At 51.3% G+C, this 57,671-nt stretch carries 49 protein-coding genes (2 of these 49 running past the window's edge); 35 read left to right on the top strand and 14 right to left on the bottom strand.

Annotation, left to right across the window (positions count from 1 at the left end; genetic code table 11):
* The 14 genes in view from GFB57_RS19510 to GFB57_RS19445 are tightly spaced (at most 50 nt apart) and all read left to right on the top strand, a layout consistent with a single transcriptional unit that may run on beyond the window.
* Positions 1–287, top strand: partial view of a lysozyme gene (locus tag GFB57_RS19510; RefSeq protein ID WP_290366882.1) — the 3' portion only. The gene continues 223 nt to the left of window position 1, outside the view; only the last 287 of its 510 coding nucleotides appear in the window; the start codon falls outside the window, past its left edge; it ends in the stop codon at positions 285–287.
* Complete coding sequence (locus GFB57_RS19505) at positions 284–661, top strand: hypothetical protein (protein ID WP_290366881.1); 378 nt, start codon at positions 284–286, stop codon at positions 659–661. Before GFB57_RS19510 ends, GFB57_RS19505 begins: the two co-directional genes overlap by 4 nt.
* Positions 588–770: a hypothetical protein gene (locus tag GFB57_RS19500; RefSeq protein WP_290366880.1), complete on the top strand. Its 183-nt coding sequence runs from the start codon at positions 588–590 to the stop codon at positions 768–770. The genes GFB57_RS19505 and GFB57_RS19500 overlap by 74 nt, the downstream gene beginning before the upstream one ends.
* Positions 763–1,032: a putative phage tail assembly chaperone gene (locus GFB57_RS19495; protein WP_290366879.1), complete on the top strand. Its 270-nt coding sequence runs from the start codon at positions 763–765 to the stop codon at positions 1,030–1,032. Before GFB57_RS19500 ends, GFB57_RS19495 begins: the two co-directional genes overlap by 8 nt.
* A gap of 50 nt (positions 1,033–1,082) precedes the next feature.
* A complete protein-coding gene (locus GFB57_RS19490) occupies positions 1,083–1,223 on the top strand; it encodes a hypothetical protein (protein ID WP_171847541.1) in 141 nt (46 codons plus the stop codon).
* A complete protein-coding gene (locus tag GFB57_RS19485) occupies positions 1,220–3,139 on the top strand; it encodes a phage tail tape measure protein (protein WP_290366878.1) in 1,920 nt (639 codons plus the stop codon). The genes GFB57_RS19490 and GFB57_RS19485 overlap by 4 nt, the downstream gene beginning before the upstream one ends.
* A complete protein-coding gene (locus GFB57_RS19480) occupies positions 3,136–3,480 on the top strand; it encodes a DUF2590 family protein (protein ID WP_048231761.1) in 345 nt (114 codons plus the stop codon). The genes GFB57_RS19485 and GFB57_RS19480 overlap by 4 nt, the downstream gene beginning before the upstream one ends.
* Positions 3,458–4,642 carry a baseplate J/gp47 family protein gene (locus GFB57_RS19475; protein WP_290366977.1) on the top strand — a complete coding sequence of 395 codons (1,185 nt, stop codon included), beginning with the start codon at positions 3,458–3,460 and terminating at the stop codon, positions 4,640–4,642. Before GFB57_RS19480 ends, GFB57_RS19475 begins: the two co-directional genes overlap by 23 nt.
* Positions 4,635–5,168 carry a phage tail protein gene (locus GFB57_RS19470; protein ID WP_048231759.1) on the top strand — a complete coding sequence of 178 codons (534 nt, stop codon included), beginning with the start codon at positions 4,635–4,637 and terminating at the stop codon, positions 5,166–5,168. Before GFB57_RS19475 ends, GFB57_RS19470 begins: the two co-directional genes overlap by 8 nt.
* Before the next feature lie 20 nt (positions 5,169–5,188).
* Positions 5,189–6,838 carry a phage tail protein gene (locus tag GFB57_RS19465; protein ID WP_290366877.1) on the top strand — a complete coding sequence of 550 codons (1,650 nt, stop codon included), beginning with the start codon at positions 5,189–5,191 and terminating at the stop codon, positions 6,836–6,838.
* Between the two features lie 8 nt (positions 6,839–6,846).
* Positions 6,847–7,227 carry a tail fiber assembly protein gene (locus GFB57_RS19460; protein WP_290366876.1) on the top strand — a complete coding sequence of 127 codons (381 nt, stop codon included), beginning with the start codon at positions 6,847–6,849 and terminating at the stop codon, positions 7,225–7,227.
* A gap of 31 nt (positions 7,228–7,258) precedes the next feature.
* The gene (locus tag GFB57_RS19455) at positions 7,259–7,957 is read left to right on the top strand and encodes a hypothetical protein (protein WP_290366875.1); all 699 of its coding nucleotides are present in this window, start codon (positions 7,259–7,261) and stop codon (positions 7,955–7,957) included.
* A gap of 46 nt (positions 7,958–8,003) precedes the next feature.
* Complete coding sequence (locus tag GFB57_RS19450; protein WP_290366976.1) at positions 8,004–8,513, top strand: hypothetical protein; 510 nt, start codon at positions 8,004–8,006, stop codon at positions 8,511–8,513.
* Positions 8,513–10,210 carry a hypothetical protein gene (locus GFB57_RS19445; protein WP_290366874.1) on the top strand — a complete coding sequence of 566 codons (1,698 nt, stop codon included), beginning with the start codon at positions 8,513–8,515 and terminating at the stop codon, positions 10,208–10,210. Before GFB57_RS19450 ends, GFB57_RS19445 begins: the two co-directional genes overlap by 1 nt.
* A gap of 1,137 nt (positions 10,211–11,347) precedes the next feature.
* Here the strand turns inward: GFB57_RS19445 and GFB57_RS19440 are convergent.
* The 4 genes from GFB57_RS19440 to ycaO form a co-directional block, all read right to left on the bottom strand.
* On the bottom strand, positions 11,348–12,586 hold the full coding sequence (locus GFB57_RS19440; protein WP_153983835.1) for an acyltransferase: 1,239 nt from the start codon (positions 12,584–12,586) through the stop codon (positions 11,348–11,350).
* Positions 12,587–13,072: 486 nt separating this feature from the next.
* Positions 13,073–15,355 carry a formate C-acetyltransferase gene (pflB, locus tag GFB57_RS19435; protein WP_003035753.1) on the bottom strand — a complete coding sequence of 761 codons (2,283 nt, stop codon included), beginning with the start codon at positions 15,353–15,355 and terminating at the stop codon, positions 13,073–13,075.
* A 59-nt stretch (positions 15,356–15,414) separates the two neighbouring features.
* Positions 15,415–16,272, bottom strand: coding sequence for a formate transporter FocA (gene focA, locus GFB57_RS19430; RefSeq protein ID WP_003035756.1), 858 nt, complete (start codon positions 16,270–16,272; stop codon positions 15,415–15,417).
* 404 nt (positions 16,273–16,676) lie between these two features.
* Positions 16,677–18,437, bottom strand: a complete 1,761-nt coding sequence (gene ycaO, locus GFB57_RS19425) for a 30S ribosomal protein S12 methylthiotransferase accessory factor YcaO (protein WP_003035758.1) — start codon at positions 18,435–18,437, stop codon at positions 16,677–16,679.
* 136 nt (positions 18,438–18,573) lie between these two features.
* On the opposite strand from ycaO, the gene GFB57_RS19420 reads away from it, so the two are divergent.
* From GFB57_RS19420 to GFB57_RS19360, 13 genes are all read left to right on the top strand, one after another.
* Positions 18,574–19,266: a DUF421 domain-containing protein gene (locus GFB57_RS19420; RefSeq protein ID WP_003035760.1), complete on the top strand. Its 693-nt coding sequence runs from the start codon at positions 18,574–18,576 to the stop codon at positions 19,264–19,266.
* A 212-nt stretch (positions 19,267–19,478) separates the two neighbouring features.
* Positions 19,479–20,567: a 3-phosphoserine/phosphohydroxythreonine transaminase gene (gene serC, locus GFB57_RS19415; protein ID WP_003035766.1), complete on the top strand. Its 1,089-nt coding sequence runs from the start codon at positions 19,479–19,481 to the stop codon at positions 20,565–20,567.
* A 69-nt stretch (positions 20,568–20,636) separates the two neighbouring features.
* Complete coding sequence (gene aroA, locus GFB57_RS19410) at positions 20,637–21,920, top strand: 3-phosphoshikimate 1-carboxyvinyltransferase (protein WP_003035768.1); 1,284 nt, start codon at positions 20,637–20,639, stop codon at positions 21,918–21,920.
* Positions 21,921–22,091: 171 nt separating this feature from the next.
* Positions 22,092–22,775 (top strand): (d)CMP kinase, encoded by a 684-nt coding sequence (gene cmk / locus GFB57_RS19405; RefSeq protein WP_003035772.1) that lies wholly within the window; start codon positions 22,092–22,094, stop codon positions 22,773–22,775.
* A gap of 113 nt (positions 22,776–22,888) precedes the next feature.
* Positions 22,889–24,562 (top strand): 30S ribosomal protein S1, encoded by a 1,674-nt coding sequence (gene rpsA / locus GFB57_RS19400; RefSeq protein WP_003035776.1) that lies wholly within the window; start codon positions 22,889–22,891, stop codon positions 24,560–24,562.
* Positions 24,563–24,721: 159 nt separating this feature from the next.
* Complete coding sequence (gene ihfB, locus GFB57_RS19395; RefSeq protein ID WP_003035780.1) at positions 24,722–25,006, top strand: integration host factor subunit beta; 285 nt, start codon at positions 24,722–24,724, stop codon at positions 25,004–25,006.
* A 206-nt stretch (positions 25,007–25,212) separates the two neighbouring features.
* Positions 25,213–27,477, top strand: coding sequence for a ComEC family protein (locus GFB57_RS19390; RefSeq protein WP_003035783.1), 2,265 nt, complete (start codon positions 25,213–25,215; stop codon positions 27,475–27,477).
* Positions 27,478–27,513: 36 nt separating this feature from the next.
* Entirely contained in the window at positions 27,514–29,262 is a 1,749-nt protein-coding gene (gene msbA / locus GFB57_RS19385) for a lipid A ABC transporter ATP-binding protein/permease MsbA (RefSeq protein ID WP_003035784.1), read from the top strand.
* The gene (gene lpxK / locus GFB57_RS19380) at positions 29,259–30,236 is read left to right on the top strand and encodes a tetraacyldisaccharide 4'-kinase (protein ID WP_003035787.1); all 978 of its coding nucleotides are present in this window, start codon (positions 29,259–29,261) and stop codon (positions 30,234–30,236) included. The genes msbA and lpxK overlap by 4 nt, the downstream gene beginning before the upstream one ends.
* Positions 30,237–30,277: 41 nt before the next feature.
* Positions 30,278–31,510, top strand: a complete 1,233-nt coding sequence (locus tag GFB57_RS19375; RefSeq protein WP_003035790.1) for a winged helix-turn-helix domain-containing protein — start codon at positions 30,278–30,280, stop codon at positions 31,508–31,510.
* Between the two features lie 51 nt (positions 31,511–31,561).
* Positions 31,562–31,744: a protein YcaR gene (gene ycaR, locus GFB57_RS19370; RefSeq protein ID WP_003035793.1), complete on the top strand. Its 183-nt coding sequence runs from the start codon at positions 31,562–31,564 to the stop codon at positions 31,742–31,744.
* Entirely contained in the window at positions 31,741–32,487 is a 747-nt protein-coding gene (gene kdsB, locus GFB57_RS19365) for a 3-deoxy-manno-octulosonate cytidylyltransferase (RefSeq protein ID WP_003035796.1), read from the top strand. Before ycaR ends, kdsB begins: the two co-directional genes overlap by 4 nt.
* Positions 32,488–32,651: 164 nt before the next feature.
* Positions 32,652–33,545 carry a YcbJ family phosphotransferase gene (locus GFB57_RS19360; RefSeq protein WP_003035798.1) on the top strand — a complete coding sequence of 298 codons (894 nt, stop codon included), beginning with the start codon at positions 32,652–32,654 and terminating at the stop codon, positions 33,543–33,545.
* Here GFB57_RS19360 and elyC read toward each other — a convergent pair.
* Positions 33,522–34,298, bottom strand: a complete 777-nt coding sequence (gene elyC / locus GFB57_RS19355) for an envelope biogenesis factor ElyC (RefSeq protein WP_003035801.1) — start codon at positions 34,296–34,298, stop codon at positions 33,522–33,524. The genes GFB57_RS19360 and elyC overlap by 24 nt on opposite strands.
* Before the next feature lie 135 nt (positions 34,299–34,433).
* Between elyC and cmoM the strand changes: the two genes are divergently transcribed.
* From cmoM to GFB57_RS19320, 7 genes are all read left to right on the top strand, one after another.
* Positions 34,434–35,237: a tRNA uridine 5-oxyacetic acid(34) methyltransferase CmoM gene (gene cmoM / locus GFB57_RS19350; protein WP_003035803.1), complete on the top strand. Its 804-nt coding sequence runs from the start codon at positions 34,434–34,436 to the stop codon at positions 35,235–35,237.
* A complete protein-coding gene (gene mukF, locus GFB57_RS19345; RefSeq protein WP_003035806.1) occupies positions 35,230–36,552 on the top strand; it encodes a chromosome partition protein MukF in 1,323 nt (440 codons plus the stop codon). The genes cmoM and mukF overlap by 8 nt, the downstream gene beginning before the upstream one ends.
* On the top strand, positions 36,533–37,237 hold the full coding sequence (gene mukE / locus GFB57_RS19340; RefSeq protein WP_003035809.1) for a chromosome partition protein MukE: 705 nt from the start codon (positions 36,533–36,535) through the stop codon (positions 37,235–37,237). The genes mukF and mukE overlap by 20 nt, the downstream gene beginning before the upstream one ends.
* Complete coding sequence (gene mukB / locus GFB57_RS19335) at positions 37,237–41,697, top strand: chromosome partition protein MukB (protein WP_003035811.1); 4,461 nt, start codon at positions 37,237–37,239, stop codon at positions 41,695–41,697. Before mukE ends, mukB begins: the two co-directional genes overlap by 1 nt.
* 259 nt (positions 41,698–41,956) lie before the next feature.
* Positions 41,957–43,708 carry a L,D-transpeptidase gene (gene ldtD / locus GFB57_RS19330; RefSeq protein WP_008320228.1) on the top strand — a complete coding sequence of 584 codons (1,752 nt, stop codon included), beginning with the start codon at positions 41,957–41,959 and terminating at the stop codon, positions 43,706–43,708.
* 177 nt (positions 43,709–43,885) lie between these two features.
* Positions 43,886–44,434, top strand: a complete 549-nt coding sequence (locus GFB57_RS19325; RefSeq protein WP_003035820.1) for a YcbK family protein — start codon at positions 43,886–43,888, stop codon at positions 44,432–44,434.
* A gap of 28 nt (positions 44,435–44,462) precedes the next feature.
* Positions 44,463–45,110: an MBL fold metallo-hydrolase gene (locus GFB57_RS19320; protein ID WP_003035823.1), complete on the top strand. Its 648-nt coding sequence runs from the start codon at positions 44,463–44,465 to the stop codon at positions 45,108–45,110.
* A 53-nt stretch (positions 45,111–45,163) separates the two neighbouring features.
* Here GFB57_RS19320 and aspC read toward each other — a convergent pair whose 3' ends face one another.
* The 4 genes from aspC to pncB form a co-directional block, all read right to left on the bottom strand.
* Positions 45,164–46,354 (bottom strand): aspartate transaminase, encoded by a 1,191-nt coding sequence (aspC, locus tag GFB57_RS19315; RefSeq protein ID WP_003035825.1) that lies wholly within the window; start codon positions 46,352–46,354, stop codon positions 45,164–45,166.
* Between the two features lie 183 nt (positions 46,355–46,537).
* The gene (gene ompF / locus GFB57_RS19310) at positions 46,538–47,626 is read right to left on the bottom strand and encodes a porin OmpF (protein ID WP_003035828.1); all 1,089 of its coding nucleotides are present in this window, start codon (positions 47,624–47,626) and stop codon (positions 46,538–46,540) included.
* Between the two features lie 600 nt (positions 47,627–48,226).
* The gene (gene asnS / locus GFB57_RS19305) at positions 48,227–49,627 is read right to left on the bottom strand and encodes an asparagine--tRNA ligase (RefSeq protein WP_003035832.1); all 1,401 of its coding nucleotides are present in this window, start codon (positions 49,625–49,627) and stop codon (positions 48,227–48,229) included.
* 167 nt (positions 49,628–49,794) lie between these two features.
* Complete coding sequence (gene pncB, locus GFB57_RS19300) at positions 49,795–50,997, bottom strand: nicotinate phosphoribosyltransferase (protein ID WP_290366873.1); 1,203 nt, start codon at positions 50,995–50,997, stop codon at positions 49,795–49,797.
* 266 nt (positions 50,998–51,263) lie between these two features.
* Here pncB and pepN point away from each other — a divergent pair, with 266 nt between their 5' ends.
* Positions 51,264–53,876, top strand: coding sequence for an aminopeptidase N (pepN, locus tag GFB57_RS19295; protein ID WP_003035838.1), 2,613 nt, complete (start codon positions 51,264–51,266; stop codon positions 53,874–53,876).
* Positions 53,877–53,947: 71 nt separating this feature from the next.
* Here the strand turns inward: pepN and ssuB are convergent, their stop codons facing one another.
* The 5 genes in view from ssuB to ssuE are tightly spaced (at most 10 nt apart) and all read right to left on the bottom strand, a layout consistent with a single transcriptional unit that may run on beyond the window.
* The gene (gene ssuB / locus GFB57_RS19290; protein ID WP_003035840.1) at positions 53,948–54,715 is read right to left on the bottom strand and encodes an aliphatic sulfonates ABC transporter ATP-binding protein; all 768 of its coding nucleotides are present in this window, start codon (positions 54,713–54,715) and stop codon (positions 53,948–53,950) included.
* Positions 54,712–55,503, bottom strand: a complete 792-nt coding sequence (gene ssuC, locus GFB57_RS19285; RefSeq protein WP_003035843.1) for an aliphatic sulfonate ABC transporter permease SsuC — start codon at positions 55,501–55,503, stop codon at positions 54,712–54,714. Before ssuC ends, ssuB begins: the two co-directional genes overlap by 4 nt.
* 10 nt (positions 55,504–55,513) lie before the next feature.
* A complete protein-coding gene (gene ssuD / locus GFB57_RS19280; protein WP_003035845.1) occupies positions 55,514–56,659 on the bottom strand; it encodes an FMNH2-dependent alkanesulfonate monooxygenase in 1,146 nt (381 codons plus the stop codon).
* The gene (locus GFB57_RS19275; protein WP_003035847.1) at positions 56,656–57,630 is read right to left on the bottom strand and encodes a sulfonate ABC transporter substrate-binding protein; all 975 of its coding nucleotides are present in this window, start codon (positions 57,628–57,630) and stop codon (positions 56,656–56,658) included. The genes ssuD and GFB57_RS19275 overlap by 4 nt, the downstream gene beginning before the upstream one ends.
* Positions 57,623–57,671, bottom strand: the final stretch of a protein-coding gene (gene ssuE / locus GFB57_RS19270; protein WP_003035849.1) for an NADPH-dependent FMN reductase. Its footprint extends 527 nt past the window's final position; the window shows 49 of its 576 coding nt (coding positions 528–576); the start codon falls outside the window, past its right edge; it ends in the stop codon at positions 57,623–57,625. The genes GFB57_RS19275 and ssuE overlap by 8 nt, the downstream gene beginning before the upstream one ends.

Raw genomic sequence — 57,671 nt, 5'->3', positions numbered from 1 at the left:
CAGCAGCGGATCTGGTGAGTGATGTGCTGACTGTCGAACGTCGCCTGGCAGTCTGTGTGCCAGTCAGCATGCCGCAGCCGGTTTATGACGCGCTGGTCAGTTTCTCGTTCAACGTGGGAACCGGTGCGGTCTGCCGGTCAACAATGGTCTCGTACCTGAAACGCCATCAATGGTATCAAGCCTGTGATCAACTGCCGCGCTGGGTATTCATTAACGGGGTACGCAGTGACGGACTGGATAATCGCCGGCAGCGGGAACGGATATATTGCATGAAGGGGGCACAATGAAAACGATCTTCTTGACCCTGACTCTGGGGTTTTGCGCCGGCTGGTTAGCCCGGGGCTGGTATCAGGATTCGGTTCAGTTGGCCATCAATCAGGCGGCCAAAGCCACCGGAGAACAGCTGCGTGATGACCTGGTGGCGGTGTCTGCCGATTCAGCCTGGCAACTGGAGCAAAAACTCGAGGGACTGAAAAATGCCACACCTGTGGAAATCCGCACCGAAATTGTTAAACCCGTGTTTACTAATGTCTGCGTCACTCCTGATTTTGTCAGGATGTACAACAACGCCGCCAGTGCGGCCGAACGTGCCCTATCAGGAAAACCTGCTGACACAGTGTCCCGAAAATCTGCCACGACTGCAGGGGACAACGGGTCATGATTTGGCTACTGCTTTATTGCGCTATCAGGACATCTACCCTGTTTGTGCAGCTCGGCATAATTCTCTTGTTAATGAAATTCTTTTGCGAAGGAAAGCGAAAAATGAGTAAAGAAAATAACGTGATCACCCTGGTTGTCAGCGGTACTGAGCTGAAGTTTGAACCAACGACGCCAGCCTACAACAAGTATATCAACGAGCTGATGCCGGATAACAAAGTGGCACCATCCCATAACTACCTGCGCCGCATTGTCACCACCGAGTGCAAAGAGGCTCTGGACAAGTTGCTGCAAAAGCCGGGAGTGCCCCTGCAACTGGCGGCGAAGGTGAACGAACAGTTCGTGCCTGAGCTGGAGATCGAAGTAAAAAACTGACGGCCCGGGTTCGGGCTATCGATGATAACGGGCTGGCGCAGTACCTGATATTGCGCCGCCACTGGTTGCCAGCGGACGGCGACGATCCTGACAGCATTGCTGCGGCCATCTGGCTGGATAACCGTCACTGGGAGAACATGCGCAAGGCCGTCGCAGGCGGTATCGCGCTGGCACTGAACGGTGACAAATGAGCGCACAACTCGATTTTACCCTCTCACTGATTGACAAAATCACCCGGCCGCTGAAACAGGCAGAGGCCGGGGTTAAGGGCTTTGCAGGCTCTTCCCGTCAGGCTTTTTCCAATATTGCAGTCGGTGGCGCAGGGTTGTTTGGTGTCGGGATGGGCATCAAGGCTGTACTCGAGCCGGCGCATGAGATGAATATGGCCCTCGGGGAAGTCCGAAGCCTCGGTACCGCCGAGAACGCGCTCAACTCGCTGCGTGACGCAGCGATGAACTTCTCTATTGAATACGGCGGCAGCGCCACCGACTTTGTTAAATCCTCTTACGATATCCAGTCGGCCATCTCTGGTCTTGCTGGTAACGACCTGGCTGCGTTCACCAATGCTTCAAACGTGCTGGCAAAAGCCACGAAAGCGGATGCCGGCACGATCACTTCCTATATGGGCACCATGTACGGCATTTTCAGTAAAGATGCCGCTGAAATGGGAAATGCCAAATGGGTGGAAGATATCGCCGGTAAAACGGCTATTGCGGTGAAGATGTTTAAAACGTCCGGTAACGAGATGGCTGGCGCGTTTACCGCACTCGGTGCGTCTGCGACATCTTCAGGTGCCGGGGTGTCTGAGCAGTTCGCCATTCTTGGCCAACTGCAGTCCACTATGTCGGGATCAGAAGCGGGCACCAAGTACAAAGCGTTTCTCGCCGGTGTTGGTGGTGCACAGAAAGCGCTGGGGCTGGCGTTTACTGATGCCAGCGGCAAGATGAAGAGTACCCCGGAAATTCTGGATCTTATTCGTGGTAAATACGGCAACCTCAGCAAGGTGACCGATTCCGATCTCATCAAGAAAGCATTCGGCTCTGATGAAGCAGTGGCCATGATTAAGTTGCTCATCAATAACACCGATACGCTGAAAGGAAATATTGACGCTATCGGCAATACCAAAGGTCTGGACTATGCCGTCAATATGGCCAAAAACATGGTTGACCCGTGGGAACGTCTGACGGCCTATATGGACGCGATCCGAATCGTCATAGGCAGCACGTTGTTACCGACCATTTATCCGCTGCTTAACGGTGTGGCCGACACCGGCAAACAGTTTATGCGCTGGCAGGAATTGTTTCCGCATATCACTAAATCTATCGGTCTGGTGGTTATGGCCATTCTTGGCGCTGCAGCGGCCGGTGCCACACTCAATATTATGCTGGGTGTCGGTAGGCTGATGATGATCGCCTTTCGTGCCGCCTGGATAGTTATCACGCTGCCGGTGAAACTTTTTACTGCAGCTCTCTGGCTCTGTCGTGGAGCCATGACGGTGTTTCAGGCAACTCTGGTATTCATCCGTGGCGCAATGCTTGCCTACAGCATCGCCACAGGTGCAGCCGGTATTGCGACAAACCTGCTGCTTTGGCCGGTTCTGGCTGTGATTGCTGCCATTGTGGCGCTGGGCGTTGGGGCCTATTTGCTGGTTACGCACTGGGACAGCGTTACTGCTGCGTTTTCCGCTGGCTGGCAGTCTATTGCGGAAGGCTGGCAGGGTATCTGTGATTATTTTTCGGCGGTTTCACCGATGGCGGCCATTCAGGGCGTCGTATCTGGCATCGGTGAGCTGTTCTCCGGGTTATGGGACAGCGTGAAAGTGATGTTCAGCAATACCTGGTCATGGATTATCGACAAACTCAACATGATCCCGGGTATCAGTATCGATGCCGGCAGCGCATTACCGGCAGCGCCGGCTGTTGGCCCGGATTTACTGACTGGTGGTACCACTCAAGGCGTAGGGCGCAATGGTGTTCTCGCCTCAGGCGCGATCAGTGGCGGTCAGACCACCATTGATCAGCGCAGAACGTATGGCAGCACGACTATACAGGTGCAACAGATGCCGACTCCAGGCCAGATGCGGGAATGGCAGGAGACACAGGGATGAGTGAGCCGCTTTACGTCGATCTGTTGATTACTGGCGGGGATATTGTTCTGAACGGGGGTAATGAACCGATGCTGTGTAATAACCGTTACAGCATTGGGCAGGATCTGGTTCACGCCATAATGGAAAGCGGTCTTGCCACCGCGCTGATTGCCGAGCGCAGCCCGACGCTGCGTAGTGATATTTTCACCCAGATGATTTTGCTTGTTGAAGACGATGAGCGCATCGTTCCGGGGACTGCAGTAGTCACAGAGGAAAGCGCCACACGGTTGTTTATCACTGCAGATACCTACGATTTCGGACCACTTTCACAGGGAATTGATTATGGAAATGCCGAAGCCTGATTTTCAGAAAGTCCTGCAGGATGCGGGAATGCCGGTCACTGAAGATGCTGTTCGTGCCGAGTTTAACCGGATTGTCACGGCAGAGGGCATGATAACAAACACCTCGCGCATGTCGCCGTTCTGGCGTCTGATTACTGCACTTATCACGACACCGGTGATGTGGATCATTAGTGCACTGATTAACGTTGTTATGCGCAATATGTTTGTTGCGACCGCCAGCGGTCAATTATTGCGTCTTCTGGCCTGGGGTCTGAATATCACCCCAAAACCTGCCAGTGCGGCCCTGGGCGTTATTCGCTTTACCAAAGCCTCAGCAGCACAGGTGGTTACCGTACCGGCAGGCACGATAGTTCAGACCGAGCGTATTAACGGCACTCTCTATCAGCTGTCAGTGACAGTCGATACAGCCATCCCTGCAGGTACCGTATCGGCTCTGATCCCGGTGCAGGCAACCGGAGCCGGAGCCGCCTGGAATCTTGCTCCCGGGTATTATCGTATTCTGCCAGTAGCTGTTACGGGTATTGCCAGTGTAGCAAATGAAGACGACTGGCTGACGACACCTGGTGGGGATGATGAGTCCGATGATGAACTGCGGGAACGCTGCCGCAACCAGTTCAATCTGGTGGGCAATTACCATACCGATGCGGTTTATCGTTCGATGATTGCTGGCGTAGCTGGTCTTTCTGTGGATCGCATCTTTTTCAAACACGATGCCCCACGTGGTGCTGGAACAGCGAACGCCTATCTTTTGTTGGATAGTGGGCAGGCTTCACAACCGTTTCTGACAGCCGTTAACGATTTTATTACCACTCAAGGCCACCATGGTCACGGTGATGATTTGCAGTGTATGGCCATGCCGGAAACCCAGCATGATCTAACCGCGACAGTGTATGTTGTGAATCTGACTAATCTGACAAGTGATGAACAGGCAACACTGAAAACAGGAGTAATAAACCTTATTCGCTGCGCGTTCCGGGAAAATACAGACTATGACGTCGTTAAGACCTGGCCTTACAGTCGTTTTTCCTTTTCGCAGCTGGGACGCGAGCTGCATGAACAGTTTCAGTATGTCGATTCGGTGGTGTTTTCTCTCACAGATATTAGCAGTGATCTCGCCGTTCCTCGTCTGAAAACTCTGACAGTGAGTCTTGCCAATGCCTGATTTCTCGCAGCTGAAGCTGCCTTTCTGGATGAACAAAGGTGAACTGGCTAAATTGCTGGCCGCCTGCAAAAAATTCTGGTCACAGCTATATGACTGGCTGATATGGCCTGCAAAGCAGTTTGATCCGCTGATATGCCCACTTGCGATCCTGAATTTGCTGGCGTGGGAACGCGATATCACCCGGTTTAACGGTGAACCACTGGATTTGTATCGTAAACGTGTGGCGTTCGCATGGGTGAATGCCCGAGACGCGGGAAGTGTTGAGGGGTTCATTGCCATTTTTCATCGTCTCGGCATCGGGTATGTCGAGCTGCTCGAGCGCCAGACGGGTAAAGACTGGGATGTGATCACCATCCGTGTCAGCGACGGGCAGATAGCGTCTAACGGTGAGTTGCTGCGGGAAATTATCCGGCAGTACGGACGTACCTGCAGGCGTTATGACTACGAGGTGATCACCATCAATACGCTAGATATTCGGGCGGGTTGGTACACCGGCGATTATGTGGTTTATACCGCCTCAAAATAATGTAATTCAGGGAAGAAATTATGTCACAGACAGTCATTACTACAGCGTTTGAACAGCTTAAGGCCCAGCAGGCAGCATCTGGTGCTGCCGTAGTGCTGGATAGTTTTATTTTTGCCAATGTGCCGAATCTCGACATCACCTCACCGATTGATCCGGCTGAGGCCATCCCGCCAGCGGCGCAGATTGTGCATCGTGCCGATGTTACGCTGACCGGGGTGGTGAACGAAAACGCCGTGGTGTATTCCGTTACCCTCGGGACTGCCGTGGGTGATTTCGATTTTAACTGGGTAGGTCTGGTCAACAAGGCATCAAACACCCTGGCTATGATTGTGCATGCGCCGGTGCAACACAAAGTGGCTAACGCCTCCGGTGTGCAGGGTAACGTCCTGACTCGCTCGTTCCTGATGGAATATGTCGGAGCTAAGAAAGAAACGCAAATAACCACACCGGCTGCAACATGGCAGATTGATTTCACGGCGCGTCTTGCCGGGATGGATGAGCGGGTACGACTGGAGAACGTAGACATATACGGCCAGGGGGCTTTTCTGGGGGATGGTTTTCTGGTCAAACGTAGCGGAAATAATTACAGCGTCACTGCCGGTGTTGGTTATGTTGCTGGCTTACGTGTCTCTATTACTGCGGATCAGGCTCTGACTGTCACAACTAAACCGACGAAAGTTTGGGTAGACGCTTGTTTTACTGGCACGTTGACCAGTGTCTGGCAGGTACGAACATCAGCGACAGTCGCAGATACCCTGAGTGATTATGTAAAAAATGACGTCTCGCATTACGTTTTTGCTGTAGCAGAAATTAATGCTGATGGAACAGTTACGGATTTGCGTCCAAAAGGTTCATTGTCACAACAGCAGGCCAGCGATGATTATCTTCGTAAAGAGAATAACTTAGCAGATATATCTGATAAGTCTCAGGTAAGAAAAAATATCTCTTTGGATCGTTTTGTTCAGACTGGTGGCAATCCCAATATGCGTCTGATTCTTGATGACACATCCTGGTATGTCTATGACAACGTTATGAAGAAAAATATCGCGCTGGCGCTGAACATGGGCGGCACGGGTGCCACGGATGCACCAGGAGCCAGAACTAATCTTGGCCTGGGAAATTCTGCGACTAAAAACACAGGAACAACGGCAGGAACGGTGGCGGCCGGAGATGATTCACGTATCAACGGCGCATTGCAGAAAACAGGGGGGGATGTTACAGGAATTCTGCGTCGAAAGGGCTTATATCCCAACATATTGCTTACTGATGACTCTCTCGACGATAACACCGTGGGGAAAACAGTTGGTATCGAACAAAATAAGGGTAATTTTTACGTATATTTCCGACGTGGTGATGGTTCATCAAATGCTGATCAGATTCACATAGTATTTCCTTCAGTCGGCGGAACAATAATCACGACAGGGAATCTGCCAACTCCAGGTGATATCAACGCTTATACAAAAGCCGAATGTGACGCGAAATATCAGCGCCAGACCCGACTCGGGCAAGAGTCAAGATATGGCAGCAATGAGAGTTATATAGCGGTTCCTACAGGATGTGTAATGACAGGTCTCGATGTCGGTGGCGGCTCATCATCAGAGACATATATTGGATATCGACCGTTACAGGTGAATATCAATGGCTCATGGGCGACAATAAATCAACTATAAGGCACAAAATGAAACTGAAACATTATAAAAATTTCACCAGCTATCAACCTGATGGTGACCGGTTTTTGGAGCTGGTTGGTCATTTTTATCCAGAGCAGGAAACTCAGAACGATATTGACAACCGGATATTTGGAGGGATTCAGTTTTTACAATCGGCAGACGGCGAGGACTGGTATCTGACGCAAAATGAATTCAGTACCGATACAGTAAAAATACAATACAACGCTATGGGGATTGTTACTGCCATTACAACAGATATCTCTGGATTATGGCCGTTTGATTGTTCTGTCGTAGAATTTTCGGCGAGTTCCATTCCTGAGAACGCTCAGGCTGACGGTAAATGGCAATATAGTAACGGTGTCATTTCTCTTGGCGTCGAATCTGCATAAGATTTTGTTATAGCAAAAGGATGAACGCTATATGTGGACAAAATCAACGATTAAGCTACCAGCAGTATTGGAGCAATTATCATGCTCTGTCATCCCTGTTCATGCCTGGATCCCCGAACTTGGTCAGCACAATAGTACCGGGGGTTACCTTAGCCCTCTTAATGCCATTCAGTATCTGGGAAAAAAATTGCTCGAAAGCGGAGCTGGTACCCATAACATCGTCATGATGGTGTGTGAAAACACCCATGATGAGCTGCTTTCATCACTTGATTCGGTGTCGTCTGTTCTGCCAATGCCGGAACTTAAACAGGTGCGCCGGCTGGCTCAGTCATTTGGCGAACTTGAACAGGTGAAAATGCAACTGCCAGATGTGACAGCCGCGCTTCCTGCGTCAGTAACGGTGGCAACGGATACAACGCGAGCAGCATTAAATGCGCTGCGTACTCAGGCAGCACAGGCTGAAGCAGCAGCCAGTGCTGGTATCAGCGATATAGCCTCCATGCTAACCAGTTTTGCCAGTGAAAGAGCCAGTGCGCTGGCCAGCATCAGTCAGGGATTAATGGACTTACAGAAAAAATCAGCGCCAGCCTGGTTTTTCAATATGAAAGGACCAGTGATGACGACAGCAGTTGAGCTGGTAAAAAATATTCCCCATCCGGACGCAGTACATACTGCAGCTATTCTGTTCACAGGAAGTGATCTCAGCGCACTGGAGGCAATGATTGGCTAACTCATACTCTAATATCATTCTCGCGCTCGATGGCGAGGCCATCATCATGAAGAATCTGCGCATCACGCTCGGTATGCAGTATCAGGACAAAGACCAGAGCGGCCAGACGTCCAGCACCACACATGCAGAGCAGGGGATTAAGGCCAAAGAACTGCAGGTAAGCGGTCTGATCCCTTTTGCGGAAGATAAGACGCTTACTCGACTTGCCACGATAGCCAGCACAACAACGGGTGGGGGGGCGATGAAAACATGGCGTGTGGCTAACCTGACGGCCAATGTTGTGGGCATTCGTCAGGTGGTCTTTGCCGGCAAGCTTGAGGCGGCAGAGCAGGACGGGAAAATGGCGTGGGCTGTTCAGTTTACGTTACGTGAAAAACACAGCGTACCTGAGAAACGCCAGGCACGTAATGACGTGCGTAATGGCTCTGCAGCAGCAAAACAAACCGGATCAGGTGGAGCATCTGGTAATTCAAAGGAATCAGAACAGCAGCTGACATGGCTTGAAGGGCATGTGCTAAAACCTATCAATGATGCGCTCGGAAAGGTGGTGGACTGATGCGACCCATTAAACGTCTGTATCTCTCAGGAGAAGAAATCCCCCTGGTGGACAGCAACCTTGTCCTGGAACTGTCATCCGGCGGGCGTGGTTTCATCACGGCCGTCACGGCAGAGGATTACACCGGCAAACTGGTGCGCCTCGATATCGGTTATCCCGAAATGATGTACCGCTGGTTTACTGGTTATGTGGAACGGTCGCAACCAGCTGAGAACGGCAGCGTAAAGCTGTTTGTGCGGGAGCTTGTCGGAACGCTGGACAGACAGGTTCCCTGTTCATTTCAGCATCCCACACTGCGTATTATCACTGACTGGCTGGGCAGTCACTCCGGGCTGACGTTCACGCTCCCCACTGGGGCCGGGTATACCGACAAACCTATAGCTCATTTCACGCATGCAGGTACCGGCTGGCAATTACTGGCCAGCCTTGGCCGCGCATTCAGTATTCCTGATTATGTCTGGTATCAGTTACCGGACGGCAATATGTTCACTGGCAGTTATGCTCACAGTCTGCTGGCCGGAAAGCCGGTAGTAATTCCCGCGGAGTTTAACCAGGCTACCGCAGCCGGTGACAGTACGACAATCCCCATGGTACCGACATTACGTCCCGGGGCGATGGTGAACGGTCAGCGTATCACCATGGTCAGGCTGATGAACGATGATATGTTGCTGACCTGGACACCGCTCGATGCCGGCGGCAAGCCCGTCAGTAAGCCGCTTATACAACGCCAGATGGAGAAGGCTTTCCCAGAGCTGGCAGGCGGTCTGCATGTACCACGTCGTGCAGTGGTTATCGCACACAGTGAACCCGTAAGCAGCGGTAATATTGCCAACGAGTTCCGACCGCGCTATGCCGTTGATCTGCAGCTGCAGGACGCAGACGGTAATCCGGTACCAGATACACCGGTGTATAAAGCGGTACCCGTTCCGGTACCGATGGCCGGTCACGACAGTGGCCAGTTTCAGTTCCCGCCAGTTGGTACCGTGGTTGAAGTGGCATTTATGGACGGGCGACCAGATAAACCCTTTATTCGGCAGACCCTGCCAGACGGTACGAGTCTGCCGGATGTCAAGCCCGGCGAGCAGCTGCAGCAGCAGCGCGAAGGTGTGTCCAGCCGTGTGACAGTGGAAGGGCACATGCAGCGTACGACAGACCAGACTATTGCTGAAACCTCTATGCACCGTGAGGTGAAAGCTGATACCGAACAGCGAACAATTACGCAGCGCGATACCACCATCCATGCGGCAGATACGACTAAGGTTATGGGGCCGGCTAAGTTGCTGGCCGGTGCCATTCAGCAGGCCAGCACCGGTGATTATGCGATTGGTACCCAGGCCAATTACGTGGCGCACGTGGGGCAAAACGCTACAACCGAAATTGGTGGTAACCAGTCAGTGAAGGTGACCGGGAATATCAATACGGAAGCCGCTGCACTGACAGAGAAGATTGCAGGTCTGCGCAAATCGGTAGCCGCTGCAGGTCAACAGGTCATGGGGCCGACCGTTCATATCGGGAGTGAGAACGTTAACGCCCTGCAGATGCTACTTGAGACAATTGACCTGGTGAAAGAACTGGCCACCGCATGCGCCTCGCACACTCATCCATCTACTGGCACGCCAACCAACGCAACGTCATTCACCGGCACGGCCACGAAAGCCGGGGACACACGAACAAAGTATCAGGGAATCATCGCCTGACTTGTCACCCTTAGCCCGCTGAACGCGGGCTTTTTTACGCCTGTACGCCACGCAGAACAGCGCTCATCCACCTGTACCCATTGACCCACCTGCATACACCACAACGTCACAGCGAGGCGCTGACGAAATCTGGCGGCGATTTACGGCGGAAGCGGAAACGTCACGGAAACCGCGCTACACCGCACCCGCCTGCGCTTTTCGTGTTGAGAATTTTTTGCAATTGGGATTTTGTGCAATTCACCCCGTCAGACCGCGCCAGCACTGAGGGCATGGCGAAAAACAACAATTGCACGCTGTGCAAATGATTTCAGTGAATTTCAGTTGGCAGACCATATCGTAGGGAACCTCGAAATGGTTAACGTCAGATGCAGCGCGGGTTCATCACGGATTACGTGACTTTTTACGTAATGCCGATTTCGGAACAGAGCCAACAAAAAATACAGCGAGGCTAGCAATGGCGCGGGGTTACGGTCAGGTGTGTAACTGAAATCATCTTCACTGCCAGTGACGGGATACAGTTATTAGCGGGCGATACAATACTTAAACATTTATACCAACATTAACACCAACAAATCAGCACAAAAAACGACCATGGTGATGATTTTCAAAAGTCACGGGGGAGCGTCGGAAAAACCACACAAACCACACAACTCTTAAAAAGTATAGTTATCTATATGATATATATAATAAATATTGATTCTTATAAACCACACAAAAGCCACACAAAAGCCACACAATGTGTGGGTTTCGGAACCACACAACTGTGATTTTTAATGTTCTGATATATATGAATATTATTTTCTGTGTGGGTTTTTGTGTGGGTCTGTGAGGGTATAAACCACACAAATATTTCAGCGATTATTCAATTGGTTAGATGTGTTTTGGATAGGGTTGTGTGGTTGTGTGGTTTTTCCGACGCGCGATCCAGAATGGGGGAAGGGGATAGATCCGAGTATTAACATTTCATCTTTATGCGGTAGATTACGATAGTTTGCGATTAGGTGGTTTTATCTGAACAATCGGAAGGGGGGGAGTGGTCATGATTGCTGATGATTTTGAATGCATAAAACTGCCCCGTATATATGGGGCAGTTTGGTAAGATATAAAGAGCTTTTCTTATAAAACGATCAGTTTATTCTATTGTTTGATACTTTTAACATCACTAAGTTGCACAGATATGTTTGACTTTTTTTCTACTTCACTACTAGATAATGTGTTTTTCTTCATGAAAACACGTTCAACGCATACGTAATTTAAAAAGCTTATTAACCCAAGTAAACATGCAGATAGTACAAGGCTGACATAGTATGATTTTCCGGGTATTATAATGCCACAAACCAAATTAAGAATAGGAGCGTGTAAAATGTATATACTATAACTGCCTTTTCCAGCATACGAAAGAGTTTTTGATTTAAGTATACCAAATATAGAATTATTAAAGATTACAATCAAAAAGAAAGCAAATATTGCGACAGCTACCGATAAGTTGTAAGCATTATCATGTTTTTTGAAAATGATTATCAATAACGCTATAACGGCTAACGCGGTTATTCTTTTCGGTAAAATTATATTTAGAAGTGCTGAATTGATTCTGGTAATTAATGCGGCAAGAAGTCCGAACAAGAAGCAAGAATAAACAACAACGTCATGTTTATCAATCTGATTGATTTTATGAAGCAGAGTGATTAAGACGAATGAGCCGATTAAAAACGAAATGGCAGTTTTTTTTCCGTGAATGAAATAAGACATAAATGGGAGTAGGAAATAGAATTTCCACTCAATGGCCAATGTCCAGAAAACTCCGGCATTAAGAACCCAACCTGGTATTGAATTATTAATGTTTGGTAGCGAGATAAAACCAAATGACAGCCATCCTATTAATAATTTTAAAAAGGGCAGTGAGGATTCTTTTTTTGTAAGGAGTAGTGCTACAATAAAAAGTAAAACAAATCCAGATAAAGCTGCGGGGACAAGGCGTCTTATTCTTGATTCATAGAATTTTTTAATGTTGAAATTATTGTCGGCATTTAATAGCTTACCGAAAAAAAGAAAGCCAGTAATCATAAAGAATATCATTACAGATGCTTGTCCGAAATATGTATAAATATTTCTTATTGACTGCGATTCGTAACTAAAAGCACCATTTGGTCCATATTGACCTGTGTAGTAAAAATTATATATCATTATCGAGTGATGAATGAAAACAAGTGTAGCTGCTATTCCTCTGATAGAGTCGAGATAAATATATTTCCCTAACCCATCATTATTCATTGCTGACGATATTTTAGGTATTTTCCCCAATATAAAATATACTAAGTAAGAAACTCCGATAGAAAGGACTATGCTTGTAATGCTGAGGTTTACAGTTGTCATCATGTAATATCATTTATTGAAAATGGCAGCGATTATACCATTGGTTATTCGTTTTTCTATGGTTCTCGAAGCAAGAACATGCAAAATTTAATTTGAAAAAGTATAGTTGATAGTTGTTTTTTTAATCGCTGGGATGTTTTTCTATAAGTAAGATGCAAACATGTAGGGAAGATGTTTCAGTAAAAGAAAAGTCCCTATCTAAAGGGACTTAGTAGTTAATGTGGTCAACATATGGACGCTGTCTGAAATAAATCCTTTTATTTCATTGTGTTACCCTCTAGAAAAAGTCACCAATAACTGACATTGCGGTGTTTCTCCAGGTGTGGCCCATCCGGGGCCAGTGTTAGTGCACAGTTATTAACTGTGTCGAGTCTGTTTTGGCTGCTATCCATAAGTATAGATGGCTGACAAAGCAGGCTATTAAAAAGGCCCCACTTACGTGGAGCCTTTATTGTACGCTTTTTAAAGTACGATTTCAGTCAAAACCAATTACATAGTCTGAGTGAAGGTACGAGTAATAACGTCCTGCTGCTGTTCTTTAGTCAGGGAGTTAAAACGTACTGCGTAGCCAGAAACGCGGATGGTCAGCTGCGGATATTTTTCCGGATGTTCCATCGCATCCAACAGCATTTCACGGTTCATGACGTTCACGTTCAGGTGCTGACCACCTTCGATGGACGCTTCGTGGTGGAAGTAACCATCCATCAGACCTGCCAGGTTGGTCTTACGAACTTCGTCGTCTTTACCCAGAGCGTTCGGAACGATAGAGAAGGTGTAAGAGATACCATCTTTAGCGTAAGCAAACGGCAGTTTAGCAACGGAGGTCAGAGAGGCAACAGCACCTTTCTGGTCACGGCCGTGCATCGGGTTAGCACCCGGTCCGAACGGCGCGCCAGCACGACGACCATCTGGGGTGTTACCAGTTTTCTTACCATAAACCACGTTAGAGGTGATGGTCAGAACAGACTGAGTCGGGATAGCGTTACGATAAGTAGTCAGTTTCTGAATTTTCTTCATGAAACGTTCTACCAGGTCAACCGCCATGTCATCAACGCGAGAGTCGTTGTTACCAAACTGCGGGTATTCGCCTTCGATTTCGAAGTCGATAGCCAGACCGTCTTCGTCACGAATCGGTTTAACTTTCGCATATTTGATTGCAGACAGGGAGTCAGCAGCAACGGACAGACCAGCGATACCACACGCCATGGTGCGGATAACGTCACGGTCGTGCAGCGCCATCAGAGAGGCTTCGTAGCTGTACTTGTCGTGCATGTAGTGGATAACGTTCAGTGCAGTGACGTACTGTTTAGCCAGCCAATCCATGAAGTGATCCATGCGGTCCATAACTTCGTCGAAGTTCAGAACGTCGCCTTTGATCGGTTCAGATTTAGGACCAACCTGCATTTTCAGTTTTTCATCAACGCCACCGTTGATTGCGTACAGCATGGTTTTCGCCAGGTTTGCACGCGCACCGAAGAACTGCATTTGTTTACCAACAACCATCGGGCTTACGCAGCAAGCGATAGCGTAGTCGTCGTTGTTGAAGTCCGGACGCATCAGGTCATCGTTCTCGTACTGCAGAGAAGAGGTGTCGATGGACACTTTAGCGGCGAATTTCTTGAAGTTCAGAGGCAGTTTTTCAGACCACAGAACAGTGATGTTCGGCTCCGGAGAAGGACCCATAGTGTACAGGGTGTTCAGGAAGCGGAAGCTGTTTTTGGTAACCAGAGTACGGCCATCAACGCCCATACCACCGATTGATTCAGTTGCCCAAATCGGGTCACCGGAGAACAGTTCATCATATTCAGGAGTACGCAGGAAGCGAACCATACGCAGTTTCATGACCAGGTGGTCGATCATTTCCTGTGCGTCTTGCTCGGTGATTTTGCCTGCTTTCAGGTCACGTTCGATGTAAGCATCCAGGAAGGTGGATACGCGACCGAAGGACATTGCTGCACCGTTCTGAGATTTAACTGCGGCCAGGTAGCCGAAGTAAGTCCACTGGATAGCTTCCTGAGCGTTGGTAGCCGGACCAGAGATATCGCAGCCATATTTAGCAGCCATTTCTTTGATCTGACCCAGAGCGCGGTGCTGTTCAGCGATTTCTTCACGCAGACGGATAGTTGCTTCCAGGTTTACGCCGTTTTCCAGATCGGACTGCAGAGAGACGAACTGAGCGTATTTGTCTTTCATCAGGTAGTCGATACCGTACAGCGCAACGCGACGGTAGTCACCGATGATACGGCCACGGCCATAAGCATCTGGCAGACCAGTCAGAACACCGGATTTACGGCAGTTCAGAATGTCTTTGGTGTAAACATCGAATACGCCCTGGTTGTGGGTTTTGCGGTATTCGGTGAAGATTTTTTTCAGCATCGGGTCCAGTTCGCGATTGTACGCTTTGCAGGAACCTTCAACCATTTTGATGCCGCCAAACGGAATGATCGCACGTTTCAGCGGAGCTTCAGTCTGCAGACCAACAATCTTCTCGAGCGCTTTGTTGATGTAGCCAGCGTCGTGAGAAGTGATGGTAGAAGCAACGGAGGTGTCAAAGTCAACAGGCGCGTGAGTGCGGTTTTCCTGTTTAACGCCTTCCATCACGCTGTCCCACAGTGCAGTGGTCGCATCAGTTGCGCCAGCCAGGAAGGACTCGTCACCCTCATATGGAGTGTAGTTTTTCTGAATGAAGTCACGTACGTTTACTTCATTCTGCCAGTCACCTTTGGTAAAACCTTCCCAGGCTGTGGCTAACTTTTCATTAAGCTCGGACATGTAACACCTACCTTCTTAAGTGGATTTTTTATTTACTGCGTGTAATGGGCATCATCAGATTAATGATGATCGTTACCACGCAGATAAATGACCCAGTATGTCAACCCGACCAACAAACCGCCGCCGATAATGTTACCGATCGTAACCGGAATCAGGTTATCGGTGATGAAATTCATCACGGTCAGGTGAGAAAAATTCTCCGGAGAAGACCCAACTGCGGTCCAGAATTCCGGGGTGGCGAAATCGCGTATTACAATACCCATAGGGATCATAAACATGTTTGCGATACTGTGCTCAAAACCGCTGGCAACAAACATTGCGACCGGTAATACCATGATAAACGCTTTGTCCATCAGGCTGCGGCCAGAGTAGCTCATCCATACCGCCAGGCACACCATCAGGTTAGCCAGGATGCCAAGGCTTACTGCCTCAACAAAAGTATGGTGCACTTTGTGGTCGGCTGTTTGTAGGACGTTGAGCCCCCACGCGCCGTTGGCGGTCATGTATTCGCCGGAAAGCCACATCAATAGCACGAAGAGCAAGCAACCCACCAGGTTACCGACATAAACGTTAAGCCAGTTTTTCGCTAACTGACCCCAGGTAATACGACCACTGGCTTTAGCAACGACGATCAGTACGGTTGAAGTGAAGAGGTCTGCACCGCAGACAACACAAAGAATCAGCCCCAGGGAAAAGCAGATACCACCTACTAATTTCGCCATGCCGAAAGGCATAGTACCAGTGCCGGTTGTGGCGGTAATATAGAAAACAAAGGCAATTGAAATGAATACACCGGCAGTAATTGCCAGATAGAACGTCTTAAGCGGATGTTTCGTTGCTTTATAGACGCCTGCTTCTTCGGCAACTTTGGCCATTGCAGCAGGTAGAATAAGATCAAAAGGGTTGTCAGCTTTCACACTAACTCTCTCTTTATTAAGTCGGCGACGAGATACTAACAAAGCATTATAGATGAGAATTTGATATAGATCATATCTCGCCTGGCTTATAGGCCCGTAAGACGCATGGTTTTTATGCGATTACGGTGTAACATGTTGATTATCCATATAAAAATAAATTTTAAAAATTATAAAGTGAGTTGAATTTTTTCTTTCAGCCTCCTATGGGACGGTTAATTAAAATGGAGTAATTGAGATAAAAAACCACATTAATAAGCTAATTTTTTTAATATCAACTACTAATATTTAACCTTGTTTTTACATTTATTTTTTGGTTTGACCAAAATAAAAAACGGGGCGCTTTAAGCGCCCCGTAATATAGCTCAGACAATACATTTAGCCTACTCGAGGCAAGTTGTTTGTCACTATTTTGACCAGTGTGCCGCTTTCGCGCGTTGCAATTTCTCATAGGCTTTCAGCAGAGACTGATGTGCCGGGAATGCCTGCAGATCGCTGTCTACTGGCTGAAGTCCATAAAACGGAGCTTCACCACTCAGTGCCGCACTTGCCGCTTCAACCGCCTCAGCGCCGTACATGCGGACAAATGCGTTCAGATATTGCAGCGGCTGACGGTCCTCTTCCTGAGACAGCAGCAACAATGTTTGCAGGCAGCGATAGTAGTTTGCACGTTCCGCGCTAAAGACGGAGGCGTTAAATTCCATCGTCCATTCTGTCCACACCAGCGCCTGCTCCAGATCGCCACCGGCCAGCGCCAGCATCACTTTAAGCTCGCCAATACGCAGGGTGTACCAACCGTTATCCGCACCGGTCGCCAGACCGAGTAGCTCGCGCACGCGGGTGAAGTCGTCAAAACCTTCTTCATCCAGTTGTTCGATCAGATTGAGGTAGTCTTCTTTATCCCATTCGCTGCCCGGCAGAGAGAGAATGGTGTCACGCAGATGGGCGCCCATAGCGTTGTTGGCTAACCACAGATCTTCTGCCGGATAGATGTCAGACATTCCCGGCACAATAATGCGGCACGCGTAAACGCTCAGGTGCTCATAGTCAGCGATATACACTTCTTTATCTTCAGCATTGAAGATGGCCATCAGGGTGGCGAACTCTTCTTCCGTGGTGCCAGAGAAATTCCAGTCAACGAACGGATAGTCGGCATCCTGCTTGAACAGATCCCATGAGATCAAACCGCTGGAATCGATGAAGTGAGTTTCAAGGTTGGTATGTTCTGCCACTTCCTCATCGTCAAAGGTCGGTGGGGTGAAGACATCAAGATCTTTCAGACCACGACCCTGCAGCAGTTCAGTGACGGTACGCTCCAGCGCCACGCCGAAATCCGGGTGTGCGCCGAAGGAAGCGAAGCAGGTACCGTTGGTCGGGTTGAACAGGACAACACAAATCACCGGATACTTACCGCCCAGCGAGCCATCATAGGCAAAAATTGGGAAACCTTCAGCTTCCAGTGTGGCGATGGACTCCACCACTGCCGGATAGCGCGCCATCACCTCGGCCGGGATTTCCGGCAGGCTGATGCTTTCGGCGATAATACGGTTCTTCACATGACGCTCAAAGACTTCAGACAGGCCCTGAACGCGCGCTTCGTTAGGCGTGTTACCCGCGGACATGCCGTTAGAAACATACAGGTTGCCGATAATATTCATCGGAATATAGACAATCTGGTTATCCGACTGACGGGTAAACGGCAGGCCGCAGACGCCACGTTCTTCATTACCAGACTGCAGATCGATAAGCATGCTGCCAGTCAGTTCGTTATCTGGATCGTAAAATGCTCGCAGACGTGCATCCAGTAAACCTTCTGGTACATCGTCTTCTTCTGTCAGCGGGAACCATTTTTCGTTCGGATAATGCACGAACGGGCCATTGGCGATAGTTTCGCCCAACCAGAAATCCGCAAAGAAATAGTTAGTCGACAGACGCTCAAAGTATTCGCCCAGCGCGGAAGCCAACGCCGCTTTTTTCGTCGCGCCTTTACCGTTGGTGAAGCACAGCGCGCATTCTTTGTCGCGAATATGTACAGACCAGACGTTAGGGACGGGATTCAACCACGAGGCTTCTTCAATTTGAAAACCGAGGTCGAGCAATTTTTGCTGGAAGCGAGCGATGGAATCTTCCAGAGCGGCATCTTTGCCGGGGATAAATGTTTGCGTCATGAAAATCACTTTTGTCGTACGGAAAGCGCGCAATGATACGGGTTTTCAATGAACGGCGCTATCGCCGCCGGAGCTCAGGCGTAAATAAAAGCATTGGCTATGCTTTCTTACAGCCAACTACGTTTAGAGCATATTAATGAAAGCTTTCGATTTGCACCGTATGGCGCTTGATAAGGTGCCCATGGATTTTCTGGGGGAAGTTGCGTTACGCAGCCTCTACACCTTTATATTGGTTTTTCTGTTTTTAAAAATCACCGGACGTCGCGGCGTACGCCAGATGTCGCTTTTTGAAGTGCTGATCATCCTTACGCTGGGTTCTGCAGCGGGAGACGTGGCATTCTATGACGATGTCCCGATGCTGCCGGTGCTGGTGGTTTTTATTACTCTTGCTGTGCTGTATCGGTTGGTAATGTGGCTGATGGCGCATAGTGAAAAAATGGAGGACCTGCTGGAGGGCAAACCCGTCGTGATCATTGAAGATGGCGAGCTGGCATGGTCAAAGCTCAATAGTGCCAATATGACGGAATTTGAATTCTTTATGGAACTGCGTTTGAACGGCGTGGAGCAATTGGGACAGGTGAAACTGGCTATTCTGGAGACGAATGGACAAATCAGTGTCTACTTCTTTGCCGATGAAGACGTAAAGCCGGGGCTCAGTATTTTACCTAAGCACTGTACGCAACGATTTAAAGTAATGCCTGAAGCAGGGGACTATGCCTGTATACGTTGTAGCGAAGTGGTGCAAATGAACGCAGGAGATCATCAATTATGTCCACGCTGTGCAAATCCAGAATGGTCGAAGGCCAGTCGGGAAAAACGGGTTACCTGACAGCAAAAATCTCGGTTTTTACCCGTCAATCCGATAGATTCTGTTGTGTGACCAATGACACATTTTTACCCTGGTCAGTTTTACCCATTGCGGCGCGTGTCACTGAATGATAAAACCGATATCCACAGGAATAACTTATACCAATGTCTGTCACCGGATTATCGTCAATGACAGGATGTTGATTGGACAACAACACAACGTGGTGAGGGGAAATGGCTCAGGTCTTTAATTTTAGTTCAGGTCCGGCAATGCTACCGGCAGAAGTACTTAAACTGGCTCAACAGGATCTTCGCGACTGGAACGGTCTTGGCACGTCGGTGATGGAAATTAGCCACCGTGGCAAAGAATTCATCCAGGTCGCCGAGGAAGCGGAGCAGGATTTTCGCGATCTTCTTAGCATCTCCTCCAACTATAAAGTGTTGTTCTGCCATGGCGGTGGTCGTGGGCAGTTCGCGGGTATCCCGTTAAATATTCTGGGTGATAAAACCACCGCGGATTACGTCGATGCCGGTTATTGGGCCGCCAGTGCAATTAAAGAAGCGAAAAAATACTGCACGCCAAACGTTATTGATGCCAAAGTCACCGTGGACGGCCTGCGTGCTGTTAAGCCGATGAGTGAATGGCAGCTTTCTGATAACGCGGCGTACCTGCACTATTGTCCGAACGAAACTATCGATGGCATTGCGATCGATGAAACACCGAATTTTGCCAGCAACGTTGTGGTCACGGCTGATCTGTCCTCTACCATTCTTTCCGCACCGCTTGACGTTAGCCGTTATGGCGTAATTTATGCCGGAGCACAGAAAAACATCGGCCCGGCGGGCCTGACGATTGTCATCGTCCGTGAAGATTTGCTGGGTAAAGCTCATGTATCATGCCCGTCAATCCTCGACTATACCGTGCTGAATGACAACGACTCCATGTTCAATACGCCGCCAACCTTTGCCTGGTATCTGTCTGGCCTGGTCTTTAAATGGCTGAAAAAGCAGGGCGGTGTTAATGCAATGGATAAAATTAACCAGCAAAAAGCGGAACTGCTGTACGGCGTAATTGATAACAGCGATTTCTACCGTAACGATGTGGCGAAATCCAACCGTTCACGCATGAACGTACCGTTCCAGCTGGCTGACAGCGCACTGGATAAACTGTTCCTGGAAGAGTCTTTTGCTGCGGGCCTGCATGCGCTGAAAGGGCATCGTGTGGTCGGCGGTATGCGTGCGTCCATCTACAATGCAATGCCGCTTGAAGGTGTAAAAGCACTGACCGATTTCATGGTCGATTTTGAACGCCGTCGTGGCTAATCTGCTGTACTTTTCATCCCCACAGCCTGTCTGTGGGGTTTTTATGTCTGTTTTTGAGAGTCGAGTTTCATGGAATCCCTGACGTTACAACCCATTGCGCGGGTGGATGGCACAATCAATCTGCCTGGATCCAAAAGTGTTTCTAACCGCGCTTTGCTGCTGGCCGCATTAGCCAATGGCACCACTGTCCTGACCAACCTGCTGGACAGCGATGATGTTCGCCATATGCTCAATGCTCTGAATGTGTTAGGGATTAGCTATACCCTTTCTGCTGATCGTACCCGCTGCGAGATTATTGGCAATGGTGGTGCATTACATGCGCAAGGCTCAGTGGAACTGTTCCTTGGTAATGCCGGAACCGCAATGCGCCCGCTGGCCGCAGCGCTATGTCTGGGCAGCAATGACATCGTGCTGACGGGCGAACCGCGCATGAAAGAGCGCCCGATAGGCCATCTGGTTGATGCGCTGCGCCAGGGCGGAGCCAAAATTGACTATCTGGAGCAGGAAAACTATCCACCTTTACGTCTGCGCGGTGGCTTTACCGGAGGCCAGGTTGAGGTAGACGGTAGCGTTTCCAGCCAGTTCCTCACTGCGCTGCTGATGACTGCGCCGCTTGCGCCGCAGGATACGACGATTGCAATTAAAGGTGACCTGGTATCCAAACCTTACATTGATATCACACTGAACCTGATGAAAACGTTTGGTGTTGAAATTGAAAATCAAAACTACCAGCGCTTTGTCGTGAAGGGGCAGCAGCAGTACCAGTCACCGGGTGCATACCTGGTTGAAGGCGATGCTTCTTCCGCTTCCTATTTCCTCGCGGCGGGTGCCATTAAAGGCGGTACGGTAAAAGTTACCGGGATTGGTCGTAACAGCATGCAGGGTGATATTCGTTTTGCCGATGTACTGGAAAAAATGGGTGCTACCATTACATGGGGCAACGATTTTATTGCCTGTACTCGCGGCGAGTTGAACGCAGTGGATATGGATATGAACCATATTCCTGATGCGGCGATGACCATTGCAACGGCGGCGCTGTTTGCGAAAGGCACCACGACATTACGTAATATCTACAACTGGCGCGTCAAAGAGACCGATCGTCTGTTCGCGATGGCGACGGAGTTACGCAAAGTGGGCGCGGAAGTGGAAGAGGGGCATGACTTTATCCGCATCACCCCGCCTGCAACATTGCAATTTGCGGACATCGCGACCTACAACGATCACCGCATGGCGATGTGTTTCTCGCTGGTGGCGCTGTCTGACACGCCTGTGACCATTCTTGATCCAAAGTGTACCGCCAAAACTTTCCCGGATTATTTCGAACAGCTGGCGCGTATTAGTACATCTGCCTGATTTCATTGCCGCACTTTCGGGTGCGGCACATTCTGACATCTCCGATTGCCTATTTATTCTACACTCAGCTTCAATGATTCTGCATTTTTCACACAAAGATAACGATCGTTGGCGTTGGCGCGTATAATGCGCGGCGTTCACGTTAATGTACGCCCGTTTAAGGAGAAAAAGATGACGGCAATTGCCCCGGTTATTACCATTGATGGCCCAAGCGGTGCAGGAAAAGGCACCTTGTGCAAGGCAATGGCGGAAGCATTGCAGTGGCATCTGTTAGATTCAGGCGCGATCTACCGCGTACTGGCGCTCGCAGCGTTACATCACCATGTTGATGTAACATCTGAAGATGCTCTGGTACCGCTTGCCTCACACCTTGATGTGCGTTTTATCTCAACAGACGGCAACCTTGAAGTTATTCTTGAAGGTGAGGATGTCAGCGGTGAAATCCGTACCCAGGAAGTGGCGAATGCCGCCTCTCAGGTCGCGGCGTTTCCTCGCGTGCGTGAAGCGCTTTTACGTCGTCAACGCGCATTTCGCGAAACCCCAGGTCTGATTGCTGATGGACGTGATATGGGGACCGTGGTGTTCCCGGATGCGCCGGTGAAAATTTTTCTGGACGCCTCCTCGCAAGAACGTGCGCATAGACGTATGCTACAGTTGCAGGAGAAGGGCTTTAGTGTTAACTTTGAACGCCTTTTGGCCGAGATCGAAGAACGCGATTATCGCGATCGTAACCGTGCTGTAGCGCCGCTGGTTCCTGCTGCTGATGCTTTAGTTTTGGATTCAACCCGATTAAGCATTGAGCAAGTGATTGAAAAAGCGTTACAATACGCGCGCCAAAAACTGGCTCTCGCTTAAGTGCGACCGAATTTGCAGTACCCCCGTTGCAATGGATTGACAGCGGGTATGTTAAACAACCCCATCCGGCATGGAGCCAGGTGGACGTTAAATATGAAACCTGAAGATTAAACATGACTGAATCTTTTGCTCAACTGTTTGAAGAATCCTTAAAAGAAATCGAAACCCGTCCGGGTTCCATCGTTCGTGGTGTTGTTGTTGCTATCGACAAAGACGTAGTACTGGTTGACGCTGGTCTGAAATCTGAGTCCGCCATTCCGGCAGAGCAGTTCAAAAACGCCCAGGGCGAGCTGGAAATCCAGGTTGGTGACGAAGTTGACGTTGCTCTGGATGCAGTAGAAGACGGCTTCGGTGAAACCCTGCTGTCCCGTGAAAAAGCTAAACGTCACGAAGCTTGGATCACGCTGGAAAAAGCTTACGAAGAAGCTGCAACCGTTACTGGTGTTATCAATGGCAAAGTCAAGGGTGGCTTCACTGTTGAGCTGAATGGTATTCGCGCGTTCCTGCCGGGTTCCCTGGTAGACGTTCGTCCGGTCCGCGACACGCTGCACCTGGAAGGCAAAGAGCTTGAATTCAAAGTAATCAAGCTGGATCAGAAGCGTAACAACGTTGTTGTTTCCCGTCGTGCCGTTATCGAATCCGAAAACAGCGCAGAACGCGATCAGCTGCTGGAAAACCTGCAGGAAGGCATGGAAGTTAAAGGTATCGTTAAGAACCTCACTGACTACGGTGCATTCGTTGATCTGGGTGGCGTTGACGGCCTGCTGCACATCACCGACATGGCATGGAAACGCGTTAAGCATCCGAGCGAAATCGTAAACGTTGGCGACGAAATCACTGTTAAAGTGCTGAAGTTCGACCGCGAGCGTACTCGTGTATCTCTGGGCCTGAAACAGCTGGGCGAAGATCCATGGGTAGCTATCGCTAAGCGTTATCCAGAAGGTACCAAACTGACTGGTCGCGTGACCAACCTGACCGACTACGGCTGCTTCGTTGAAATCGAAGAAGGCGTTGAAGGCCTGGTTCACGTTTCCGAAATGGATTGGACCAACAAAAACATCCACCCGTCCAAAGTTGTTAACGTTGGCGACGTAGTGGAAGTTATGGTTCTGGATATCGACGAAGAACGTCGTCGTATCTCCCTGGGTCTGAAGCAGTGCAAAAACAACCCATGGCAGCAGTTCGCGGAAACCCACAACAAGGGCGACCGTGTTGAAGGTAAAATCAAGTCTATCACTGACTTCGGTATCTTCATCGGCCTGGACGGCGGCATCGACGGCCTGGTTCACCTGTCTGACATCTCCTGGAACGTTGCAGGCGAAGAAGCAGTTCGTGAATACAAAAAAGGCGACGAAATCGCAGCAGTTGTTCTGCAGGTTGACGCAGAGCGTGAGCGTATCTCTCTGGGCGTTAAACAGCTCGCAGAAGATCCGTTCAACAACTGGGTTGCACTGAACAAGAAAGGCGCAATCGTAAACGGTAAAGTCACTGCAGTTGACGCTAAAGGCGCAACCGTAGAACTGGCTGACGGCGTTGAAGGTTACCTGCGCGCTTCTGAAGCTTCACGTGACCGCGTTGAAGATGCAACTCTGGTTCTGAGCGTAGGCGACGACGTTGAAGCTAAATTCACCGGCGTTGATCGTAAGAACCGTGCAATCAGCCTGTCTGTTCGTGCTAAAGACGAAGCTGATGAGAAAGATGCAATCGCAACTGTTAACAAACAGGAAGATGCTAACTTCTCTAACAACGCAATGGCTGAAGCTTTCAAAGCAGCTAAAGGCGAGTAATATCGAGTGCTCTAAATCCTTTGTGCTGTTAACGGCACAAAGGATGACGAGTAGCTTGACAGATTACAGGATTCGTCCTGTAATCAATGACAAAGGGCGGCTACGGCCGCCCTTAATCAATGCAGCAGCTAATTATGCCTTTAAGGAACCGGAGGAATCATGACCAAGTCAGAATTGATTGAAAGACTTGCAACCCAGCAACCTCATATTCCCGCGAAAGCGGTTGAAGATGCAGTTAAAGAGATGCTGGAACATATGGCCTCGACTCTTGCGCAGGGCGAGCGTATTGAAATCCGCGGTTTCGGCAGCTTCTCTTTGCATTACCGCGCACCACGCACCGGACGTAATCCGAAGACCGGCGATAAAGTGGATCTGGAAGGGAAATACGTTCCGCACTTTAAACCAGGTAAAGAACTGCGCGATCGCGCCAATATTTACGGTTAAGTTTTTAGCGAGACTTAACGCCGAGAAAAGCACCCGCATGGGTGCTTTTTTCATTTCTGTGCGCCTATCCTGGAATCCTCATCCCAGTTAATTTGTACGTTACAACCCCCACTAAATGTCTGCGGAACTCAGGTCGTATAACGATAAATTGATGCCAGACAACCGTCGAAGAGTACTGCACACTCCCTGTAACAGGGAGGTTATTGATGAAAATAACAACGGTGAGTACGTGTGCATTATTCGGCATTCTCCCACTCATGCTATTACCTACGCTGCCAGGCATGTTGTGTATCGGCATTGTATTTTGTCTGGCATGTCTGCTCTGTTTTCTCCCCCACAAATATATACGTTCCGCCGGACTAACCCTGCTGTTTTTTCTTTGGGGAATCCTGGCTGCGAAAGAAGCTCTGTGGGCCGGTAATACGCTGCCTGCGAAAACCCAGCAAGCCATTGTGCGGATAACCGGAACTGACAATATGACAACGCACTACGGCCAAATCACTCACCTTCAGGGGAAACGAATCTTTCCTGCACAAGGAATCGTCCTGTACGGACAGTATTTACCCGGTGATGTTTGTGCGGGTCAGACATGGGCGATGACGTTGAAAGTCCGCGCCGTACACGGTCAATTAAACGAAGGCGGATTTGATAGCCAGCGTTACGCATTGGCGCAGCATCAACCGCTGACGGGGCGATTCTTACAGGCTTCGGTTATCACACCACAATGCAGTTTGCGTTCGCGATTTCTCGACTCGTTGAAAACGGTACTCGCCGACTATCCCTGGCAGCAGGTTATACTGGGTCTGGGAATGGGTGAGCGCTTGTCCGTGTCACAAGAGGTGAAAACGATTATGCGTGATACCGGCACGGCTCATTTGATGGCTATCTCCGGGCTGCATATTGCGTTTGCTGCACTTCTGGCTGCCGGAATAATTCGCGCGGGACAATTTTTTATGCCCGCCAGATGGATTTGTTGGCAGGTTCCATTAGTGGGTGGGATTGTCTGCGCCACATTATATGCCTGGCTGACGGGGCTGCACCCCCCGGCATTACGAACGGTTGTTGCGCTGCTAGTCTGGGGGGCGCTAAGACTTAGCAGCAGGCAGTGGAGCGGATGGTCGGTATGGATCTGCTGTCTGGCAGCCATTCTGGTGGTGGATCCTGTTGCCGTTCTTTCGCAAAGCCTATGGTTGTCTGCATCCGCCGTTGCGGCACTGCTGTTCTGGTACCAATGGGTACCGCTCCCGGACTGGCCACTGTCGCGTGCTGGTCGTCAATTTCTGGCGCTGGCTCATCTGCAATTGGGTATTACGCTTCTGCTTCTTCCCGTACAAATCGCAATGTTTCACGGTTTTAGTCTGACCTCGTTTCCGGCTAATTTGTTTGCCGTCCCTTTGGTCACGTTTGTTTCCGTACCCTTGATATTAGCAGGCATGATCGTGCATTTAGCCGGACTGGTGATGATTGAATCGAATCTGTGGTATTTAGCGGATCGCTCTCTGGCGCTACTATTTTGGGGGCTCAGGAGCCTGCCTGAAGGGTGGATCAATATTGATGCACGCTGGCAATGGCTCGCATTTTTACCCGGAATGATGATTATCGCATGGCGACTAAATATCTTGCTTACACTACCGGTGGTCTGTTTCTCTGCGCTACTTTTGCTGAGTGGGCCGCTTTGGTGTGCACCGCGTACAGATGTGTGGCAAGTGCATATGCTGGATGTCGGGCAGGGGCTGGCGATGGTGATTGTGCGTGATGGAAAAGCGCTGCTTTACGATACCGGTCTGGCATGGCCTGAAGGCGATAGCGCGCAACAGCTGATTATTCCCTGGTTGCGTTGGCATAATCTGGAGCCGGAAGGGGTCATTTTAAGCCATGAACATATGGATCACCGGGGAGGGTTGCACTCCTTACAACAAGTCTGGCCATCACTATGGATAAGAAGTCCGCTAGGCTGGAAAGGACACCTCCCGTGTTTTCGCGGAGAACGTTGGCAATGGCAAGGGTTAACCTTCAGTGCGCACTGGCCTGTGCGTGGAAATACAGGGCAGGGGAATAACCACTCCTGCGTAGTTAAAGTTGATGATGGGTATCAGAGTGTTCTGCTGACCGGCGATATTGAGTCTCCCGCTGAACAAAAAATGCTAAGTCATTACTGGCAGCATCTGCAGTCTACGGTGGTACAGGTTCCGCATCATGGCAGCAATACTTCATCATCACTGGCACTCATTCAGCGAGTTGACGGGCAGGCCGCACTAGCCTCTGCATCTCGTTACAACGCCTGGCGTCTGCCATCCTGGAAAGTGAAGCAACGTTATCGGAAACAAAATTATCAATGGCTGGATACACCACATCAGGGGCAGATTACGCTGGATTTTTACCAAAAAAACTGGCGAATACACAGCTTGCGGGATCAGATTTTACCTCGTTGGTATCATCAGTGGTTTGGCGTGTCGGAGGATAACGGGTAGAATATGCGGCTATTCTAACAAATGCTGGTTTTTTGAATGCATAACGATAAAGATCTCTCTACGTGGCAGACGTTTCGCCGACTATGGCCAACCATAGCGCCTTTTAAATCGGGTCTGATCGTGGCGGGTATAGCGTTAGTCCTTAACGCGGCCAGCGATACCTTCATGTTATCGCTCCTTAAACCATTACTGGATGATGGTTTTGGTAAAACGGATCGTTCGGTGCTGCTGTGGATGCCGCTGGTGGTCATTGGGCTGATGATAGTTCGTGGCTTAACCAGTTATGTCTCCAGCTACTGTATCTCATGGGTGTCAGGCAAAGTGGTCATGACCATGCGTCGCCGCCTGTTTGGTCATATGATGGGCATGCCAGTCTCCTTTTTTGATAAACAGTCTACAGGTACGCTGTTGTCACGTATTACCTATGATTCAGAGCAGGTCGCGTCATCGTCTTCCGGCGCGCTGATCACCGTGGTACGTGAAGGGGCCTCAATCATTGGCCTGTTTATCATGATGTTCTATTACAGCTGGCAGCTGTCACTGATCCTGATTGTACTGGCGCCAATTGTGTCAGTGGCGATCCGTGTGGTTTCCAAGCGCTTTCGTAGCATCAGTAAAAACATGCAAAACACTATGGGGCAGGTTACGACCAGTGCGGAGCAGATGCTGAAAGGCCACAAAGAAGTTCTGATTTTTGGTGGTCAGGAAGTCGAAACCAAGCGCTTTGATAAGGTCAGCAACAAGATGCGTTTGCAGGGTATGAAGATGGTTTCCGCTTCTTCTATCTCCGACCCTATCATCCAGTTGATTGCGTCTCTGGCTCTGGCCTTCGTGTTATATGCGGCCAGCTTCCCAAGCGTAATGGAAAACCTGACGGCAGGGACAATTACGGTTGTCTTCTCCTCAATGATCGCGCTGATGCGTCCGTTGAAATCGCTGACCAACGTCAACGCGCAGTTCCAGCGCGGTATGGCGGCATGCCAGACCTTATTTACGATTCTGGATAGCGAACAGGAGAAAGATGAAGGTAAACGTGTTATCGAGCGTGCTACCGGCGATCTCGAATTCCGCAACGTGACTTTCACCTATCCGGGACGTGAAGTACCGGCTCTGCGTAACATCAACCTGAATATTCCCGCGGGTAAAACCGTTGCTCTGGTTGGCCGTTCGGGCTCAGGAAAATCCACCATCGCCAGCCTGATTACGCGCTTCTACGATATTGATGAAGGGCAGATTCTGATGGACGGACACGATCTGCGCGAATATACCCTGGCATCCCTGCGCGATCAGGTTGCGTTGGTTTCGCAGAATGTGCACCTGTTTAACGATACGGTTGCCAACAACATCGCCTACGCGCGTACCGATATGTACAGTCGTGAGCAGATCGAAAAAGCGGCACAGATGGCCTACGCCATGGATTTCATCAACAAGATGGATAATGGTCTGGATACGGTGATTGGTGAAAACGGCGTCCTGCTTTCCGGCGGACAACGTCAGCGTATCGCTATTGCCCGTGCCTTGTTGCGTGACAGTCCAATTCTGATCCTTGATGAAGCAACATCAGCTCTTGATACCGAATCTGAACGTGCGATTCAGTCTGCGCTGGATGAGCTACAGAAAAACCGTACTTCTCTGGTCATTGCTCACCGTCTTTCAACCATTGAACAAGCCGACGAAATCATCGTGGTGGAGGATGGTCTGATTGTCGAACGCGGAACCCATAGCGACCTGATTGAGCAGCGCGGGGTCTATGCGCAATTACACAAAATGCAATTCGGTCAATGATCGCACGTATCTGGTCTGGTGAATCGCCGCTGTGGCGATTGTTACTTCCACTCTCCTGGCTTTATGGCCTGGTGAGTGGCGGGATCCGTCTATGCTACAAGCTTGGGCTGAAACGCGCTTGGCGCGCGCCAGTACCGGTTGTGGTGGTCGGAAACCTTACAGCCGGCGGCAATGGCAAAACACCGGTGGTGATTTGGCTGGTTGAACAACTGCAGCAACGCGGGATTCGCGTGGGCGTGGTGTCGCGTGGTTACGGCGGGAAAGCGGCTGCTTACCCGTTGTTATTGACCGCAGAGACCACTACCGCAGAAGCGGGTGATGAACCTGTGCTGATCGCCCAACGTACCGGCGTGCCGGTAGCGGTATCCCCGGTAAGATCGGATGCGGTAAAAGCCATTTTGGCCCAACATGACGTGCAGATTATTGTGACCGACGATGGGCTACAGCACTATCGTCTGGCGCGAGATGTTGAAATCGTGGTTATTGACGGCGAACGTCGGTTTGGCAACGGCTGGTGGCTTCCCGCTGGTCCAATGCGGGAACGCGCAGGTCGTCTAAAATCGGTGGATGCGACTATTGTTAACGGTGGCGTTGCGCAACCAGGGGAAATCCCTATGCGACTTGAACCGGGGCTGGCCGTTAATTTACGTACAGGTGAACGCCGTGATGTATCGCAATTGCCCAATATTGTCGCCATGGCGGGCATTGGCCACCCACCGCGTTTTTTTGCCACGCTGAAAGCATGCGGTGCCAGCGTGCAAAAAAGCATTGCGCTGGCAGACCATCAGTCTCTGACCTACAGTGACGTCAGTGCGTTTGTAAACGCCGGGCAAACGCTGATGATGACGGAAAAAGATGCGGTTAAGTGCCGGGCATTTGCCGATGAAAACTGGTGGTATTTACCTGTTGACGCTCATTTGTCAGGCGATCGGCCTGACGTATTGCTGGATAGCTTAATCTCGCTGACTCGCTAACTGATTCACGCTGCGGCAGCGAATCATTTATGAGGCCATAGATGTCGTTGCCGTACCTTTCTCTGACGGATGCCCGTCATCTTCACCTTGCCGCTCAAGGTCTGCTGAAAAAAACACGCCGTCGGGCAACCCCGGCAGATATTCTCGCGACTATTTCGCGCATGTCGTTACTGCAAATCGATACCATCAATATTGTGGCGCGAAGTCCTTACCTGGTGCTGTTTAGTCGTTTAGGAGATTATTCACCCCAATGGCTGGACGACTCGTTACAGCAGGGCGAACTGATGGAATACTGGGCGCACGAGGCCTGCTTTTTGCCGCGCAGCGATTTTATGCTGATACGTCACCGCATGCTGGCCCCGGAGAATATGGGCTGGAAGTATAAAGCGGCGTGGATGAAAGAACATGCTCATGAAATTGAGCAACTGCTCCAGCACATCCAGCATAACGGACCGGTACGATCTGCTGATTTTGAGCATTCACGCAAGGGGACCAGCGGCTGGTGGGAGTGGAAACCGCAGAAGCGTCATCTTGAAGGGCTGTTCACTGCCGGGAAAGTGATGGTGGTGGAACGGCGTAATTTCCAGCGCGTGTATGATTTAACCCATCGCGTCATGCCACACTGGGACGATGAACGCGACCCACTTTCGCAGGAAGATGCTGAAAGCGTTATGCTGGATAACAGCGCCCGCAGTCTGGGGATTTTCCGCGAACAATGGCTGGCAGACTACTACCGCCTGAAGCGCCCGGCGCTAAAAAACTGGTGCAACGAACGGGCGGAACAGCAACAGATTATTCCTGTCGACGTTGAAGGGCTGGGAACGCTATGGCTACATAGCCACCTTCAGCCGCTACTCGAACAGGCGCTGGCGGGCAAATTAACGGCGACCCACAGCGCAGTGTTATCGCCTTTTGATCCGGTGGTTTGGGATCGTAAACGGGCAGAACAGCTATTCGATTTTAGCTACCGGCTGGAGTGTTACACGCCAGCACCAAAACGTCAGTACGGTTATTTCGTCTTGCCGTTGCTGCACCGCGGGCAGTTGGTTGGGCGAATGGATGCCAAAATGCACCGTAAAACGGGCGTGCTGGACGTGATTTCGCTGTGGTTACAGGATGGGGTTAAGCCTGGGGTGACTTTGCAAAAAGGATTGTTTCAGGCGATTGACGATTTTGCCCGCTGGCAGCAGGCAACACGCGTTACGCTGGGACGTTATCCTGAAGGTTTATTTGCTGATGCACGCCATGGTTGGGAAATAGAACCAGCCCTTTAAGCGATTATGTTAATATTTACGGATTCACAATCCGGTCCATCTGGAGGAACTATGGATCATCGTCTACTTGAAATCATTGCCTGCCCGGTATGCAATGGCAAACTCTGGTTTAACCAGGAAAAACAGGAACTGATTTGTAAACTGGATAACCTTGCTTTCCCACTGCGTGATGGCATTCCTGTGTTACTGGAAACCGAAGCCCGCGTTCTGACTGCTGATGAGAGTAAATCATGAGTTTTGTGGTCATTATTCCTGCGCGTTATGCGTCCACTCGTCTGCCGGGCAAGCCGCTACTGGATATCAACGGCAAGCCAATGATCGTGCATGTCCTGGAGCGTGCGCGTGAATCTGGTGCTGAACGTATCATCGTGGCCACCGATCACGAGGATGTCGCTCGCGCGGTAGAAGCGGTGGGGGGGGAAGTATGCATGACCCGCGCCGATCACCAGTCTGGTACGGAACGCCTGGCGGAAGTCGTCGAGAAATGTGGTTTTAGCGATGATACCGTTATTGTGAACGTACAGGGTGATGAGCCGATGATTCCGGCGGTTATTATTCGCCAGGTGGCTGAGAATCTGGCGCAACGTCAGGTCGGCATGGCGACTCTTGCGGCTCCGATTCACAGTGCGGAAGAGGCATTTAATCCGAATGCGGTAAAAGTCGTTTTGGACGCTGAAGGATATGCGCTCTATTTTTCACGCGCGACCATCCCATGGGATCGCGATCGTTTCGCCAAAAGTCTGGAAACGGTGGGGGACACCTTCCTGCGCCATCTGGGCATTTACGGCTATCGCGCCGGTTTTATTCGCCGCTATGTTAACTGGCAGCCTAGCCCGCTTGAGCATATCGAAATGCTGGAGCAGCTGCGAGTGCTGTGGTACGGCGAAAAAATTCACGTTGCCGTCGCAAAAGAAGTCCCGGGTACCGGCGTAGACACTACCGAAGATCTCGAGCGCGTTCGCGCCGAAATGCCTTAGTTTTTCTCACGGCACTCCCCCATATTGATGCGTATTTTTGGGAGGAGTGTCGTATCGTTGCGCTTTCCCTCCACTTTTCTTTTCATCAATTGATCTCATCCGGGTGACATCTGTCTGCCCGACGCTCATTATGAAAGCAGTAGCATTTATGAGGGCAATCTGAAATGGAACAGTTGCGTGCCGAACTCAGCCACCTGCTGGGCGAAAAACTCAGTCGTATAGAATGCGTGAATGAAAAAGTGGATACGGCCCTGTGGTCACTGTACGACAGCCAGGGAAATCCGATGCCGCTGATGGCGAGAAGTTTCACCACGCCAGGCATGGCGCAGCAACTGGCATGGAAAACCTCCATGTTAGCGCGCAGCGGTACGGTGCGTATGCCCGTCATTTACGGGGTTTTAACCCACGAAGAGCATCCCGGCCCCGATGTGTTACTGCTTGAGCGTTTACGGGGTGTGCCGGTGGAAGCGCCAGCCCGAACGCCCGAACGCTGGGAACATTTAAAAGATCAGATCGTAGAAGGTCTGCTGTCATGGCATCGGCAGGATAGCCGTGGCTGCGTGGGAATGGTGGATAACACGCAAGAGAATATCTGGCCATCCTGGTATCGCCAGCGTGTTGAGGTACTGTGGACCACGTTAAATCAGTTCAACAATACTGGCTTGACGATGCAGGATAAGCGGATCCTGTTTCGTACCCGTGAGTGTTTACCCGCTTTATTTGAAGGATTCAATGATAACTGCGTACTGATCCACGGTAATTTCAGTTTACGTAGCATGCTCAAAGACGCCCGTAGCGATCAGCTACTGGCCATGGTGGGACCGGGGTTGATGCTGTGGGCGCCCAGAGAGTATGAATTGTTCCGTTTAATGGATAACGCGCTGGCGGAAAGCCTGCTTTGGCAATACCTGCAACGCGCGCCCGTGGCGGAGTCCTTCATCTGGCGGCGCTGGCTGTATGTGTTATGGGATGAGGTGGCGCAACTAGTCAACACCGGACGTTTTAATCGCACCAACTTTGATCTGGCAACGAAATCACTGCTGCCGTGGCTCGCCTGAACCTTTTAACCACTGCCAGATGCGACCCAATGTTTCGTAACCAGCGCGATCGCTGTGCATCAACCAGACGGGAGAGGGGATCGCGCGTTCCCACGGATTTAGCGGTGAATCAATTGCTAACTGATTAGCCGGCGCGGGCAACGGGTGTAGTCCAGCCTGTTGGAAGAAAATCATTGCTCGTGGTAAGTGCGATGCGGAGGTCACCAGCAGGAACGGCGCGTTGCCGATGGCCTGCTTAACTGCTGCGGCTTCTTCTTCAGTATCTTTAGGTTTATCCAGCGTGATGATATCACCGGGTGGCACACCCAGTGACTGCGCTACGCGGGCTCCCGCTTCTGCAGTACTGACGCTATTGCTCTTTGCCGCAGCACCGGTAAAGATAAGCTTCGATCCCGGATTAGCACGCCAGAGGCGAATACCTTCATTCAGACGCGGAAGACTGTTGCTGATTAGGTTTGAACTTGGTGCCCACTGAGGATTCCAGGTATACCCTCCGCCCAGCACCACAATGTATTCCACTTTTTGTGTATCCTGCCAGGTTGGATAGCTGTCCTCAATCGGTTTCAGTAGGCTATCAGCGACGGGTTGCAAGCTAAGAAGTAACAGCGCCAGCCAACTCAGGCTAATGCACACTTTCCCTGTTTTTTGAAAGCGGCTAAACCAGAGCAGCGCCAGGCCTATACCCATGATAATGAGCATTAGCGGAAGTGGCAGCATCATACCGCCAATCACTTTCTTCAGCGTAAAAAGCATCCTTTTTGGTTCCTTTTTTAACCATACAGCAGGGGATCTGCAGTGATATTACACCAGGAAGGTTCATTCTCGGCGTGGGTGTGACAAAATAGCGGTTTTACTTAGTCACCCTAAAGCCAGCATGTGGAGAGCCTGATGCGGGATCGCAATTTTGATGACATTGCAGAGAAGTTTTCCCGTAACATTTACGGCACCACTAAAGGTCAGCTTCGCCAGACGATCCTCTGGCAGGATCTGGACAAACTTCTTGCCGACTACGCGGGCCAAACATTGCGTGTGCTTGATGCGGGTGGCGGAGAAGGGCAGACAGCCATTCTGATGGCGCAGCGGGGCCATCACGTTACCTTGTGCGATCTTTCTGCTGAGATGGTGGCGCGAGCGCAACGGGCGGCAGAAGAGCAAGGTGTGAGCGACAACATGCATTTTATACATTGTGCCGCTCAGGACATCCCACAGCATTTGGATTCTCAGGTTGATCTGATATTGTTTCATGCTGTGCTGGAATGGGTGGCCGATCCACAAGCCGTCTTAAAAACATTGTGGTCGATGTTACGCCCGGGCGGTGCTTTATCGCTGATGTTCTACAATGCAAATGGCCTGTTGATGCGTAATGTGTTGGTCGGTAATTTCGGCTATGTACAGCAGGGAATGTATAAAAAGAAACGGCGCACGTTGTCTCCCGATTTCCCGCGCGACCCTCAGCAGGTCTATGGCTGGCTGGAGGAGATTGGCTGGGAGATAACCGGTAAAACGGGCGTGAGGGTGTTTCATGATTATCTGCGTGATAAACAAAAACAGCATGACTGTTTTGATGCTTTAACAGAAATAGAAACGCGCTATTGCCGCCAGGAACCGTATATCAGCCTTGGGCGCTATATTCATGTCACCGCGATTAAACGTCCGGCCCGAGCCGCAGATGCAAGGATAACCTATGAGTGAATTTTCCCAGACAGTCCCCGAACTGGTTGCCTGGGCCAGAAAAAATGACTTCTCCATCTCTCTGCCGGTAGACAGACTTTCGTTCCTGCTGGCGGTCGCCACATTGAACGGTGAGCGACTTGACGGTGAGATGAGTGAAGGTGAACTGGTGGATGCGTTCCGCCATGTGAGTGATGCGTTTGAGCAAACCAGCGAAACCATCGGCGTCCGCGCCAACAACGCGATCAACGACATGGTGCGTCAACGTCTGCTGAACCGCTTTACCAGCGAGCAGGCTGAAGGCAACGCCATTTACCGTTTAACGCCGCTCGGGATTGGCATCACAGATTACTATATTCGTCAGCGCGAGTTCTCTACGCTGCGTCTTTCCATGCAACTGTCGATTGTTGCAGGCGAACTGAAGCGCGCGGCGGATGCGGCAGTGGAAGGTGGCGATGAGTTCCACTGGCACCGCAACGTCTATGCGCCATTGAAATACTCGGTGGCGGAGATTTTCGACAGTATCGATCTGACCCAGCGCATCATGGATGAACAGCAGCAGCAGGTAAAAGACGACATCGCACAGTTGCTAAACAAAGACTGGCGGGCGGCGATATCCAGCTGTGAACTGTTGCTTTCTGAAACGTCTGGTACGCTGCGTGAACTGCAGGATACGCTGGAAGCGGCGGGGGATAAGCTGCAGGCTAACCTGTTACGCATCCAGGATGCCACAATGACGCATGATGATTTGCATTTTGTTGATCGGCTGGTGTTTGATTTACAAAGCAAGCTCGACCGCATTATTAGCTGGGGTCAGCAGTCCATTGACTTGTGGATCGGCTACGATCGTCATGTGCATAAATTTATCCGTACCGCGATCGATATGGATAAAAACCGCGTCTTCGCCCAACGTCTGCGTCAGTCCGTGCAGACCTACTTTGACGACCCATGGGCGCTGACCTATGCCAACGCCGATCGTCTGCTGGATATGCGTGACGAGGAGATGGTGCTACGTGACGAAGAGGTCACCGGTGAACTTCCGGAAGATCTGGAATATGAAGAATTTAACGAGATCCGTGAACAACTGGCGGCGATCATCGAAGAACAGCTGGCTATCTACAAATCCAGACAAACACCACTGGATCTCGGTTTGGTAGTGCGCGAGTATCTGGCGCAATACCCACGTGCGCGTCATTTCGACGTCGCGCGTATTGTTATCGATCAGGCGGTACGCCTTGGCGTAGCGCAAGCAGACTTCACCGGACTGCCAGCCAAATGGCAGCCGATTAATGATTACGGAGCCAAGGTACAGGCGCATGTCATTGACAAATATTGAACAAGTGATGCCGGTAAAGCTGGCGCAGGCGCTGGCGAATCCGTTATTTCCGGCGCTGGATAGCGCCTTACGTTCGGGCCGCCATATCGGTCTGGATGAACTGGATAATCATGCCTTCCTGATGGATTTTCAGGAATATTTTGAAGAGTTTTACAGCCGCTATAACGTGGAATTGATCCGTGCGCCGGAAGGGTTCTTTTACCTTCGTCCGCGTTCAACGACGCTCATTCCGCGTTCGGTCCTGTCTGAACTGGACATGATGGTGGGTAAAATTCTTTGCTATCTCTATCTCAGCCCGGAACGCCTGGCGAACGAAGGGATTTTTACCCAGCAAGAGCTGTATGACGAGCTGTTAACGCTGGCGGATGAAGCCAAACTGCTGAAGCTGGTGAACAACCGTTCAACCGGTTCTGACGTTGACCGCCAGAAGCTACAGGAAAAAGTGCGTTCTTCGCTCAACCGCTTGCGCCGCTTAGGCATGGTGTGGTTTCTGGGCCACGACAGCAGCAAATTCCGTATTACAGAATCTGTCTTCCGCTTTGGCGCGGATGTGCGTAGCGGTGACGATCCGCGTGAAGCACAGCGTCGCTTAATTCGTGATGGTGAAGCGATGGCGGTCGAGAACCGTCTGCAGCTCAACGATGAGCCCGAAGAGAATCAGCCGGACAGTGGAGAAGAAGAATAATGATTGAACGCGGTAAATTTCGCTCACTTACGCTGATTAACTGGAATGGTTTTTTTGCCCGTACGTTTGATCTCGATGAGCTGGTCACCACGCTGTCCGGTGGTAACGGTGCGGGTAAATCCACCACCATGGCGGCATTTGTTACGGCGCTCATTCCGGACTTAACCCTGCTGCATTTCCGTAACACCACCGAAGCTGGTGCAACCAGCGGTTCACGTGATAAAGGTCTGCACGGTAAGCTGAAAGCAGGGGTCTGTTACTCAATGCTCGACGTCCTCAACTCGCGTCATCAGCGCGTGGTCGTGGGTGTGCGTCTGCAACAGGTTGCGGGTCGTGATCGCAAAGTGGATATCAAACCGTTTGCCATTCAGGGGCTGCCGATGTCGGTACAGCCAACCCAACTGGTGACGGAAACGCTGAACGAACGCCAGGCGCGCGTACTGTCTCTACCTGAGCTGAAAGAGAAGCTTGATGAGATGGAAGGTGTGCAGTTTAAGCAGTTCAACTCAATAACCGATTATCATTCGCTGATGTTCGATCTGGGCATCATTGCCCGTCGTCTGCGCTCCGCGTCTGATCGTAGTAAATTCTACCGTCTGATTGAAGCCTCGCTGTACGGCGGGATCTCCAGCGCCATTACCCGTTCACTGCGTGACTACCTGCTGCCGGAAAACGGCGGCGTCCGTAAAGCGTTCCAGGATATGGAAGCCGCGCTGCGTGAAAACCGCATGACGCTGGAAGCGATTCGCGTAACCCAGTCTGACCGCGACCTGTTTAAGCATTTGATCAGCGAAGCGACCAACTATGTGGCTGCGGATTATATGCGCCACGCCAACGAACGTCGTATCCATCTGGATAAAGCACTGGAATATCGTCGTGAACTGTATACCTCACGTAAGCAGCTGGCGGCAGAGCAGTACAAGCACGTGGATATGGCGCGTGAACTGGGCGAGCATAACGGCGCCGAAGGCGATCTGGAAGCCGATTATCAGGCCGCGAGCGATCACCTGAATCTGGTGCAAACCGCGCTGCGTCAGCAGGAAAAAATTGAACGCTACGAAGCGGATCTCGAAGAACTGCAGATCCGTCTTGAAGAACAAAATGAGGTGGTTGCGGAAGCCGTTGACCGCCAGGATGAAAACGAAGCCCGCGCGGAAGCCGCCGAACTGGAAGTGGATGAGCTGAAAAGCCAGCTTGCCGATTACCAGCAGGCGCTGGACGTCCAGCAGACGCGAGCCATCCAGTATACCCAGGCGATCCAGGCCCTAAATCGGGCGAAAGAGCTCTGCCACCTACCGGATCTGACAGCCGACAGCGCCGCCGAATGGCTGGAGACTTTCCAGGCCAAAGAGCAGGAAGCCACTGAAAAACTGCTAACGCTTGAACAAAAAATGAGCGTGGCGCAAACCGCGCATAGCCAGTTCGAACAGGCTTATCAGCTGGTGGCGGCTATCAACGGCCCGCTGGCACGTAGTGAAGCCTGGAGCGTGGCGCGTGAACTGCTGCGCGAAGGCGTTGAACAGCGCCACCTGGCGGAACAGGTTCAGCCATTGCGTATGCGACTGAGCGAACTGGAGCAGCGTCTGCGCGAACAGCAGGATGCCGAGCGTCTGCTGGCCGAATTCTGCAAGCGTCAGGGTAAACAGTTTGATATCGATGAGCTGGAAGCGCTGCACCAGGAACTGGAAGCGCGCATCGCCGCCTTGTCGGACAGCGTCTCGTCTGCCAGCGAACAGCGTATGACGCTGCGTCAGGAACAGGAACAGCTACAATCCCGTATTCAGCATTTGATGAAGCGGGCACCTGTCTGGCTGGCTGCGCAAAATAGCCTGAATCAGCTTAGCGAGCAGTGTGGCGAAGAGTTTACCTCTAGCCAGGATGTGACCGAGTATCTGCAACAATTGCTGGAGCGCGAGCGTGAGGCCATTGTTGAGCGTGATGAAGTCGGTGCACGTAAAAATGCGGTTGATGAAGAGATTGAACGTTTAAGTCAGCCGGGCGGGGCGGAAGATCAGCGTCTGAACGCGCTGGCGGAACGCTTTGGCGGCGTGCTGCTGTCAGAAATTTATGATGACGTTAGCCTTGAAGATGCCCCGTACTTCTCTGCGCTGTATGGTCCTTCGCGCCATGCCATCGTGGTACCAGATCTATCACTAATTACCGAACAGCTTGAAGGGCTGACGGATTGCCCGGAAGATCTCTATTTCATCGAAGGGGATCCGCAGTCGTTTGATGATAGTGTCTTCAGCGTTGATGAACTGGAAAATGCGGTGGTGGTGAAAACCGCCGAGCGTCAATGGCGTTATTCCCGCTTCCCGAAGGTGCCTATTTTTGGTCGTGCAGCGCGTGAAAGCCGTATCGAAACCCTGCATGCCGAGCGTGAAGGGCTGTCTGAACGTTTCGCCACGCTCTCCTTTGATGTCCAGAAAACCCAGCGTCTGCATCAGGCGTTCAGCCGCTTTATCGGCAGCCATCTGTCGGTGGCGTTTGAAGCCGATCCAGAAGCGGAAATTCGCCAACTGAATGGTCGTCGCGTTGAACTGGAACGTGCGCTGACTAATCATGAAAATGATAACCAGCAAAGCCGTATGCAGTTTGAACAGGCGAAAGAGGGTGTCTCCGCGCTGAACCGCCTGCTGCCGCGCTTGAATCTGCTGGCCGATGACACGCTGGCCGATCGCGTGGACGAAATTCGCGAGCGTCTGGATGAAGCTCAGGAAGCCGCGCGTTTTGTACAGCAACATGGCAATCAGTTGGCGAAACTGGAACCTATCGTTTCAGTTCTGCAAAATGACCCTGAGCAGTTTGAACAGCTGAAGGAAGACTATACGTATTCCCAGCAGATGCAGCGCGACGCACGTCAGCAGGCTTTTGCGCTGACTGAAGTCGTACAGCGTCGGGCGCACTTTAGTTATTCCGACTCAGCCGAAATGCTGAGCGGTAATAGCGATCTGAACGAAAAATTGCGTGAACGCCTGGAACAGGCGGAAGCCGAACGTACCCGCGCTCGTGAGGCGCTGCGCAGTCATGCTGCACAGTTAAGCCAGTACAACCAGGTCATGGCATCGCTAAAAAGCTCTTATGACACCAAAAAAGAGCTGCTTAACGATTTACAACGTGAACTGCAGGATATTGGTGTCCGTGCGGACAGCGGTGCCGAAGAGCGCGCGCGTATCCGTCGTGACGAACTGCATGCGCAGCTCAGCAACAACCGTGCACGCCGCAACCAACTTGAGAAAGCACTGACCTTCTGCGAAGCGGAGATGGAAAACCTGACCCGCAGACTGCGCAAGCTGGAACGTGATTATCATGAAATGCGTGAGCAGGTAGTCACCGCCAAAGCCGGCTGGTGTGCAGTCATGCGGATGGTGAAAGATAACGGTGTGGAACGTCGTCTGCACCGTCGCGAGTTGGCCTATCTTTCTGGTGACGAACTGCGTTCGATGTCGGATAAGGCGCTCGGTGCGCTACGTCTGGCGGTTGCGGATAACGAACACCTGCGCGATGTGTTGCGTATGTCTGAAGATCCAAAACGCCCAGAGCGCAAAATCCAGTTCTTCGTCGCGGTTTACCAGCATCTGCGTGAACGTATTCGCCAGGATATTATCCGTACCGACGATCCGGTTGAAGCCATCGAACAGATGGAGATTGAGCTGAGCCGTCTGACGGAAGAGTTAACCTCTCGTGAACAGAAACTGGCGATCAGCTCACGCAGCGTGGCGAACATTATTCGTAAGACCATTCAGCGTGAACAGAACCGTATTCGCATGCTGAACCAGGGGCTGCAAAGTGTGTCGTTTGGCCAGGTTAACAGCGTTCGCCTGAACGTCAATGTGCGTGAAACGCATGCTACCTTGCTGGACGTACTTTCAGAGCAGCATGAGCAGCATCAGGATCTGTTTAACAGCAATCGCCTGACCTTCTCAGAAGCGCTGGCGAAGCTGTATCAGCGCCTGAATCCGCAGATCGACATGGGGCAACGCACGCCGCAAACCATTGGTGAAGAGCTGCTGGACTATCGTAACTATCTGGAAATGGAAGTTGAGGTTAACCGTGGTTCTGACGGCTGGCTGCGTGCTGAATCTGGCGCGCTGTCAACGGGTGAAGCGATCGGGACCGGGATGTCTATTCTGGTGATGGTGGTGCAAAGCTGGGAAGATGAAGGTCGCAGATTGCGCGGGAAAGACATCTCTCCTTGCCGCCTGCTGTTCCTTGATGAAGCAGCACGACTCGATGCGCGCTCTATTGCGACTCTGTTTGAGCTGTGTGAGCGTTTGCAGATGCAGCTGATTATCGCTGCGCCGGAAAACATCAGCCCAGAGAAAGGCACCACCTACAAACTGGTGCGTAAAGTCTTCCAAAACACCGAGCACGTTCATGTGGTGGGGCTGCGCGGATTTGCGCCTCAGCTACCGGAACCACTGCCGGGGACTGAAGATGCCTCCTCGCAGGCAAGCTAAGCAAAAAGGCGGCTACAAGGCCGCCTTATTTTTTTCCGCAAAGACGTCATGCCTGGTGTAATTTCTTTAGACTTCTTTACATTAGGTTAGGCAAAAACTTTTTGATGTTTATATACTAAAGGTAAGCCCAACGCGTCACGGGCTTGCTCGTCATACTTCAGTTTGTATTGGCGTTTTACAGGTCCGCCCCCGTCAAAATAAAGGGGAATACAGGCGGCCTGGCTATTCAGAGTATGATAAAGAAAACAGGGGGCAAGGGATGTTGCTTAATAAAATGTGTGGTCGTCGGCTGTCGGCAATCAGTTTATGCCTGGCCGTAACATTCGCTCCACTGTTCAATGCGCAGGCCGATGAGCCTGAAATGATCCCTGGCGATAGCTCTGCGACCGTCAGTGAACAGCCAACAGCGTTATCGCAGCCGCAGGTTCAATCTTCTGCGACGGCTATCATGGCGGGTATTCAACCGTTACCGCAGGGCGTGTCAGTTGATCAAGCCCGCGCCGAATTACAATCTCAACTTCCAGCGGGCTTCACGCCGGTCTACATGAGCCAGCTGGAACTGCTGTATGCCGCACGTGAAATGAAGCCGATGTGGGAAAATCGTGATGCGGTAAAGGCCTTTCAACAACAGTTGGCCGAGGTCGCGATTGCTGGCTTTCAGCCGCAGTTTACTACTTGGGTTGCACTTCTGACTGATCCGGCAGTAACCGGTCAGGCGAGAGACATTGTGCTCTCGGATGCGATGATGGGGTATCTGCACTTTATCGCTAATATCCCTGTCAAAGGTAATCGCTGGCTTTACAGCGGTAAGCCCTATGCGCTAACGACGCCGCCGATTTCTGTCATCAACCAGTGGCAGGTCGCACTGGATAACGGTCAACTAACTTCGTTTGTTGCCAGCCTGGCACCGCAGCATCCGCAGTACGCCGCAATGCATGAATCGCTGCTCAAGCTGGTAGGTGATACACGTCCCTGGCCGCAGCTCACCAGTACAGCAACGCTACGTCCGGGGGAGTGGAGTAATGACATCCCTGCGCTGCGTGAAATTTTGCGTCGTACGGGAATGCTGGAGTCCACCGTCAGTACATCTGCTAAAGAAGGACGTAGCGCTTACGATCGTGAACTTGTCGATGCGGTAAAGCGTTTTCAGACGTGGCAGGGACTTGGCGCCGATGGCGCGATTGGCCCTGCCACGCGTGACTGGCTGAACGTGACGCCCGCTCAGCGTGCGGGCGTGCTGGCGTTAAATATTCAGCGCTTACGCCTGCTGCCGAGTGAGCTGTCTACCGGTATCATGGTGAACATTCCTGCCTATTCGCTGGTTTATTATCAGAATGGCAATCAGGTGCTGGCCTCGCGCGTTATTGTCGGGCGTCCAGATCGCAAAACGCCGATGATGAGTAGTGCGCTGAATAACGTGGTCGTTAACCCACCGTGGAACGTTCCACCGACGCTGGCCCGAAAAGATATTCTGCCTAAGTTATGGAATGATCCGGGATATCTTGAACGTCACGGCTATACCGTAATGCGCGGCTGGAACAGTAAAGAGACGATAGATCCGTGGCAGGTTGACTGGGCCACCATCACTGCGTCCAATCTGCCGTTCCGCTTTCAGCAGGCTCCGGGTGCACGTAACTCGCTCGGACGCTATAAATTCAATATGCCGAGTTCGGACGCTATTTATCTGCACGATACACCGAACCACAATCTGTTCCAGAAAGATACGCGGGCGTTAAGTTCCGGCTGTGTGCGTGTGAATAAGGCATCTGAGCTGGCGAATATGCTGCTCCAGGACGCGGGTTGGAATGATACCCGCATCTCGGATGCCCTGAAGCAAGGGGATACGCGGTACGTGAATATTCGCCAGAATATTCCGGTCAACCTCTACTATCTGACCGCATTTGTTGGCCCGGATGGTCGCACGCAGTATCGTACAGATATTTACAATTACGATCTGACAGCGCGATCCAGCGCACAAATTGTGTCAAAAGCCGAGCAATTAATCAGATAAATGAAGCAGTTCGAGGAAAATGATTGTCGTAAGTTATGCTGGAAACGGGGCAAAATGGCCGTGAGCCCCGTATTTCCTGGGGTTGGGAGCCTTGACGTGGACTACTTAGCCAGATAAGGTTTCCCGCGTGCGCTAGAGCATACATACGATAACATTGACCTTGTAGACCTTAATACCATGGACAAATTTGACGCTAATCGCCGCAAACTGCTGGCGCTTGGTGGCATTGCCCTCGGCGCTGCCATCCTGCCTACGCCTGCGTTTGCAACACTCTCTACCCCACGTCCGCGTATATTGACTCTGAATAACCTGCATACCGGTGAGTCAATAAAAGCAGAGTTTTTTGATGGCAGGGGCTATATTCAGGACGAATTAGCAAAACTTAACCACTTTTTCCGTGATTTTCGGGCCAATAAAGTGAAATCCATTGACCCGGGACTGTTTGATCAACTCTTCCGTCTGCAAGGCCTTCTCGGCACGCGTAAACCTGTACAGCTGATCTCCGGTTATCGTTCCGTCGATACCAATAATGAACTACGTGCGCGCAGTCGCGGTGTGGCCAAGAAAAGCTACCACACCAAAGGGCAGGCCATGGATTTCCATATTGAAGGCATCGCATTAAGTAATATTCGCAAAGCTGCGTTATCTATGCGCGCAGGTGGTGTAGGATACTACCCCAGCAGTAACTTTGTGCATATTGACACCGGCCCTGCACGGCACTGGTGATCCATAAGCTTAATGAAACAGGAGCTGTATGAACTATCGTATTATTCCGGTCACTGCATTCGCCCAAAACTGCTCGCTAATCTGGTGTGAGCAGACTCGTCTGGCCGCGTTGGTCGATCCCGGCGGCGATGCCGAGAAAATCAAACAGGAAGTGGATGCCAGCGGTCTGACGCTAATGCAGATCCTGCTTACTCACGGTCATCTTGATCATGTTGGGGCGGCAGCTGAACTGGCACAGCATTATGGTGTACCGGTTATTGGTCCGGAAAAAGAAGATGAGTTCTGGCTACAGGGTCTCCCTGCGCAGAGCCGCATGTTTGGCCTGGGCGATTGTGAGCCGCTGACGCCCGATCGCTGGTTGAACGAAGGTGATCGGGTCAGCGTTGGCAACGTGACGTTGCAGGTGTTGCATTGTCCGGGTCATACACCGGGACATGTGGTCTTCTTTGATGAGCAATCAAAGTTACTGATTTCGGGTGACGTGATTTTCAAAGGTGGCGTAGGGCGCAGCGATTTTCCGCGCGGAGATCACAGCCAACTGATCGATTCGATTAAACGTAAACTGTTGCCGCTGGGCGATGACGTGACGTTTATTCCGGGTCACGGCCCACTTTCTACGCTGGGTAACGAACGGCTTCATAACCCGTTCCTGCAGGACGAAATGCCTGTCTGGTAATACCGCAGATAAATAAAAAGGCCGCTATTGCGGCCTTTTTTGTACGCGATAGATTACAGTACTGCGACAATCGCTTCGCACAGCGGTGCCATGTTATCTGGCGTCATTCCAGCTACGTTTACACGTCCGGAAGCGACAGCGTAGACACCAAACTCTTCACGCAGACGCAGAACCTGCTCTTTTGTCAGGCCGCTGAATGAGAACATGCCGTTCTGTTTGATGATAAAGCTGAAGTCGCGGTTCGCACCTTTCTCCTGCAGCGTATTCACGAACAGTAAACGCATGCGCTGAATGCGTTGGCGCATATCGGTCAGTTCCTGTTCCCAGATGGCACGCAGCGCGTCATTGCTCAGAATCGTGGCAACTACGGATGCGCCGTGTGCTGGCGGGTTGGAATAGTTAGCGCGAATGGCTGATTTCATCTGACTAAACGCACGGTCGACGGTTTCAGCATCAGCAGCAACCAGCGTACAGGCACCCACGCGCTCATTGTACAGACCAAAGTTCTTGGAGTAGGAACTGGCAACGATCAGCTCTTTGTGCAGCGCGGCGAATGCGCGCAGACCTTCTGCATCTTCTTCCAGACCGCGGGCAAAGCCCTGGTATGCAAAGTCAAACAGCGGCAACCATCCTTTCTCGACAGAAAGCTGAGCCAGCGTTTGCCACTGCTCAAGCGTAGGATCGATACCGGTTGGGTTATGGCAGCAGCCGTGGAACAGTACCACATCGCCAGCCTGAGCTTCGCTGAGGCTGGCCAGCAGCGCATCAAAGTCTAAAGAGTGGTTCGCTGCATCGTAATAGTTGTATTCACGAACTTCCAGACCTGCAGAGTTAAAGACGCTCTTATGGTTCGGCCAGCTTGGGTTGCTCACCCATACGCGTTTAGCCGACGTATTTCTTGCGAGAAAATCAGCTGCCACGCGCAGTGCGCCAGTGCCGCCAGGGGTCTGTGCTGTACGTGCGCGTTTATCGTTGATAAGCGAACTCGTTTTACCAAACAGTAATTCCTGAGTGCAACGACCAAACTCTGGAATACCGTCAATGCCAAGGTAGTTTTTGGTGGTTTCATTTTCCAGTATATATTGCTCGGCTTTTTTAACGCTGGTCAGCACCGGCGTTTTGCCTGTCTCATCTTTATATACACCGATCCCGAGGTTTATTTTTCCAGGGCGGTCATCGGCACGAAACAAATCAGCCAGACCCAAAATGGGGTCGGCAGGAGCGGCGGTAATGTTCTCAAACATGACGAGGTTCCATAGTGATTACAGAAGGGAAGTCCGCTATCAGGTTAACGGTAGATTTACAAAATGCCAACCGTTACTGACGAAAAGCTGAGGTGTTTTTTTAAGACGCAAGAATTCGCTAGCAGATATAAAAAAACAGGACCGAAGTCCTGTTTTTAAGGCATTTAACAAAGAGGTCTGCTATTAGAACTGGTAAACGATACCGAGTGCTACGGTGTCGTCAGAGTTCACACCCAGTTTGTTGTCAGAGTCGATCTGGTTGATCTGGTAGTCAACATAGGTGGACATGTTTTTGTTGAAGTAGTAGGTTGCGCCTACTTCAATGTAGTTCACCAGATCTTCGTTGCCTACACCTTCTACGTCTTTCGCTTTAGATTTGTTGTAGGAGATGGACGGGCGCAGACCGAAATCGAACTGATACTGAGCGACAACAAAGAAATCTTGCGTTTTGTTGGCGAAGCCGCTGGTGGTCACGCCATTCTGGGTAGTGGAGAGGCGGGTTGCGTTACGGGTTTCACCGTAGTTCGCTGCCAGGTAGATGTTGTTAGCATCGTACTTCAGGCCGGTTGCCCACTGCTCAGCTTTTTTGCCACCGTTAGCGTAGAAAGAGTTTTCCTGCGCGTTGGTACGGTCAGCTGCACCGTAAGCACCAACGATACCGAAGCCATCCATTTCGTAGCTTACAGAACCGCCAACGCCGTCGCCGTTAGAACGACCGGTATTGCCATCACGCTCGTTTTTACCCAGATACTGGATACCGAAGTTCAGGCCGTCAACCAGACCGAAGAAGTTAGAGTTACGGTAGGTCGCAACACCACCTACACGGCCAACGAAGAAGTTGTCGCTGTACGCGGTATCACCACCAAATTCTGGCAGCATATCGGTGTAACCCAGGGCATCGTAAACGATACCGTAGTTACGACCGTAGTCGAAAGAGCCCAGATCGGCATATTTCAGACCAGCAAATGCCAGACGGGTTTTGTTACCGTTCTGAGCGTCGCTGCCGCCTTCAGAGTTGTTACCGGCAAAGTTGTATTCCCACTGACCGTAACCGGACAGATCGGAATTAATCTGAGTTTCCCCTTTGAAACCAAGACGGGCATAAGTCTGATCGCCATCGTTGCCAGCGTTATCAGAAAAATAGTGCAGACCTACGGTTTTACCGTATACATCCAGCTTGTTGCCATCTTTGTTATAAACTTCTGCAGCGTTAGCTGCCCCGGCTACCAGCAGAGCAGGGATAACCACTGCCAGAATATTGCGCTTCATCATTATTTATTACCCTCATCGGTTTTTATATGACACCTGCCACTGCCGCCAATAAATTCCGTCAATGAAAATTTACGGAACTATTGATGAGAGTTTGGTGTCTTTATGTGTCTGACAGGCATCTTTCCATTCAAACTACCGTTTCGCTACCGTCAAAGTGCTACAAATATAAAGATTTAGTTTCAAAAAGAAAAAATGTGTAACAAGATGTTATTTTTGTGCAACTTTGTGAACAGCGTCAAACTTCGGATACCCTTGCCCCCAAAATTCTCGTTTTTATTTCTATTTATATGATTTTCTTATATTTAATTTTGCTAAGGTTATTTTTTCTCCGTAATACCGGAAAGTTTGGATTTTACAGGTAACGATTTTTGGACGTCTGGAGTGCCGTGCGAAAGGCTAAAAAATGTACTATTTAATCAGAAAATGCTAATCCACAATAAAATCACTGGTTATTTTTTATGCAAATGTATTGCAATGAAATATTACGTAACAGGTGGAGGGGATTGAAAGGTTGTGTTTAACGTGAGATGGGTATCCAGATAACATGAAAAGGGTATAAAAAAGGCCAGCAATGCTGGCCTTTGAAACAATAACGCACGTTTAGAAGGTGGCGTTACGCGGAGTACGCGGGAATGGAATAACATCACGGACGTTTTGCACGCCGGTGACGTAAGCGATCAGACGCTCGAAGCCCAATCCGAAGCCGGAATGCGGAACGGTACCGTAGCGACGCAGGTCGCGATACCACCAGTAATCCTCTTTGTTCAGACCCATTTCCAGCATACGGGCATCCAGCACGTCCAGACGTTCTTCACGCTGAGAACCACCGATGATTTCGCCGATTCCAGGAGCCAGAACGTCCATTGCAGCAACGGTTTTACCGTCTTCGTTAAGGCGCATATAAAACGCTTTGATATCTTTCGGGTAGTTTTTCACCACCACCGGCGCTTTAAAGTGCTCTTCAGCAAGATAACGTTCATGCTCGGAAGACAGATCCACACCCCAGTAAACCGGGTTTTCAAACTGTTTGCCGCATTTTTCCAGAATGCTTACCGCGTCGGTGTAATCCACCTGCGCGAAGTCAGCGTCAATGAAACGTTCCAGGCGTGAAATCGCGTCCTTGTCGACACGTTCAGCGAAGAATTTCATATCATCTGCACGCTCTGCCAGTACGGCTTTAAACGCGTATTTCAGCATCGCTTCAGCCAGGCCTGCAACATCGTTCAGGTCAGCGAACGCCACTTCTGGTTCCAGCATCCAGAACTCTGCCAGGTGACGACTGGTGTTAGAGTTTTCTGCACGGAACGTCGGACCAAAAGTATAAATTTTGGACAGAGCGCAGGCGTAGGTTTCACCGTTCAACTGACCGGAAACGGTCAGGAAGGCTTCCTTACCAAAGAAGTCTTTATCGAAATCGACTTTACCCTGATCGTTACGCGGCAGGTTTTCCAGATCCAGCGTAGAAACACGGAACATTTCACCGGCACCTTCCGTATCGGAAGCGGTGATCAGCGGAGTCGATACCCAAAAGAAACCCTGCTCGTGGAAGAAGCGATGCAGCGCTTGCGCCAGCGTATGACGTACGCGCGCTACCGCACCAATCATATTGGTGCGCGGACGCATATGCGCCACTTCACGCAGATACTCGATGCTGTGACGCTTAGCCGCCATTGGGTAGGTATCAGGATCTTCAACCCAGCCCGCGACTTCAACTTCAGTGGCCTGAATTTCAAAGCTCTGTCCTTGTCCAGGTGATGCAACGACTTTACCCGTTACGATAACTGAACAACCCGTCGTCAGGCGCAGTACGTCCTGATTGTAATTGGGCAGAGAATTATTGATGACGGCCTGTACAGGATCAAAGCAGGAACCGTCATAAACGGCGAGGAAGGAGATGCCAGCTTTTGAATCTCGGCGGGTACGCACCCATCCGCGCACGGTGACTTCGCTGTCAACGGCTACGCGGCCCTGGAGTACGTCGGCTACAGGCACAACGCTCATAATATTCTCTCTGTTAATAGTCGGATATATAAACACATGTCCACCCATAATGGGGGGGATACCTATGTTACCTGGCATCTGCAATCAGACAAGCAGAATTCGTAGCTGGAGTGAAAGATTTCGGAAATAAACGCGAATAAGGGAGCCAAAATGGCTCCCTGGAAGGATTAACTGGCTTTTTTAATATGCGGGAGATCGAAGGCTTTGCGCAGTGCACGAACAAATGCTTTATCGTGGCAGATGGTTTTACCCGGGCTGTCAGATAACTTCGCCACTGGTTTGCCGTTACATTCCACCAGCTTAATTACGATATTAAGCGGCTTAACCTGTGGAATGTCGCATGTTAGCCGTGTCCCAATACCAAAACTCAACTGTACGCGGGAAGAGAAGTGGCGGTAGAGTTCAATCGCTTTTTTCAGATCGAGGTTATCTGAAAAGACCAGCGTTTTGCTCAACGGATCAATACCCAGTTTTTCATAATGGGCGATGGCTTTTTCACCCCATTCCACCGGATCGCCTGAGTCATGGCGTAATCCCTGGTAGCGGGTCGCAAACTCAACGCCAAAGTCGCGTAAAAATGCGTCCATGGTGATGCAATCGGTCAATGCAATGCCGAGTTGATCAGGATACTCATTTAACCAGGCGGCCAGGGCTACACGTTGGCTGGTGGCAAGTTCAGGACTGATTTGCTGATGAGCCTGGAACCACTCATGCGCCTGCGTACCCATTGGGGTTAATGACAGGCGGCGGGCCAGATCGTAGTTACTGGTACCGACAAACCAGGGCTCTTGCTGCAGGCGTTTAACGATAGCCTGCTGTACTTCGCGCGAAAAACGACGACGCGTACCGAAATCCATCAAATGGAAGCGGGACATATCGACATCTTTCGTTAAAGCAGAGAATTCTACTAGTTTGCTATCCAGTTCATCGAGTGCCTGCGGGACACCTGATTCAGGTGAGCGGTAACGGTGCACCAGTTCGCTAATCACCGCTAACAGCGGGACTTCCCAAATGATCACTTCACGCCACGGACCGGTTAAGCGGATGTTTAGCTTACCGTTATCATTGGTGACGCAAACCTGTTCCGGGTTATAGCGGAAATCACGTAACCAGGTGAGGTAATCAGCTTTAAAGAAAGGCAGGCCGGAGAGCCACTGGTACTCATCCTCCTGCAGTCGCAGGTGCTGCATAGCATTCACCTGCTCACGAATAGAATCGGCATAAATACCGAGCAGGTCATCGCCACGGCAACGAAATTCAGCCGCTACTTGTACGTCATAGTAGTGGTGAAAAACGGCTTGCTGCATATGCAACTTATAAGCGTCTGTATCCAGCAGCGAGTGCAGAACAGGAGAAGCGAATTGTGTCATAGGTGCGCAGTAGCATCCTCTCACGGGAGCGTTTAGTACAATAAACAACTAAGAAAACCGCTGGAGTATACCCTGTTTAGCGATTTATTGAACCCCGATCACACCATAAGCTCTCTTTCTGGTCGAGGGCAATTCGTGCCACGTGTTATAAAAATGTAGCAAAAAGGGTGTTTGTGCCTGAAAAGATGAACATTCTGCGTAGCGCGATTTACGCAACAGGAATAGACTGAAGCCGAGACTCTATTAAAGATGCTAAAGGTTTTTTTATGACACAACAGCCACAAGCCAAATACCGTCACGACTATCGTGCGCCGGATTACCAGATTACTGATATTGATTTGACCTTTGACCTGGATGCTGAAAAAACCGTGGTCACCGCAGTGAGCCAGGTTGTCCGTCATGGCGCGTCCGACGCGCCCCTGCGCCTGAATGGCGAAGATCTGACCCTGGTGTCGATCCACGTAAACGACGAGCTGTGGACAGAGTATAGAGAAGAAGAGGGCGCTCTGGTCATCAATCAACTGCCGGAACGTTTTACGCTGCGTATCGTGAATGAAATTAGCCCAGCGGCGAATACCGCGCTGGAAGGGCTGTACAAGTCAGGCGATGCGCTGTGTACCCAGTGCGAAGCAGAAGGTTTCCGCCATATTACCTGGTATCTTGATCGCCCGGACGTGCTGGCGCGTTTTACTACCAAAATAATCGCCGATAAAACGCAATATCCGTTCCTGCTCTCCAACGGTAACCGCGTGGCGCAGGGTGAACTGGAAAATGGTCGCCACTGGGTTCAGTGGCAGGATCCATTCCCGAAACCGTGCTATTTATTTGCGCTGGTGGCCGGTGATTTTGACGTCCTGCGCGATACTTTTACTACCCGCTCAGGGCGTGAAGTAGCACTGGAACTGTACGTCGATCGCGGTAACCTGGACCGCGCGCCATGGGCGATGACCTCGCTGAAAAACTCCATGAAATGGGATGAAGAGCGCTTTGGCCTCGAGTATGACCTCGACATCTATATGATTGTCGCTGTGGATTTCTTCAACATGGGCGCGATGGAGAATAAAGGTCTGAACATCTTTAACTCCAAATACGTGCTGGCGCGTACCGATACCGCCACCGACAAAGATTACCTCGATATTGAGCGCGTCATCGGTCACGAATATTTCCATAACTGGACCGGCAACCGCGTGACCTGTCGCGACTGGTTCCAGTTGAGCCTGAAAGAGGGTTTAACTGTGTTCCGCGATCAGGAGTTCAGTTCCGATCTCGGCTCACGTGCGGTAAACCGCATCAGCAATGTGCGTACCATGCGCGGTCTGCAGTTTGCTGAGGACGCCAGCCCGATGGCGCATCCTATCCGCCCGGATATGGTCATCGAAATGAACAACTTCTATACCCTGACCGTGTACGAGAAGGGTGCGGAAGTGATTCGTATGATCCACACCCTGCTGGGTGAGGCTAACTTCCAGAAAGGGATGCAGCTGTACTTTGAGCGTCACGACGGTAGCGCTGCAACCTGTGATGATTTTGTGCAGGCGATGGAAGATGCGTCTAACGTTGATCTCTCCCATTTCCGCCGCTGGTACAGTCAGTCCGGTACGCCGATTCTGACCGTGCGTGATGACTATAACCCATCAACTGAACAGTACACGCTGACCATTAGCCAGCGCACGCCGGCCACGCCGGATCAGGCTGAAAAACAACCGCTGCATATTCCATTCGCTCTCGAGTTGTATGACAACGAAGGGAAAGTGATCCCGCTACAAAAAGGCGGGCACCCGGTGAATTCCGTACTCAACGTCACCCAGGCAGAGCAGACGTTTGTCTTTGATAACGTCTACTTCCAGCCGGTTCCGGCGCTGCTGTGCGAATTCTCCGCGCCGGTAAAACTGGAATATAAATGGAGCGATCAGCAACTGACCTTCCTGATGCGTCACGCGCGTAATGATTTCTCTCGTTGGGACGCGGCGCAAAGCCTGCTGGCGACCTACATTAAGCTCAACGTTGCTCGCCATCAGCAGGGACAACCGCTGTCGTTGCCGGTACACGTGGCCGATGCATTCCGCGCAGTTTTGCTGGATGAGAAAATCGATCCGGCGCTGGCGGCAGAGATCCTGACGCTGCCTTCAGTAAATGAAATTGCCGAACTGTTCGACATCATTGATCCGGTGGCGATAACCGAAGTACGCGAAGCGTTAACCCGCACGCTGGCGGCCGAGCTGGCGGATGAATTCCTCGCCATCTATAACGCTAATCATCTTGATGAGTACCGCGTTGAGCATGCCGATATTGGCAAGCGTACGCTGCGTAACGCCTGCCTGCGATTCCTGGCTTTTGGCGAAACCCATCTGGCTGACACGCTGGTAAGCAAGCAGTACCGTGAAGCGAACAATATGACCGATGCGCTGGCGGCGCTATCCGCGGCAGTCGCGGCGCAGCTTCCTTGTCGTGACGCGTTGATGCAGGAGTATGACAATAAGTGGCACCATGACGGTCTGGTGATGGATAAATGGTTTATCCTGCAATCCACCAGCCCGGCTAGAAACGTGCTGGAAACGGTACGCGGCCTGTTGAAGCATCGCTCTTTTAGCATGAGTAACCCAAACCGCATCCGTTCTCTGATCGGTGCCTTCGCGGGCAGCAACCCGGCAGCATTCCATGCGGAAGATGGTAGCGGTTATCAGTTCCTGGTTGACATGCTGACTGAGCTCAACAGCCGTAACCCTCAGGTGGCGTCACGTCTGATTGAGCCGCTGATTCGCTTAAAACGTTATGATGCAAAACGTCAGGCGAAGATGCGTGCGGCGCTAGAACAGCTGAAAGGTCTGGAGAATCTGTCAGGCGATCTGTTCGAAAAGATCTCTAAAGCGTTAGCCTGATAATATTGCCGGATGGGTCCGGCCTACCATTCACGCGTAGGCCGGATAAGCGGTAGCGCCATCCGGCATTTTTAACCTTGCTTGCGTAGCTGAACTTCATTGTCGCCACGCTGCATCACCCGGTTCAACACCTCGGCTTCCAGTTCTGTCAAACGCACGGAACCAATCCGGCGAGGTCGTGCAATATCCACCGTTAAATCCAGCCCGATTTTTCCGTCCTCAATCAGCAAAACGCGATCGGCCATTGCTACCGCTTCGCTGACGTCATGGGTGACCAACAGTACGGTAAAGCCGTGCTCTTGCCATAAAGAGACGATCAGCTCCTGCATTTCAAGGCGGGTTAAGGCATCCAGTGCGCCGAGGGGTTCATCCAGCAGCAGCAGACCAGGACGATGAATTAATGCCCGGGCCAGGGCCACGCGCTGTTTTTGTCCGCCAGAAAGCGCTGCGGGCCACTCCTGAGCACGATTCTCCAGTCCAACGGCGGCCAGCGCATCTCGGGCCGCATTGTGCCAGTGACCTTTCAGACCCAGACCGACGTTATCGATAACCGTCTTCCATGGCAGCAAACGCGCATCCTGAAACATCATACGCGTATCATCCTGAATTTCCGCCAGTGGGGTGGTTCCGGCAAGTAATGCGCCTGAGGTGGGCGACTCCAACCCTGCCAGCAGACGCAGCAACGTGCTTTTACCACCACCGCTGCGGCCAACCACGGCAACGAATTGCCCGGCCTGTATATGCAAATCTAACTGATTGAGCACCGTATTGGCGGCGTATTGTTTTGTCACGGCGCTCAGCAACAGCGGCGTACCCTGGTTCAAGCGAGCGGTATTCATACGGTAGCCTCCTTTATATGGTAAGCCGGGTGCCAGCGCAGCCAGACTCGCTCCAGCAATTGGGCGCTGACGTCGGCAAGTTTGCCGAGTAAGGCGTAGAGAATAATGGCCACCACGACCACATCGGTTTGCAGAAATTCGCGGGCGTTCATCGCCAGGTAGCCAATACCGGCATTGGCTGAAATGGTTTCTGCGACGATAAGCGTCAGCCACATCAGCCCGAGAGCGAAACGCACGCCGACCATAATTGAGGGCAGGGCGCCAGGGAGGATGACATGAACAAACAGTGAAAAGCCGGACAACCCATAGCTACGCGCCATTTCTACCAGCCCACGATCGATATTACGGATCCCATGCCAGGTGTTGATGTAAATCGGGAACAGCGTGCCCAACGCAACGAGAAAGATCTTGGCGGATTCATCAATGCCGAACCACAAAATCACCAGCGGGATCAGCGCCAGATGCGGTACGTTACGCAGCATCTGCACCGAGGTATCCAGCAGGCGTTCTCCCCAACGCGAAAGACCGCTGATCAGTCCCAGCGTCAGGCCAATCGATCCACCGATGGAGAATCCGATCAGCGCGCGCCAGGAACTGATGGCCAGATGCTGCCAAAGCTCGCCGCTGGCGGAAAGCGTCCAGAAGGCTTCGATAACACCCTCCGGAGAGGGCAGTATGCGGTTGGACAGCCAGCCCATTGATGATGCGAGCTGCCAGAGCGCCACCAGACCTACCGGTAAAAACCAGGGCGCGAGGCGCAATAACCATCTGTTTTTCGTCGTTGCCATTAGCCGCTCCTTAGCTTTGTGCGACTTTGCGCGGGATGAATTCATTCGCAACCGCTTCGCCTTGCTGTTGCAGGCGCTGTGGTTGCGGAATTTCGGGTATCGCGACATCCAGATGCGGGAACAGTAGCTCACCAACCCTGTATGCCTCTTCCAGATGCGGATACCCGGACAGCACAAAGCTGTCGATTCCCAGCGCGGCATACTCGTTAATACGTGCTGCGACCGTAGGACCGTCTCCAACCAGTGCGGTCCCTGCGCCACCGCGTACCAGTCCTACCCCTGCCCACAGGTTCGGACTAATTTCCAGTTTGTCGCGTTTACCGTTGTGCAGTGCAGCCATTCGCTGCTGACCAACCGAATCCGTTTTTGAGAAAGCGGCCTGGGCTTTGGCGATGGTATCGTCATCCAGATGGACTATCAGACGATCCGCTGCCTGCCATGCCTCGTGCGTTGTCTCTCGTACGATCACATGCAGACGAATACCGAAGCGAATCTTACGCCCGAGCGCCGCTGCTTTGGCCCGCACCTGTTCAATCTTCGCTTTCACCTGTTCGGGCGGCTCGCCCCAGGTCAGGTAGAGATCAACCTGTTCTGCAGCAAGATCTTGTGCGACATCAGACGAGCCGCCGAAATAAAGCGGTGGTCGGGGTTGTTGTACGGGAGGGAAAAACAGCTTCGCGCCGCGGACGTGAATATGTTTGCCGTTGAAATCCACCGTTTCACCTTGCAGCAAGCGCCGCCAGACCTGAGTAAATTCAGCAGAGGCTTCATAGCGCTCGGTGTGATCGAGGAACACGCCGTCGCCTGCCAGCTCCTGTGGATCGCTGCCGGTCACCAGGTTAAATAACGCCCGGCCATTTGAGAGTCTGTCGAGCGTTGCAGCCTGACGTGCGGCAACCGTTGGCGAGGTAACGCTTGGACGCAGCGCGACCAGAAACTTTAATCGCTGGGTGACCGGGATCATCGAGGCGGCGACCAGCCAGGCATCTTCGCAAGAGCGACCAGTTGGGATCAGAACGCCGGTAAACCCAAGACGATCGGCCGTTTGCGCGATTTGTTGCAGATAACCGTGATCGACAGGGCGCGAACCTTCTTCCGTTCCAAGATAATGACCGTCACCATGGGTGGGTAAAAACCAAAACATGTTCAGACTCATAATTTTTCTCCTGCCTGCTGAGTGGGTTGCCAGATACGCTGGCGAATATCGATTTTTTTCGGCACCAGACGGTTGTCATAAAACAGATCGGCGGTTTGTTGTTGCAGGGCTGCAACAGAGGCGTTGACTGGCACAATGGTGGTTGGCGGACGGTGATCCAGATAAGACGCAATCACCGGTTCTGGCAGTCCCATGGTTTTGGCCAGCAGGGTAATACTTTGCTGGCGCTGGCTGAGGGTTAACGCATCGGCCTGGCTAAAGGTATCCAGTACGCCAAGAACAAATGCGCCATTTTTCTCGGCATAGGGACGGGCGGCGAGATAAAACGAACCGGTTTGCTTGAGGTCTGAGCCGTCTTTTAGCACGCGTACATCACCTTGCAGTAACGCGGCGGAATAATAGGGGTCCCAGATAGCCCATGCATCAACGTTTCCTTGCTGAAAGGCTGCTCGCGCGTCGGCGGGAGTCAGATAGGTCGGTTGAATATCGGTAAATTTCAGTCCGGCCTGCTGCAGCGCCCGGAGCAGTAAATTGTGGGCGCTGGACCCTTTCTGGAAGGCGACTTTATGTCCTTTAAGCTGCGCGACGCTCTGGAACGGGCTATTTTTCGGCACCAGAATCACTTCGGCTTTCGGCTTGGGCGGCTCGACGCCCACGTAAACCAGATCGGCTCCGGCAGCCTGGGCGAAAATTGGCGGAATATCACCGGTGCTGCCGAGATCGATACTGCCGATGTTGAGCGCTTCCAGCATTTGCGGCCCAGCCGGGAATTCGACCCACGAGATTTTAGTCTGCGGATAGCGTTTCTCCAGTAGCTGATGGCTTTTGGCCAGCACCATACTGACGCTTCCTTTCTGGTAACCAATACGCAGGGCATCGGGGGCCGATTCTGCGGCATGCCCCAGAGTTGACAACGACAACAACCCACTCAGTGCCAGCCATGACGTGTGACGCTTGAGAAGATCAAGCATGGGCGGCACCTCGCAGGGTGTTCAGTTGAGGAAGTTGGACA

Source organism: Citrobacter sp. S39 (assembly GCF_009495675.1).
Taxonomy (GTDB): Bacteria; Pseudomonadota; Gammaproteobacteria; order Enterobacterales; family Enterobacteriaceae; genus Citrobacter; species Citrobacter freundii.
This window is presented reverse-complemented; position numbering and strand designations above follow the sequence as displayed.

Coding starts and splice junctions, on each gene's coding strand:
- ssuB (WP_003035840.1), bottom strand. CDS start 54,715: ATGAATACCGCTCGCTTGAACCAGGGTACGCCGCTGTTGCTGAGCGCC.
- lpxK (WP_003035787.1), top strand. CDS start 29,259: ATGATCGCACGTATCTGGTCTGGTGAATCGCCGCTGTGGCGATTGTTA.
- ycaO (WP_003035758.1), bottom strand. CDS start 18,437: ATGACGCAAACATTTATCCCCGGCAAAGATGCCGCTCTGGAAGATTCC.
- msbA (WP_003035784.1), top strand. CDS start 27,514: ATGCATAACGATAAAGATCTCTCTACGTGGCAGACGTTTCGCCGACTA.
- pflB (WP_003035753.1), bottom strand. CDS start 15,355: ATGTCCGAGCTTAATGAAAAGTTAGCCACAGCCTGGGAAGGTTTTACC.
- GFB57_RS19505 (WP_290366881.1), top strand. CDS start 284: ATGAAAACGATCTTCTTGACCCTGACTCTGGGGTTTTGCGCCGGCTGG.
- pepN (WP_003035838.1), top strand. CDS start 51,264: ATGACACAACAGCCACAAGCCAAATACCGTCACGACTATCGTGCGCCG.
- GFB57_RS19480 (WP_048231761.1), top strand. CDS start 3,136: ATGAGTGAGCCGCTTTACGTCGATCTGTTGATTACTGGCGGGGATATT.
- ldtD (WP_008320228.1), top strand. CDS start 41,957: ATGTTGCTTAATAAAATGTGTGGTCGTCGGCTGTCGGCAATCAGTTTA.
- GFB57_RS19455 (WP_290366875.1), top strand. CDS start 7,259: ATGTGGACAAAATCAACGATTAAGCTACCAGCAGTATTGGAGCAATTA.
- GFB57_RS19375 (WP_003035790.1), top strand. CDS start 30,278: ATGTCGTTGCCGTACCTTTCTCTGACGGATGCCCGTCATCTTCACCTT.
- GFB57_RS19470 (WP_048231759.1), top strand. CDS start 4,635: ATGCCTGATTTCTCGCAGCTGAAGCTGCCTTTCTGGATGAACAAAGGT.
- GFB57_RS19450 (WP_290366976.1), top strand. CDS start 8,004: ATGAAGAATCTGCGCATCACGCTCGGTATGCAGTATCAGGACAAAGAC.
- cmoM (WP_003035803.1), top strand. CDS start 34,434: ATGCGGGATCGCAATTTTGATGACATTGCAGAGAAGTTTTCCCGTAAC.
- GFB57_RS19390 (WP_003035783.1), top strand. CDS start 25,213: ATGAAAATAACAACGGTGAGTACGTGTGCATTATTCGGCATTCTCCCA.
- ssuC (WP_003035843.1), bottom strand. CDS start 55,503: ATGGCAACGACGAAAAACAGATGGTTATTGCGCCTCGCGCCCTGGTTT.
- ompF (WP_003035828.1), bottom strand. CDS start 47,626: ATGATGAAGCGCAATATTCTGGCAGTGGTTATCCCTGCTCTGCTGGTA.
- GFB57_RS19440 (WP_153983835.1), bottom strand. CDS start 12,586: ATGATGACAACTGTAAACCTCAGCATTACAAGCATAGTCCTTTCTATC.
- GFB57_RS19360 (WP_003035798.1), top strand. CDS start 32,652: ATGGAACAGTTGCGTGCCGAACTCAGCCACCTGCTGGGCGAAAAACTC.
- GFB57_RS19420 (WP_003035760.1), top strand. CDS start 18,574: ATGAAAGCTTTCGATTTGCACCGTATGGCGCTTGATAAGGTGCCCATG.
- cmk (WP_003035772.1), top strand. CDS start 22,092: ATGACGGCAATTGCCCCGGTTATTACCATTGATGGCCCAAGCGGTGCA.
- aroA (WP_003035768.1), top strand. CDS start 20,637: ATGGAATCCCTGACGTTACAACCCATTGCGCGGGTGGATGGCACAATC.
- rpsA (WP_003035776.1), top strand. CDS start 22,889: ATGACTGAATCTTTTGCTCAACTGTTTGAAGAATCCTTAAAAGAAATC.
- GFB57_RS19325 (WP_003035820.1), top strand. CDS start 43,886: ATGGACAAATTTGACGCTAATCGCCGCAAACTGCTGGCGCTTGGTGGC.
- ssuD (WP_003035845.1), bottom strand. CDS start 56,659: ATGAGTCTGAACATGTTTTGGTTTTTACCCACCCATGGTGACGGTCAT.
- kdsB (WP_003035796.1), top strand. CDS start 31,741: ATGAGTTTTGTGGTCATTATTCCTGCGCGTTATGCGTCCACTCGTCTG.
- ihfB (WP_003035780.1), top strand. CDS start 24,722: ATGACCAAGTCAGAATTGATTGAAAGACTTGCAACCCAGCAACCTCAT.
- pncB (WP_290366873.1), bottom strand. CDS start 50,997: ATGACACAATTCGCTTCTCCTGTTCTGCACTCGCTGCTGGATACAGAC.
- GFB57_RS19465 (WP_290366877.1), top strand. CDS start 5,189: ATGTCACAGACAGTCATTACTACAGCGTTTGAACAGCTTAAGGCCCAG.
- GFB57_RS19445 (WP_290366874.1), top strand. CDS start 8,513: ATGCGACCCATTAAACGTCTGTATCTCTCAGGAGAAGAAATCCCCCTG.
- GFB57_RS19275 (WP_003035847.1), bottom strand. CDS start 57,630: ATGCTTGATCTTCTCAAGCGTCACACGTCATGGCTGGCACTGAGTGGG.
- mukE (WP_003035809.1), top strand. CDS start 36,533: ATGTCATTGACAAATATTGAACAAGTGATGCCGGTAAAGCTGGCGCAG.
- serC (WP_003035766.1), top strand. CDS start 19,479: ATGGCTCAGGTCTTTAATTTTAGTTCAGGTCCGGCAATGCTACCGGCA.
- GFB57_RS19495 (WP_290366879.1), top strand. CDS start 763: ATGAGTAAAGAAAATAACGTGATCACCCTGGTTGTCAGCGGTACTGAG.
- ycaR (WP_003035793.1), top strand. CDS start 31,562: ATGGATCATCGTCTACTTGAAATCATTGCCTGCCCGGTATGCAATGGC.
- mukB (WP_003035811.1), top strand. CDS start 37,237: ATGATTGAACGCGGTAAATTTCGCTCACTTACGCTGATTAACTGGAAT.
- GFB57_RS19460 (WP_290366876.1), top strand. CDS start 6,847: ATGAAACTGAAACATTATAAAAATTTCACCAGCTATCAACCTGATGGT.
- aspC (WP_003035825.1), bottom strand. CDS start 46,354: ATGTTTGAGAACATTACCGCCGCTCCTGCCGACCCCATTTTGGGTCTG.
- mukF (WP_003035806.1), top strand. CDS start 35,230: ATGAGTGAATTTTCCCAGACAGTCCCCGAACTGGTTGCCTGGGCCAGA.
- asnS (WP_003035832.1), bottom strand. CDS start 49,627: ATGAGCGTTGTGCCTGTAGCCGACGTACTCCAGGGCCGCGTAGCCGTT.
- GFB57_RS19320 (WP_003035823.1), top strand. CDS start 44,463: ATGAACTATCGTATTATTCCGGTCACTGCATTCGCCCAAAACTGCTCG.
- elyC (WP_003035801.1), bottom strand. CDS start 34,298: ATGCTTTTTACGCTGAAGAAAGTGATTGGCGGTATGATGCTGCCACTT.
- GFB57_RS19485 (WP_290366878.1), top strand. CDS start 1,220: ATGAGCGCACAACTCGATTTTACCCTCTCACTGATTGACAAAATCACC.